Source organism: Gemmatimonadaceae bacterium, from assembly GCA_016720905.1.
GTDB lineage: Bacteria > Gemmatimonadota > Gemmatimonadetes > Gemmatimonadales > Gemmatimonadaceae > Gemmatimonas.
In genome coordinates this window covers 1-57671 of record JADKJT010000017.1, presented here as the reverse complement: position 1 = coordinate 57671, position 57671 = coordinate 1, and the positions used below count along the sequence as shown (strand labels likewise).

Here is a 57671-nt window from a genome sequence, read left to right as displayed (position 1 = left end):
ATGCCAACCCCTCACGGGTCACCAACTCATCGATCAGCACGCGCTTGTAGATCAGCGTCACCGGGCGTCCGCCAACGCGTAACGTACCGCCGGAGTACTCGGCGTCGCGCGGATCGCCGATGAAGGCCTCGATGCCCAGGGCGGCAAACTCCCGCTCGAACAGCACGAACTCGCTGCGTGTCGGCACATCCGCCCAATCGAGGATCACCACCGTCGGACGCTCCCGCACACCCCGAAAGGCGTGGTACGCGTCCAGCAGGGCGTGAATCACCGATGGCGCCGCCGGAATGGGCAGCACCGCGTGACTGCGCGAGAACTCGTGCATCACCGGCATGGCCATCATCACCCGCGACAACGCGTCGTTGTACGCGGCCCCGGCCGGCGTCTCGGCGTTGAACTCGGTGAACTTGAGACCGTCGTCACCCGCGGCAAAGAACGCATCCAGACGCGACGTCGGGCTGGCCACGGCGAAACCCGGATCGGCGTGAATCAACTGCTCTTCCCACGCGGTCAACCCGAACTGCGCGCGCAGCGTCGGTTGCTCCATGGCGGCGCGGCGCACCGCCTCAAACGCCGAGCCGACCAGGGCGCACGCCTGCGCAATGTGCCGGTATTCGCCGACACTGAGCAGGCGCGGCCGCAGCACGCCGCACAACGGACGATCACCAAAGAACAGCCCTTCACTGCGCAGCAGACGGTCGAGGAGTTCCGCCGAGGCCACCGCCGTGTCGCCCTGTGTCAGGACGTCGTGATAGCGCGCAATTGCACTCGCAAGCATGCCGGCCGCTCCGTTAGCGGGACGACGGCAATGACTCACCGATTGGCGCGCCCGGCGCCACCGCGGGTCTCGGCGCCGTGGCCAGTTTGATCGCCAGGTCGGCCATGTGCTCCACCACCCACTCGAAGTAGCTGGGCGTCAACGAGTAGATGTCCATGTCCGGCGCCGGATTCATGAAGTCGATGGCATAGGGAATGCCATCACGCACCGCGAACTCGACCGTGTTCATGTCATAGCCCAACGCCTTGCACAACGTGAGCGAGTCGGCCACACAGCGATCTTCGATGTCCTTCGGCAAGTAGCCAGGATCGGGAATGTATTTGCGCTCACGGGGATCGTAGGGCATCGGCAGCACGTGTTCGCGGCCCAACGCCATGCAACGCACATAGTAGTCCCACTTCACAAACTCCTGCACCACCATGGTCAGCAGGCCGCTGGTGTTGTAGTGATGGAGCAACTCCTCCATGGAGTGGCAGACGTACACATCCCGCCAGCCACCGCCGTGGGCGTCCTTCAACACGCAGGGGAAGCCGATGTGCTCAGCCACCCCGCGCCAATCCAGCGGGTAGGCGAGGTTCCGCAACGACTCCGAGTGCGAGATCCCCGGGATGTAATCCTTGTTGGGCAGGAGCATCGTCTTTGGATGCGCCACGCCGTTCTGCAGGGCCACCGTGGCGTCGAAGAACTTGTCGTCGGCCGACCACATGAACGGATTGTTGACCACCGTCACGCCCATTCGCGTCGCATGCTTGAGGTAGGCGCGATAGAAGCCGACCTCGTGCGAGATGCGATCAATGATCAGCGTGTACGGGACCGGCTGCCCCATCCGCGTCGCATCCAGCTTGATGTAGTCGGCCGGCACGCCAGACTGCCGCTTGGCGACCGCTTCGAGAAATGCGGGGGGAAATGACCACTCCCGCCCAACAAGCAATCCGATCCGTGGTTCGACGGTCACGATGAGAACTCTCCAAAGGGTGCGAAAGGTTTAGCGCAGAATGGTCGATTGTCGGTCGAGTCGCCATAGGGGGCGCGCGGGTTTTCCGCGCCTCAGCCTTCCCGGGAACTTCCGCCGCGCATCACGCCTTGGGCAGCGCCACGCGTACATCCGAGTAGTGTTTGCAATCCAGAAAATACAATAAATGTGACAATCGCGAATGTGGACAAGTTTGTCTCAACGCTGCCAAAACGGACCGCTTACCTAACCCCACTTATCCACATCACGGCAATCCTCAGCTTCAACCAGATTCTGATGTTACCTACTTTCCCACATGACTTCCAACACGTATCAACAATCATGTCAACAACTTAGGCGTTCGTGCTGTATTGCGTGAGCGAGTCGTTCGTCATAACATCCTCGCCCGCCGACAAATCAAACCGGCGCATCGTCACGTTTCGAATTCTGACCTGGAATCGACCATGCACGTAGTCGCCTGCGCCGCACCAATCGGTACGCTAGAGCCAGCGCCCATCACATCGCTGCCGCTGGCATCGATTTTGGGGAATACTGTGCTTTCGGCCTTCTGGGGTGGCGACGATGCCTACTATGTTCGCGCCGGCGACGAGTACGGTACGGAAGCGAATGCGCCACAGTGGTACCGAATCGACGGTGGCGACGTGGCTGTGGAAAGCCCGTTGGCCGAGCGGGTGGCTCTGGGCAAGCTCATGGCGACCATCACCCCGATCGGGGGTGGCCGAGTGGCCTTTCCGGTTGGAAGCAGCGGACGACGCGTCTACCGCGTTTGGCGCACCGGCGCGGCCGCCGACGGTGGAAAGACTAGAATCCTGGAAGTTCGAGCTGCGCGGTCACGCCGCCGGCCAGCGTAACGCCGGCCGCCTGTAACCACGCCAGGAGGAGATCCTGCCCGTGATCGCCGGCAAGGGCGGAGCGCGCCGCGCTCAGATGCAGCTTGAACTCTGCGGAGACGTCGGGCAGCGTCCGTCGAAGGACCGCGACCGTCAGCAGCTCGGTCGCGTCCGCGAGATGACGGATCGCGAACTCCGTCATTCGGGCACGAAGTGCGGTGGCGTTGAGCACTTGAGACTCGCCCGGCACTTCATGGTCGGCGCGACGCTCTCGGAAGGCCGCCAGTCTGCTGCGCGTGGCCGACACTACGGGCAACTCGTCACCGACGTGCTCGGGGAGAACGGCGACGGGCGCTCCCAGAAGCCCCAGCCAGGCAATCCACAGCGTGCCCCGCGCGTAGGGTTCCCAAGGTTCCTGCTCAAGTCCCAGCGACACGCGTCGCACGGTGTCGGCGACACCTCGACGCACCTCCCACCACTTCACGTAGCTTTCGGTCTGGTGGGAAACGAGCGCCAAGGCACCCAGACGAAGGGCCCACTTCACCGTGGACTCTCCGTCATCAGTGGGGGCGCGCAAGGCGGCGCTGCATCGGAAGGCACGGGCGGCACCAAGTGCCAAAACCGCCTGAGCCAGATCGCGCGATGCATTGGCGACCGGTTGCAGTGCCGCTTCAAGCTGGCTCAGGGCGGCCAGTTCGTAGGCCGTGCCAAGGAGAGCGAGTCCGTCCGCAATGGGCTCGCCAAGTCCGTCGCCGGAGACCAGCGAGGCCGCCTCGGCTCGTTCGAGCAACAAGGCGCGTCGTTCCGCGGGAACAGCAGCGACCGCCCAATGCTCGTCGAGCGTGGTTCTGGCCAGAGTCGCCAGTTCACGCGCCGCGAGATCACGCTCCGCTGCCGGGCTGAGCACCTGCATGCCGCCGCCTCCGAGGGAGGGGTGGATCTGTATCCCAACTGCTTCGACAGCCACCGGACGTGGTGGCTTGCCGACCTCAACCGTAGAGGGCTCCGACGACCGCTGTTGCGGCGACGCCAACCCCTCTCCCGGTACTGTCCAGACCGCTCGCGGTACCGACCGCGCAACCTGTAGCGCAACCAAAGCTACCGCATACGGTTATCGCCGCATTGACGGCGCTGTACAACCACTGTCGCATTTATGTAACAGACCGCCTTCTGTCAAGGTCTGCCGAACGATTTTCCGGAGAAGTACCTGTGGGATTTGAATCATCACGCGCCGCCCGTCGGCGTCTCGCGGCCATCGCCGCGACCAATCAGCGGGTCCAGGAAGCGTTGTCGCCGTCGGCGTTCCCCGGGTTCTTCGATACCGAGGCGTACGCCAGCAGCGACCACGATGCGATGTCGACCTTGCACCGCGCCGAAAACGAACTGCACGATCAGTTGGACGTCCTCGCCCACGATATCGTGGCCACCCCTGGTGCCGGAGGCGCGTTGCTGGTCGCCTATGCCGCCCAGGCGCGTGCGTTGACCATGGTGGTTGAAGCCGCGCGACGTGGAGGCGGTGCGCCGCTTCCAGCGGCCGTCATCCATGCGGCAGAGGCTGCTCTCACGACGCCGAGCGCGTTTGCCGGTATCCCCTTGCGTTGAGCATCAAGGGGTCAGCGCGAGGGGCCAGCGCGCCGAAGGCGTCTGGACCATGTTTCATGCATGGAATACTCATTGATTGTTCGCGCGCCGACGCTCCGTGCGTCGGTGCCCCGTGCGTCGGTGCGGTCGCTGTGGCCGCTGCTGTGCCTGCTGGTGCCGCGGGTCGCGGCCACGCAAATCCCGCAGGACGCGCGACACTGGTTTGAGGAAGGCAAGCGTACCGGCCTGATCGGACACGCCGACTCGTCGTTGTTGTACTTCACGCGCGCGTGGACCGACGCGAAAAGCAGCGGCGCCGAGGCGATGACTGTTGCCGCTGCGCGGGGGCGAGCCGATGTGTGGTTGGTGCTCCGCGGCTGCGCGGACAGCGCCGTGCGTATCTTGCGCGACGCGCAGGCATCAGCACCGCCCGGCGATCGTTCAGCCGCCGAAGCGCTGGTACGGCTGCTGGCGTCCCGTGGCGACGTGCCAGCGGCGCGCGCGGCGCTGGTGGCGGCGTATGCAGATGTGGGCGGCGTGGGCCGCACGATCACCCGCGAGAGCATCGCCTACCTGCGGGGACGCGCTGTGGTGGAGCGGGCCGGCGGACAGGAGTCCGCCGCGCTGTCCACCTACAACGAAGCGCTCATCATTGCGACCAGGCTGCACGAAGGCGATGCCAACGATACGACCGACATCCACGCATCCGGTGAGGTGACATCCGAAAACGCCTGGGTGCTCTTCGATCTCGCGCAGCTGCGCGCGCATGCCAAGAGCCCATCTATCGCGTCGGCGCGCGAGTCGGCACGCGTGATGGGACTCCTCCTGGCGGCATGGGACGTGGTGGACGATCCCGGAGCAACCCCCTTCCCGACTGTCCGCCTTGGAGACCGGCTGGTCCTGCGCGCCGAACAGTGTCGACGCGCAGGCACCTCGTGTCCGGTGCCCAAGCCCCCGAAAGGCTGTTGAACTACGACCGCAATACGCTCACGGTCCCCTGATGGTCGGCTTGGTCTCCGCCGGCGCATCTTCAAGCGTCTTCAGGACATCTCGCCACGAGAACTTGGTACCGGTTCCGAGCACCCAGTAGTTCATCCACGCCATCTCGGCTTCGCTCTTCACCAGTCGATTGCGCGCATCGGGAATGCCGTGCGACGCGCCCGGATACATGAACAGCTCCGTGGGCACCCCGAGTCGCTTGAGCGCCATGTGCAGCTCCACACTCTGGGGACTCGGCACGCGCGGGTCGCCCTCCACCACATGAATCATGGTGGGCGTCTTCGCATTCTTGATGTACTTGATGGGTGACTGCTTCCAGTACGCGTCGAAGTCGTCATAGGGTAGCTTGTTGCCCAGATAGTACTGGCGATTGCGTTGCACGTCGGACTGCGCATACATGGAAATCCAGTTCGATGTACCAGCGCCCGACGAGATGCCCTTGAAGCGGTTGGTGTGCGTGAGAATCCAGTTGGACCAGTGGCCACCCGCGCTCCACCCCAGCACACCCATCTTCGTGGAGTCCACCATCCCTTGCGCGATGAGGGCATCGACACCCGTCATGATGTCGTCATAGCCGGGCGGGAAGTAGTTCCCCACAATGCCGTTCTTGTGCGCTTCGCCGTAGTTGGTCGAGCCGCGATAGTTGGGCTGCAGGATCACCCACCCCTGCCCCGCGTACGTCTGCGCGCCATAACCCCCGTTGAAGCTGAGCAGATCTGCCCCGGCCGGCCCGCCGTGAATCGCCACCAGCAGCGGGTACTTCCTGCCCGGCACGTACCCCACCGGCTTGACCAGCACACCGCCCACCATCTTGCCGTCCTTCGACTTCCAGGTGACTTCACTCTCTTCACCCAGGGCCACTTGCTCGCGAATCCACGGATTGGGATCGGTGAGTGCGACCCACTTCGCCCGCGAGGTGATATCGTCGAGCGTGTTCACCGTGAACATCGTCGGTGGCGTGGCGGGATCGGAGTAGTTCACCATCAGGCGGCGCGTGTCTTCATCCTCACTGACCGACAGCGAGGCCTTCACATCCGTGAGTTGACGCACCTTCCCACTGGCCACGTCCAGCGCGAACAGCTGGTTGGTGGCGCGCCATCCTTCGTTGAAATAGATCGTCTTTGCATCGCGCGACCACCATCCGACGCTGACGTCGCCATCGAGATCACCCAGCTTGCGCCACGCCGCGCCCTTGTCGGCCACCCCGCGCCAGTAGACGCGCGCATTCTTCATGTTGTACGCCGTCATGTCGTCCGACGCCGAGAAGGCCATCGACTTCGAGTCGGGCGAGAAGGACAAGGCGCTTTCGCCGGTCTCGGCGTTGTTCGTCAGTCGCTCGACGGTGTTGGTCTGCGTGTCCAGCAGGTACAGATCGCCATAGATGCCCTGCTCGGTGATGTTGCGCTTGTAGCGGTTGTTGGCCACCCCGGTGAAGCCCACATAGCGCGAGTCCGGCGACACGGTGAATCCCGTCACGGCATATGTTGTGTCGCGCGTCAGACGCGTAGCGGGTCGCGCCGCACCGCCGCTGAGATCAACCGCCCACAGTGACGACACCGGCGCTTCGGCGTTGCGCACGTTCACGGTGAACTTCTTCTCCACGCGCGTCTTCTCGTCCTTGTCCACCGTGTCGGCGGTGGTGAAGTACACACGCTTCGCATCGGGCGCAAAGCGCCACGGCCCCACGCCCGTGGGATGTTTGGTCAGCTGGGTTGGCTTGAGCGAGTCCACCGGCGTTCCGGCCGCGATCTCCGCAATGGCGATGGCGTAGAGTTGCTCCTCGTCAGCCTTGCCCGTGCGGTACACCAGCCACTTCCCGTCCGCACCCACGGCAAAGGTGGACACACCGTCCTTGGCGTCCGTGATGCGGCGCGCTTCACCGCCATCCGGGCGCATCACGAACAGCTGTTGTTGCGCCGCCTGGGCTGCCGGCGCTTCACGATTGGAGGCGAATACAAACGCCTGACCGTTGGGCAACCAGCGCGGGCTGGCTTCATTTTTGTCACGCGTATAGGTGAGCTGGCGTGTGCTGGGCAATCCCCGTTCCGCCGAGACGAGATACACGTCGGATTGCGTGCGCGCGTCTTTCCAGTCGGGCGTGGTGACGGTATACAGGACCCACTTCCCGTCAGGCGACACGGCGGGAGCACCGGCGGCGCGCATGCGTTGCTGATCCATCCATGACATGGGGCGTTTGGTGGCCGCCGACTGGGCGCTCGCGATCACCAGGGGGAGTGCCAGCAACCAGCAGGCGAACGTGCCAACTTTGCGGACGAGAACCACGAACCACCTCGTGAAGAAGGTTCTGCAGCTGATGACCCTGCGACTGGACTGGCAAAAGCTACCGCACCGCGCGGCCCTTGATGAGTGACTGCGGCCCCGGCCGACGCGTCTGGTCACCACCGACTTGACCGCCCGTCAACCGGGCCACAATTTGAATCCGAATACGTATTCGGATACCCTCTCCCGGACAGGATGCACAAATCCCGGCTCCTCACGCCCACCCCGCCGCAGCAGGCCCGCAGCCGCGAAACGCAGGAGGCCCTACTGGCCGCCGCCGAACACGTGTTCGCCGAGGTGGGCATTGCGCAGGCGACCGTCTCGGAGATTTGTGAGCGCGCGGGTGTGGCCGTGGGAACGTTCTATGGGCGCTTTCCTGACAAGGACGCCCTGCTGCTGTTCTGGTACGAGCGGTTCTTCAAGCGCGGTCGCGTCACCTTTGATCGCGCGTTCTCCGACGCCATGTGGGACGGGCGACCCGCCGCCGAAGTCATTCGGGGGTGGGTGCAGTCGCGGGTGCTGCACTATCGCAAGAATCGCAAGCTGCTGAAAGCGTTGTTGTTGTATGTGCGGGGTCGTCCCGCGCCGGAGTTCAAACCGTACGCCGCGCAACTGCAATTGCCGGCGTTGCAGCGACTCAGTGCCCTGCTCGAAGCGCGTCGCGCGGAGTGGCGCCACGCCGATCCGTTGCATGCCATTCCCATGGCGGTCGTCATGATGGAATCGACGGTACAGTCGGTGATCCTGTTCAACGATCACCGTGGCGACGAGCCACAGGTCACCGACGATGAACTGGTGGATCACCTCACCGGTGCCATGCGCGCCTACCTGCAGGTGGCCTGACCGTGCGACGGCGCCGCCTTGGAATTCGCGTGGCACTGTCGCTGGGTACCGCGATCGCATTGGTGACCGGTCCGGTTGCCGTCGCGGCCCAATCCGTTGGCGAAACGGCCATCCGCAGCATCCACGCCCGGTGGCACGGCAAGACCTACAAAACGCTGACCTTCGTTCAGGAAACGCAATTCGGCGATGGCCGAAAGGAAATCTGGTACGAGTCGCTCAAGGCGCCCGGTCTGCTGCGCATTGACATCGCGCCGGGCGACGCCAACGCCCGGTTGATGCTGGTGCGACGTGACTCGATGTATCAGGGCCGCGCAGGCCGCAACGTGGTGGGTCGACCGTTCGTGCACCCGCTGATGGTGCTGTTCACCGACATTGCCGAAAACGATCCGGCCACGACCATCGCCAAAGTCGTCGGATTGGGCATCGATCTCTCCCGGTCGCGCACCGATTCGTACATGGGGAGGCCGGTCACGGTCATCGGTGCTGGCGTTGGCGACTCGATATCGTCGCAGTTCTGGATTGAGAACGACCGGCAGCTCGTGGTGCGACTCATCGAGAAGGAAGCGCGTCCGGGTGCGGGAATCGCCGACACACGCGTGGCGCAGTACGCGCGCGCGGGACAGGGGTGGGTGGAGTCCGAGATCGTGTTCTATCAGGGCGGCCGGATGGCCCAGCGAGAGCTCTACTCGGAGATCAAGACCGACGTGCCGTTGGACGACACGATATTCCAACCGCTGCTGGCCAACGTGCCCGCCTGGATCGCGGCACGCAAGAAATAGTGGCGCCTCGTTCGCTGGCTCAGCGACTGGTGCTGGCGCTTGCGTGGTTCAGCGCCTCCACGGCTGGCGCGCAGGCGCGCGTGGTGCGCCTTCCCTCCAGGGTGCTGGGCGAAACGCGCGTGGTGCACATCAGCGTGCCGCCCAACTATCGATTGGCCCGGCAACGGTATCCCGTGGTGGTGTTGCTGGATGGACAGGCGCGGCCGTTTTTCGATCTGGCCGTGGCCGCGGTTGGCTACGATCTGGTTGGTGATGCGCGCGACTTTGCCATGCCACCGCAGATTGTGGTGGGGATTGAGCAGGGCGACCGGAGTGTTGACCTCTCGCGCAATGATGTGGCGTTCCTGCGCTTTCTCACCGACGAATTGCTGCCCTATGTCGATCGGGAGTATCGCACGGTGCCCTATCGCACGTTGATCGGGCACTCGCTGGGAGGGCGGTTTGCGTTGTTGGCACTGTGTCGGGCTCCGCAGCAGTTCTCGTCGACCATTGCAATCAGCCCGTCAGTATCTGATTCGGTTGCCCAAGCGGTGACGTCGTGTTTGCGCCAGCAGGCGGAGCAGGTACCGACACGCGTGCGACAGTTGGTATTGTCCGCCGGCAGTCTCGAGTCGCGCAGCCTGGCCGGCGTCGTTCGCCTGGAAGGATTTGTGCGCGATTCCCTCGACTCGCGCTGGCGCGTCACGCGGGTGAACGGTGACGGGCTTGGCCACACCGAGACGCCCTTCGTCACGATCCCGGCGGGACTGCGATTCGTGTTTGCGACCGCGATGTGGGAGCTCGGTCGCACGGCGGCCGACAGCCTGATCGGGCACCGTGGCGATCCGCGGAACGTGCTGGACCAGGCGCTTGCCGTGGTCAGCGCACGCGTCGGATTTGGCGTTGCACCGTCGTCCAAGTGGATGGCTGAGGTGGTGCGCGGATATTTGGCGCGCGGTGCGCTTGACTCGGCGGTGGTGGCCGGGCAACGCATGACCGCCGCGTACCCCGAAGAGCTGCTGGGTTACGCGCTGCTGGCCGATGGATTGCTGGCGCGTCGCGACAATGGCGCGGCCCGGCGCGCGCTCACTGACGCATTGTCCATGCTGGACAAACTGGAATGGTTTGACGAAACGCAGCGGGAGCGGCAACGGGTGCATTTCCGCCAAGCGCTGGCGGGGATCGTGCCGTAGGCACGGGAGGCAAGACGATTGATGCTGATGCCTTCATCCACGGCACGCGTGTCGCGGCCACCTAGCCGCTTGGCTGGACTTCGACGTACCGCGCTGATGAGCCTGGCGAGCATTGGTGGCCTGGCCTTCGCGGCTTCGTGCGCCGACGCACAGGATGCGCCGCGCCTGTTTCGCGTTGACGGCATCGCCTATGACAGCCTGGCCAGAGTGCCCTTGCGCCAGGCCTTTGTCTCCATCGTGGCGATCGGCAGAACCGCCACTACTGATGACAAGGGGCGCTTTCGCATGGACAGTGTTCCGGAAGGTCCGCAGCTGTTCACCATGCAACACGCGGCGTTTGACAGCCTCGGGCTGTCGGGGATGTCCTCGCGCGTGTTGGTGCAGCGCGGCATGCCGCGTGTGGTGCTCGCGGTGCCGTCGTTCGGAACGCTGTGGCGCGCCGCGTGCGGCGAGATCCCTGCGCCGCGGGACAGTGCGTTGATGTACGGCACGGTGCGCGATCTTGGCACACAACGCGAAATCGCAGGTGCGACGGTAGACGCGTCGTGGGTGGATCTCGTCGGCGGCGGGAATTCCCTGGCCAGCATTGGTCAGCGACGATGGCACCGCCTCGCGAACACCGATGAACGCGGCGAGTATGCCTTGTGCGGTGTACCGGCGAATACCGCCTTGACGCTGCAGGCCCATCGCGATTCGGCGCCGGTGACGTCAATCGAATTGACACCCATCGCGTCGCGGGTACGTCGGCTCGACCTGCTGGTGGCAACACGCACCGGCGTTGGCTTTGCTCGGTCAGCTGATTCGGTGCCGGGACGCGCGACCGGTTCCCGGCCGCCAACAGACAGCGAGTTGGACCAGTCCACCGGTACCGTGAGCGGCATTGTCACCAACGCGGCAGGGCTGCCGCTGTCGAATGCGGCGGTGGCCATCGACACGATGCCGGAAGTCCGTACAGGTGAGAACGGTCGGTTTTTGGTGAGACACGTACCGCCCGGCACTCGCCAGGCCGCTGTGGTGGTGATCGGGATGCAGCCGTACGTGGTGACGTTTGACGTGCGCGTGGGCGACACGGCGCAGTTGGTGGTGCCGATGACCAGTGTGCAGACACTGTCAGCCGTGAAGGTGAAGGCCAATACCATAGTGGGTATGCGCGAGCGCACCATCGAGGACCATAAGCGGCTTGGGCTTGGCACCATCCGTGATTCCACCGAGGTTGGGAAGTACGCGACCATGTACACCGCCCTCACCACGATCCCGTTCCTCGACGTTCGTGGTACTCCTGGGCGGTTTGCCTTGTCGGCGGGGCGTGTCTGCCCCTCGTTCCGGCTCGTGCTTGATGGTCACCCGGCGCTGCTCGATCAACTCCCGTTGATCGATAACCGGGAGGTCGCGGTGGTCGAAGTCTATCGTCGACTGTATCCCTCCGATCTGGTCATTCCAGCCAAGTGCACCATAGTCGTCTGGACCAAGGCGGCGCTCGGAAAATGAAACGCATCCACCGGCCGAATGTGCGGCGCGTGCTGACTGCGCTGTGGGCGCTCGTCAGTGCCGCGACGGCGGCGGCATCGTACGCGTCGGCGCAATCGACCGCACGTCTCGCTCGAGTGGAAGGCATGGCCTACGACAGTCTGGCCAAACGACCGCTGCGCGATGCGTTCATCTCCGTTGTTGGAACCAGTCGAAGCACCACCAGCGATGAGAAGGGACGATTTCGGCTCGATAGCGTGCCCGAGGGCCAACAGCAGTTCACCATGCAGCATGCCGCGTTTGACAGTCTCGGCCTTTCCGGCGTGTCGGCACGCGTGATGGTGCAGCCGAAGACACCGAAGGTTGTTCTCGCCGTGCCGTCGTTCGAAACGCTGTGGCGCGCGGCGTGCGGTGAGGTGCCCGCCCCCCGTGACAGCGCCCTGGTGTACGGCACGGTGCGCGACGCGGTTGGCGGGCTTGCGCAGGCGGGTGCCCTGGTTGACGTGTCGTGGATTGATCTGGTGGGCGGCGGCAGTTCGCTGGCCAGCATCGGGCAGCGGCGCTGGCGTCGGCAATCCATCACTGATGCCCGCGGAGAATTTGCGTTGTGCGGCGTACCTGCCGGCACGCCGCTCACGTTGCGCGCAGCGCTGGATTCGGCGGATACGCTTTCGGTAAGCGCGCTTGAGCTGGAGGCCACCACCGTGCGGGTTCGGAGACGTGACGTGCTCGTCTCGCGAGTAGTGGCGGCTCCCGCCGTCACGGGGTCTGGTGTTGCGCGCGACAGTATGCCCGTCGCGCCAACAGCCGCGACGCCAACCGGCGTGGTGATCGGCCTGGTGACCAATGCGGCCGGTGCGCCCATCGCCAACGCCGCCATCGCCGTGGAAACCATGGCTGAGGTCCGCAGCGGCGAGGACGGCCGTTTCATGGTGCGCGATGTCCCTGCGGGTTCAAGACAGGTGACCGTCGTGTCCATTGGCCTGCAGCCGTACACCAGCTTCATCAACCTGATGGCCGGCGACACCGTGCGGTTGACAGTTCCCATGAGCACGGCGCAGACCCTCGAAGCGGTCACGGTGAGGGCAACCGTGATGTCGGTGCGAATCCGTGACTTCGAGGAGCGGCGGCGCACCGGATCGGGAGTGGTTCGCGATTCAACCGACATCAAGCGATATCCGGATCTCTCCTCGGTGTTGCGCACGGTGCCCAATGTTGCCATCCGGGGGCGCGGACTGAAGAACCTGGTCTTTGGCATCGGTACACCGCGGCAGTGCGCGGCCATCCGCGATCAGGTGGACTTTCGGATTGACGGCCATCCGACAACCGTTGAAGCGGTCGAGACGCTCGATCCGCTCAGCGTGGCGGCCGTGGAGGTGTACAGTCGCGCGACCAAGCTACCTGGGACCTTGATGACGAAGCTGCAGTACCAATGCGCGGTGTGGGTGTGGACCAAGTTGGGGCTGGGTCGCTAACGACTCAACTCCGCACGCTGGGGGCCGATACTATCACTCCATGCGTACCCTCTTCATTGTCGTGTCAGCCGCCCTGGTGCTTGCCGTGGCGGGAATCTCGTTCGCGTGGCCGCCGATATTGTGGACCTACGTCGTGGTCCTGCCGCTGGTCGCGCGCGGGGTGGCCGACATGGTGCAAACCAAGCAGGCCATCAAGCGCAACTTCCCGCTCATCGGGCATGCGCGATACTTGCTGGAGATGATCCGTCCCGAAGTGAACCAGTATTTCATCGAGTCGAACAGCGACGGCAAGCCGTTCAGTCGCAACGATCGCTCGGTGATCTATCAACGGGCAAAGGGAGAACTCGATACCCTGCCCTTCGGGACGCAGAAGGACGTGTATGCCACGGGCTACGAATGGATCAACCACTCGCTGGCCCCCGTGCATCCCGATCCCACGCATGCGCGCGTTACCGTAGGTGGCCCGGACTGCCTGCAGCCGTACTCGGCGTCGATTTTCAACGTGTCGAGCATGAGCTATGGATCGCTCAGCAAGAACGCCATTCTGGCCCTCAACACGGGCGCCAGGCTTGGCAACTTTGCGCACAACACGGGTGAGGGTGGCCTGAGCCCGTATCACATGGAACCGGGCGGCGATCTCTTCTGGCAGATTGGCACCGGGTACTTCAGCTGTCGCGACAAGCAGGGTCGATTCAATGAGACCGAGTTCGCCAACAAGGCGGTGCTGCCCAATGTGAAGATGGTGGAGATCAAGCTGTCGCAAGGCGCCAAGCCGGGACACGGGGGCATCCTGCCGGCGGCCAAGTTGACGCCGGAGATTGTCGAGATTCGCGGTGTCGTGCCCGGTGAGGATGTCATCTCGCCTCCCGCCCACACGGCATTCTCCACGCCGACCGAGCTGTTGCTGTTCATCAAGCGCCTGCGTGATGCGTCGGGTGGCAAGCCTATTGGATTCAAGTTGTGCGTGGGCAAGCGACATGAATTTCTGGGCATTGTGAAGGCGATGCTGGACACCGGGATCACGCCGGACTTCATCACGGTGGATGGTGGTGAGGGCGGCACCGGCGCGGCCCCGTTGGAATTCTCCGACTCGGTGGGGACGCCGCTCAATGAAGGCCTGTCATTCGTGCACAATGCGCTGGTGGGCGTCAACCTGCGCGACCGCATTCGCGTGATTGCCTCGGGCAAGGTGAACACCGGATTTGCACTGGCCACCAAAGTGGCGCTAGGCGCCGACATGTGTAATGCCGCTCGGGCCATGCTGTTTGCCATTGGGTGCATTCAGGCGCTGCGCTGCAACAGCAATCACTGCCCTACGGGCGTGGCCACGCAAAACCCCGAACTGGTGGCGGGGCTGCATGTGGGCGACAAGTCACAGCGCGTGGCCCGCTATCATCGTGAGACCGTGAAGAGCTTCTTCGAGGTGCTGGGCGCCACCGGGCTGCAGCAGCCCCAGGAACTCAAGCCGTGGTTCATCATGAAGCGGGTGAGCGCCATGGAAATCCGCAGCTATGCGGACATCTATCCGCACCTGGAGCCGGGTCAGCTGTTGACCAGTCCGGCCACGACGGGGATGTCGCGGGCGTGGGAGCATGCGAACGCGATGCACTTCTAGGACTGTGTATTCAAGGCGACTTGACTGAAGGCTGAGTGTGAGCGGTGAGGGGCCGGAGGGGTGAGCAAGGGAAGCGTTGAGGGCGTGACGGGTGAGCCGGCGAGGGGAGAACTCCGTCCTGCCCTCACCGGCTCGCCCCTCTGACGCTCGACGCTTCGGTTGCTCGCCCCTCCGGACTCTCAACGCTCCACCCTCTCCCGGCAGCGGCCGGTCGCGACGCATCGGAGCCGAACCATCGGATTGTCGCGATGGATTCCCGCGACACCACACTCGCTTTCCGGTGGTACCTTCTTCAGTTCGGAGTCAGTTCAGGTTCGCGCCTGTTCACCTCGGCGCGTTCTCCCAATCGAGGAAGTGTTTCATGAAGCGCGCATTCGTCATCGGTAGCAGGCCGCTCGTTGTTCCGGTGTGTCTCCTTGCCGCTCTGGCCGCTCCCGCGGCCGCCCAGCCGTCCGCATCGACTGTCGATCCGCGACTCTACGCGGGCCTCACCTGGCGCAACCTTGGCCCCTTCCGCGCCGGACGAGTGGGCGCGGTGTCTGGGGCGATTGGCCAGCCTGGTGTGTTCTACGCTGGCTACCCGGGCGGCGGGCTGTGGAAGACCACCAGTGCCGGTCAGACCTGGTTCCCAGTGTTCGACGCGATCAAGACCGTGTCGTCGGTAGGCGCCGTGGAGGTCGCTCCATCAGACCCCAATGTGGTGTACGTGGGCACGGGCGACATGATCACCGGTGGCACGCTGGATCAGGGCAACGGGGTGTACAAGTCCACGGATGCCGGTGCCACCTGGACCTCGCTCGGACTCGAAGGCACCCGACATATCCAGACGATTTCCGTGGATCCGAGATCGCCCGATGTTTTGCTGGTAGGCGCGCTGGGCGACCATGTGAATCACAGCGACATGCGCGGCGTGTATCGCAGCACCGATGGCGGGCGAACGTGGGCCAAGACCTTGTTCATCGACAACGAAACGGGCGTCACCAAAGTGTCGCGCGCCTACGACACGCCGGACGTGGTGTTTGCCACGTCCACGCGCCACTACGCGCCGCCGGGCTATGCGGTGGGATCGTATCGCTCGTGGCAGTTCAGTGTGGCCGCGCGTCCGCTGCCCGATACCGGGCGCACCAGTGCATCACTGTACAAGTCGCTGGACGGGGGCGTCACATGGAAGGAGATCGTTGGCGGCGGCCTGCCACGGCATGACGGTCGGATGTCGGTGGCCATCGCCATGGGCACCAACGCGCAGCGCGTGTACCTCATCACCAACAGCGCGCTGTATCGTTCGGACAACGGTGGCACCACCTGGCAGCGCATGGCCGCCGATGACGACCGCATTCACAATGGACAGGGTGGCTACAGCTGCGGCGTGTATGTCGACCCGAAGAATCCGGATCTGGTGTACACCATCAACACCGCCGCATACAAGTCCACGGATGGTGGCAAGACATTCACCGGCATGAAGGGGGCCCCAGGCGGCGACGATCCGCAGCAGATGTGGATTGATCCCACGAACGGCCAGCGCATCTTCATGGGGCTTGACCAAGGCGCGACGGTGTCACTGGACGGCGGCGCGACGTGGAGTTCCTGGTATAACCAGTCCACCGAACAGCTCTACCATCTGTCGGCCGACAACTCGTTCCCGTACTGGGTGTACGCCACGCAACAGGACGCCGGCGCCATTCGCACGCGCATCCGGGGCAACTACGGCGCCGTCACCATGTTTGATTGGAACTCAGTCAACGGCTGGGAATGGGGCACCATCGTCGCCGATCCGCTCAATCCACAGAATGTGTTTGCCAGTGGCAACGGTCTGGTGCGCATGAGCTATCCCAGTGAACAGCGCATCAATGTGAGTCCGGCCATCGACCCGGCCGCCAAGGCACGCACCACCTCATCGCAGCCGCTGGTGTGGGCGCCGTGGAATTCACGTCAGTTGCTGGTGGGACTCAACTTTGTGGCGAGTACGGTGGACGGCGGTGCGCACTGGACGCGTATCAGCCCCGAGTTGGCCATCCCGGCCGGCATGGATTCGGCCACTGCGGCGAACACGCTGGGCGGACGCGGCGCGATTGAATCGCTGGCCGCGTCGCCGGCGGCGCCCGGCGTGATCTGGGCGGGCACCAACAACGGGCTCATTCACGTGACCCGCAATGGTGGCGCCACATGGACCGATGTGAGCATTCCCAACATCCCGAGTCCACGCCGCGCCATGATCTCGGCGATCGATGCGTCGCCCCATGCCGCAGGCACGGCCTATGTCGCAGTGGAGTACCTGCGGATCGGCGAGCACACGCCGTACTTCTTCCGCACGCGCGACTTCGGCAAGACGTGGACGAAGATTGTCACCGGCCTCCCCGCGGATGAGCCCAGTGGCAGCTTTGCCCGGGTGATACGCGCCGATCCCAAGAAGGCCGGACTGTTGTTTGCCGGGACCGAAAGCAGTGTCTATGTGTCGTTCAATGATGGCGACCTATGGCAGTCGCTGGCGATGAATCTGCCCAATAGCCCCGCGCGCGACCTGCTGATCAAGGGGAATGACCTGCTGGTGGCCACGCATGGTCGCGGACTGTGGGTAATTGACGACATCTCGATGCTGCGTCAGGTCAACTCAACCATCGCGGCCAAGCCCGCGCACCTCTTCGCGCCTGGGCTCACCACGCGAGTGCGCCGCAACGTGAACGACGATACGCCGTTGCCGCCGGAAATCCCGCACGCGGTGAATCCGCTGGATGGTGTAATCATCGACTATTGGCTGGGCGCGTCGCCGTCGGGTACGATTGCGGTTGATATCCTGAACGCGAGTGGGGCCGTCGTGCGACATCTCACGAGTGTGTTGTCGGCGCCGGTACCGGAAGCCGCCAGGCCTCCGCATCCGAACTTCTGGGTGGCGCCGCCTACCGCTTTGCCAACAAGTGTCGGCATGCACCGCGTGAACTGGGATTTGCGATACGATGCGCCGCCCGCGTTCTCGCACAGCTTTGAAATCAACGCTACTCCGGGATTGACGCCCGCCACACCGGAAGGCGCACTGGCGCCGCCTGGGGTGTACACGGTGCGGCTGACGATCGGTGGCACGCCCATGTCGCAGACCGTGACAGTGCGCAACGACCCGCGTTCCACCGCGACGCCAGCGGCGCTGGCGGCGCAGCATGACCTGATGATGCAGATCACGGCCGGGATGCGCGCCGCCTGGGACGCACAACAACAAGTGACCGCGTTGCGTACGGCGCTGTCGCAAACCTCCGGTGCGAATACCGAAGTGACTGCGGCTATTGCCACACTTCGTGCCGCATTGGATGCGGCAGTGGGCAGCGAAACGGCACGCGTGACGTTCCGTAGTCTGAATGGCGCGTTGGCCAGCCAGTTGACCGCTCAGGACAATGCGGACTTTGCGCCGACTCCTTCCATGCGCGCCGCATTTACGGCGACCTGCCGCGATCTTGCCACCGCCCACACGTCGTGGCAGCGCCTGGTGCAGCGTGACGTACCGGTGGCCAACGCCATTCTATCGCGTCATCAGATTGCGCCGTTGACGCTGCCGCGCGCGGAGGTTCCGCCACGGTGCTGAATCGTGGGCATTTCGTCGGCTGGGCACGCTGGCTCGTAGTCGCCGCGGGACTAATCGCGGGAAACCGTGCCGATGCGCAGAGCGCAGCGGCGCAGAGCGCAGCGGCGAACCTGCTGCCACGTCCGCTGCGTGCGGAGCTGATGTCAGGGTCACCATTCGTGTTGCCCGACACGGTGCGGATTGTGATCCCGTCGGGTACCGGTGCGATGCGCGAAGTCGCCGAACTGCTGGCCACCGAGCTTTCTCGTAAGACCGGTCTGACGACGCGTGTCGTGCGTGAAGGCACTGGACGTCTCGACGGCATTCATCTCGATACCCTGCTCGCATCCGCCAACGCCGAGGCGTACGAGTTGGAGGCGGGCGCACAGTCCGTGTTCATTCGCGGCGCTTCCGCGGCCGGAGCACGATGGGGTGCGCAAACTCTCCTGCAACTCCTTGAACCATCGGTCGGCCGAGGCGCGACCTCATGGTCGATCGCCGCCGTGCGCATCAGCGATGCTCCGCGATTCGGCTGGCGTGGATCGATGGTGGATGTGGGGCGTCATTTTCTGCCGGTACGCGACATCGAACGGCACATCGACCTGCTGTCGCGCTACAAGATGAACACGCTCCACTGGCACCTTACCGACGATCAGGGTTGGCGCATCGAGATCAAGCGCTATCCGCGCCTCACCAGTGTGGGCGCCTGGCGGCGAGAAGCCGATGGTTCTCGCTACGGCGGCTTCTACACCCAAGCGCAGGTTCGCTCGCTGGTGGAGTACGCGCGCCATCGCGGCGTCACTATCGTTCCGGAAATCGAGATGCCGGGGCATTCCTCGGCGGCGCTGGCGGCCTATCCACAACTTGGCTGCACTGACGCCCGCATCGAAGTACCCACCACGTGGGGTGTCTTCGCCGACGTGTACTGCGCGGGCAAGGAAGAGACCTTCACGTTCCTGTTTGGCGTCCTCGATGAAGTGATGGATCTCTTCCCGTCACCGGTAATTCATCTGGGCGGCGACGAGGTCCCCAAGGATCGTTGGAAAGCCTGCGCGGTCTGTCAAGCCGTGATGACGCGTGAGCGTCTGGCCAACGAGGAAGAGCTGCAGAGCTGGTTCATGCGTCGCGTGGCCGCGCATGTCGCGCAGCGCGGCCGCACGGTGATGGGCTGGGATGAAGTGCTGGACGGACCGTACGTACCGGGCGGGATGGTGCAGTCGTGGCGGGATTCCTTGTACACACGCAAGGCCGTGGAGCGCGGATTCGACGTGGTGGCTTCACCCAGCGACTTCACGTATCTCAATCGCTCGGCGGCTGAGCTGACGGTGGCGGGCGTGTACGGATTCGACCCCATGCCCCATGCGCTGGGCAAGGAGCAGGCAGCACGTGTGCGCGGCGGAGAGGTGCCGTTGTGGAGCGAGCACATTGTGTCGGGTGCCAATCTCGAACTGATGGCGTTGCCGCGATTGCTGGCGTTCGCCGAGGTGCTGTGGAGTGGCCCGTCGCGCGATGTGGGCAACCTGCAACGGCGACTGGAGGTGTCGCATGTACCGGCGCTTCGTTCCGCCGGCTATGCGGTGGGTCCTGCCGACCAGTCGATCGCATCGGTGGCGGTACGGTACGACTCGATCGCGCGCCGCCCGATGCTGTCAGTCCGGTCGCTTGCCGATGGCATTGTCATGCGTGGTACAACCGACGGGAGTCGGCCAACGTCCGCATCACGACGCTATGTGGATGGAGCGACGTTGGCCGCGGCAAGAACTGTGCGCTTGCAGGCGTTCTGGGGCGCGCGTCCGGTGCTGGAAGAGCGACGCGTGACGATGGTGCGGCACAATGGCATCGGCGCGCGAGTGCGTACGACGCCCGCCGTTGATGCGCGCTATCCCGGCACCGGGCCCTGGAGTCTCGCCGACGGGTTGCTGGGCAGTACCGAGCATGGTGACGGGCTGTGGCAGGGGTGGTGGGTACCCGATGTGGACGTCACCCTTGAACTGGCCGTGCCCACGGATGTCGCGCGCTTACAGGTGGATTTCCTGCAGAATGTGCGGTCGTGGATTGTGCTGCCGGCTACGGTGGCGTTTTCGTTTTCGCTTGACGGTGTGGAATGGTCGGCGCCGTTGATCGCCCGGCATGACGTGCCGGTCAGTCGCGAAGGCGCCGTTCGTCAGCCGTTTGCTGTGGCGGTGCCATCCGGACGGCGCGTGCGATTTATTCGCGTTCAGGCGCGGTCTGCTGGACCATTGCCGGCCGGCCATCCTGGTGCGGGGCAGCCGGCGTGGTTGTTTGCTGATGAGGTATTGGTGACGGCGAGGAGACCTCAGAGCGTACGGCAACGCGGCAACGATTGAACCGCGAAGTACGCGAAGTACGCGAAGTGTCTTGGCGCGCACCTTGGCGAACTTGGCGTACTTCGCGGTTCAATGTTCTTGCGGCATCACAATCAGCCCGGCGGCAGTTTCCGATAGCGTGCCGTCAGCTCGTCCTCACGCGACAAACCCGTCTGCAGTACCCCGCGGATGTACACGTGCGTGGCGCGCGTGGTGAATTCGAATGGATCGCCATCCCATACCACGATGTTGGCTTCGCGGCCCACCGCCAGTGCGCCCACTCGGTCGGCCACGCCCAGCGCCTCGGCGGGCGCCGCGGTGATGGCGCGCAGTGCATCATCCCACGACATGCCGTACGCCACAGCATTCCCGGCTTCCTGACGCACGTTGCGCACGTTGAACGACAGGGGGTCGCCCGGACCGTTGCCAATCAGCGTGACGGCCACACCGGCGGCACGCAGCAGCGAAGCGTTTTCCTGTCGTTGTCCCAACGCGTCAAACGTTTCCGGGATGTTATTCAGTGCCCCCACCATCACCGGCACCTTTGCCGTCGCAAGCTCGCCCGCCACCATCCAGGCTTCCGCGCCGCCAACGATCACCAATCGCAGAGCAAACTCCTTGGCAATGCCCACTGCCGCACGAATGTCGCTGGCGCGCTCGGCGACCACGAACAACGGCATGGTACCGCGAGCGACTGGCAACAACGCTTCGAGTTGGGACGACTTTGCGGCGAAGGCCCGCGTGCGGTTACCTTCGTACTCGGCTTTCCGCAGCGCGTACTGCTTCACGTCAACCAGAAGTTCTCGCAGCCGGCCGAACATCGCCGCGCGCGCGCCCGCGTTGGCCGCGCCAGCATCGAAATTGAGCAGCATGCCCACGCCGCGCTTGACGACCATCTGACTGACTGTGTTGCCCGTCAGGTCCATGACCGCGCCGCGACCTGACACCCAATTGCCGCTGGGCCAGACGCCCACTGTTGTTATGCCGTCCGATGTGGATGGCCGGAACATCGTCGACGCCGGGTTCACCCCGTCAGCCGCTTCAAAGGAGGCGCTGATGCCGTCGGTGACCTGGGCTTGCGTGTCGTTGTATCCGCCGGAGAACTGCGGCCCTCCCGACTCACTGAGGCCAAGGGTGGTGAACGCATTGACCAGACCTGGCGTGACCCACTTGCCCGTGGCATCCACGCGCGTCGCGCCCGTTGGGACCGCAAGATTGGCGCCGACCGCGACAATCTTGCCATCACGCACAATGACAGTGCCGTTGTCGATTCTTGGACCAACGGCGGGATACACGGTGCCGCCCGTGATCGCGATCGTTTGCGCGGACAGCGTCGTCGCAGAGGCGCAGGCGAGACTTACACACGCGATGCGCGCGGATTGCATGAAGGTGGTGCGCATCACTTGTTCCTCCCGTCGTTCCGGGGTACGAAGCCAAGTTCGAAGTCCGTGCGCCATTGCTGTGCGGGATCGGCCCGGTCGAAACGCGACGCTCCGTCAATCCACACCCGATCGGCGCGCGCGTAGACGCTGAGCGGATTGCGGTTCCACAGCACCAGGTCGGCGTTCTTGCCGACTTCCAACGTTCCGATGCGATCGTCCAGGCCAAGCGCCCACGCGGGATTGGCCGTGATCCATCTCACGGCATCTTCCTCACTGACCGTGACGCCCGCCGCGCGACCGGCCGCCATGGCCTTGGCGGCTTCCTGATTGAGTCGCTGCGAGCCGCTGGCATCGTCGGAATGCACGATGGCACGCGCGCCCGCCGCATTCACCAACGCGAGGTTGGCGCGTACGCCGTCCAGCGCTTCCATCTTGAAGCCGCCCCAGTCGCTCCAGAGCGACCCCGAGATGCCCTCACGGGCCAGCACGTCGGCAATCTTGTACGCCTCAACACCATGGTGGAACGAGCGAATGCTGTAGCCGAACTCCTTGGCAATGTCGATCATCTGCATCATCTCGTCGGCTTGATAGCAGTGATTGTGCACAAGAATATTGCCACGCAGCACTTCGGCCAGCGTTTCATTCGCCAGGTCACGCGCCGGTGCCTCGCCTTCGCGCTTCAACAGCCACGCATCCCACTTGCGCCGATACTGATCGGCGGCAATCCAGGCGGCGCGGTAGCCGGCCACGTTGCCCATGCGGGTGGCCGGTCCGCGTTGCGCATACACGCGCTTGGGGTTTTCTCCGCAGGCCATCTTGAGTCCGTATTTGGCACCGGGGAACTTCATGCCCTGGGCCGAACGCGACGGCACCACTTTCAACACCACCGACCGACCGCCGAACAGGTTGGCTGAACCCGGCAGCACCTGCAGCGTAGTGACGCCGCCGGCCAGATCACGCGGGAACTGCGGATCCTGCGGCCACACGCTGTGTTCGGCCCACACCTGCGCCGTATTCGGACTGGTGCCCTCGTTGCCATCCTGATGCGCCGCGGTACCCGGTGCCGGATAGACGCCGAGATGCGAATGCGTGTCGATGAGCCCCGGCGTGACATAGCGGCCGTTGCCGTCAATCACTTCGGCGTTTGGCGGCGTGGTGACTGTGGCACCGACGGCGATGATCTTCCCGTCCTGCACGGCGATTGCGCCACCGCGAATCAGCGGGCCCGCACCGGTGAAGATGTTGACGTTGCGAATCACCAGCGGGCGCGCGGTTGGGCGCACGTAGGTGCTGGGAAACGGATCGGCGTTGGGGAGGGAGAGCGCGCCGGCCGAGTAGGCCGGCTGGGGCGCGGCGGCGGTGGCGGCCGCTGGTTTTGGCGCCGCAGGCGGCGTTTGCGCGTTCGCGAGTGGCGCGAACAGTGCGAGCACCACACCGACGCGCCAGGGCAAGGAGTGCTGCATGTACGGGCCTCAGGTGAAGGAAACAGGTGGCGCGAGCGAACTTAGCGTCGAGTTGGTGCCGTGGCGAGCCGTGCTTGCCGCACCCGCTGTGCGGTTTCTCTCGCAGCGAAAACCCCGCCACGACAAACCCTGATCGAAAGCACAGGGCAGAATGCGCGCGCTCGGTCTCTCCCCGAACATTCCGGTGAACCACTCCCGGACGGTCGCGACCCGGTGGTCGGTGATCGACCAGTCGTCCGTATTGATGGTCGATGACTCACGCGCTGTGCAGACCTAAATCTCCGAGCTCCATGGCAGCTGGCGTCCCTGTAAGCGCCCCGCCGCGAGGGGGTGAGCGCGCGGAAGGTGGTGGGAAGGGTTTGCAAAAATGTCGAGGTGGAGGTCCAGTCTTCGATTCAGAACTACTATCAATCTTCGCATGCGACTTGGCGCCAATCGTAGCTTATGAAGGGCGCACGCTCACAGAATCCTCCTTGGCAACATCGTGTAGGCACCGGTGACTCCGGAGCCTGAGGCCGTGAGGATGATCTGGTATCGCCGAACCGCTGCAGAGTTGTTGTTCACAGTCAGCGCACCGAACCCGGCTTCGTAGGCAACAAAGGCTCCAGACTCCATGTACGCGGCGAAGTACCCGAACCCGTTGTTGCTGAACGACTCTGTCACCTCAAACCGCACAATCGCCCCAGCGGGGATGTCGATTAGGTAGCGATCATAGAAGTACGTGCCGCCTCCCTGAGATCCGAAGAACGGATTGCCGCCGATCATAAAGGTTGGAGCGTTTTGTAGTAAGCATGGACTCGCAGAGAGTGTAGCAGCCGTCATAATGTCGACGGTCATGAACACGGTCACCCCGCAGGACGCCGGGCGCCCCGTCCCCGTCGCGGTGAACAGTGACGCAGGCCCCGCAAGCGAGCCGACGTTTGCGGTCATGGCGTTTCCGCTTGTGGTCGTCCCAAGTATCCATGTCCCGACGCGCGCTACACCCACATCATCTGTGAACTGATTCGCTCCAGTGAGCGAACCTCCACCTCCCGTGACCGCGAAGGTGACGAGTCGGTCCGTCACGAAGTTGGCGTCGAGATCTGTTACTCGAACGGACGGTGCAACCGGCACCGCCGTGCCAATCGTCGCGGTTTGACTGTTCCCCGCGACGACAGTGATAGACGTAGGCAAGCCCGCTGTGAGTGTGACATTCGCACTGGCACCCGACAGCCCGGTGGCCGTGAAGGTCATCGTCTTGTCGCCCACCCTCCCACCCCACGGCAAGAGTCGCAAACTGCGCGATCCCTGCGGCGTCCGTGAAAACAGTTGTTGTTCCCGACAGTGTTGCGAGCGTGATTGAGGCTGTCATGGGGTACTCCAGACTGTGGCACTTGCAAACCGGTTCTGCTTGTGAGTTGAACTCGCGGTTGAATCGCCAGCGTCTGTCGAGAAGGTGAGTCGCCCGACGGCGCGGTTGCGACGACCAGGCGCGTTGCCACGGGCCGCACGACGAGTGGGACAGTGCCACTGCGACCTTCGCATTGCGCCGTGATCGTAGTCGTGCCGGCCGTCACGCCAATGATCTCGCCGCTCGCGGGGTGCACGGATGCAACTGTGGGATCACTGCTGGTAAAGGTTACCGTTCGACCCGACAGGACATTCCCTCCCGCGTCGCGTGCGATCGCTGATGCGAGGGTGCTAAGGCCTTCATCAAGCGGATTGGTTCCGACAACCACCGCGACCGTCGCCACAGGTACGGGGGACACCGTGAGCGTGGCCAACCCCACCCGCCCTTCGCTGCTCGCCGAGATGTTGGCAACCCCTGGTCCAACAGCGTTGATGACACCTGTTACGATGTTCACAGTGGCTACCGCGGTGTTCGCCGAACTCCACGCAAATACTCGTCCGGATCGGGTGCTTCCTCCCGCATCGCGAGCGACGGCCGTTGCGTTTGTGGTTGTTCCCACCGTGATGGACGGAGAGGCGAACGAAACCGCGATAGTTGCGATCGGCGCAGGCGTGACGGCGACGCCAACCGACGCGCTCAGCTCTCTAACAGACGCAGTAATCACGGCCGTCCCGACACTCAATCCCGTGACGACTCCGCCAGCGCTCACAGAAGCCACGGTCGCTGGCAATGCAGACCACGCCACCACGCCCGTGGCAATCGATGCACCATTCTGATCGCGTCCATAAGCCGTCGCTGTCGATGACGTACCCACGGGTATTGAGTTCGATTGTAGATCAATTGTGAGCACAGAAAGTACAGGGCTCGGCGTTGTGCTATCGCCGTTCCCTCCTCCGCAGGCACAAAAGGCTAGCAGACTCAACAGTGTTGCAAATCTCATTCTCGCCCCTGCCGTACTAAGACGCAGCATGGAATTAGGGATGACGTGATTCGATCAAGCTCTTTCCCCGGAGCAGCTGACGCATTTCACCGCAATTCGACCGTGGGGCATGAGGCCTTGATTGGGATGGCTATCTTGTCGCTCCTCGGGGAAGTTCGTTAGGGGCACCCCCCTGCCTCGTAGGTTCTTCACTGATTTTCAATGCGGAGACCCGCAGACCGAGTTTCACATTACAGAAATCGCCGTTCGTCGCCCTTATTTAACCAGATTCCGACCAAATCCGGCCGATTTCGCTTCCAATTGGCGCCGATTCGACTTTGCGCTTGCCGGTGCGCGCGCCATGGTGCGATGGACATCGACGTACCAGAAGGCGTTGACGAGACAACCATCGACGAGATCGCGGAACTCACGGATCTCACGTTCGAGGGATTCTGAAGCGCGGCGGCCTTGGGCGGCGCCTCACTCGTGATGATCGCGACGCCACAGGGACACAAGCAGGTGCAAACGCCCGAACGGTCTGGGCGCCATTCGCTCGACGCGCGCCGATGCCCTGCGAATTGGATTTGGAGCCAAGCCGCCCGGTGCCGGAGTTCGCCAACGGCACCGCACCGCATCCCCAGCACCGTCGGCGCCGCGCACGGCATCCGTCATCGTGGCAACGCGCTCGCAGCCGCCTGCAGAACGCGTCGGTTCCTGCCATGTTATGGCGGTTCGCACAATCGTGACTTCCCTCAGCGTTGGCAGGGTGAAATGAGAATTCCCGACGAGTGGAAGCCATGGCTCATCGTCGTCTGCGTCATCGGCATGGCACTCTATTTTTCTGCCTGGGTGATCGGCCGAGTGGTGGCCTACTTCGGTGGTGGCAGCGATGAGTCTGCAGAGACCAAGACGGTGCTGGGTGGCGTCATCATCGCGTGTCTCGTCCTGATTCTCGGCGCCCTCTTCGCACTCGTCCGCTTCGTGCACTGGGCCTGGACCTTCTGAGGGCGCGAACGTATGTGGCCCCTCTCGAACGAGAAGGAATTCTTTGACCACTGCGAAGCGCGGTGGAAGGTGCACGAAGCGCGGCTCATCCAGAGCGTAAGGCCGTTGGGGGTTGTCCCCGAGAGCCTCCGAGGGATGGAGGGAACGGGATCCTGCGTGTTACTCTGGCATCGCGGACGCCGCTATCTGGTGACTGCGGATCACGCCGTGGCAAGTCACACTGATCGTTTTGTGCACATCGGCACGGACACAAAGTGGCAGGAGATTCGTTCACCATGGATCAGTCTCGTCGGGGCCGACTCCAACTTGCGCCCGGACGCCTTCGATTTGGCATTCACGGAAATCGACGCTGAGACGGCCGAAACACTCGACAACTGCACGTTTCTGGATGCCACTGCGACCAGTGTTGGCGGATCATTCCTCCGGACGAACGGACGAGGAATGCCGGTGGTCACCGTCGGGTATCCGCTCAATGGAACGAACTACGTCGCGTCCGAGCGTCGAACGCACCCAGAAAAGGTGCCGTTTACCGGCCTGTCCAGCGCGGACGACGCGTATGCCCGTGCCAAGGTCGATCCGCGCACGCATTTGGTGGTCGACTTCCCTCACGACGATGTGTGGATCGGCGACGGAGTGAAGACGCCGCGCAGTCTCAATGGTGTGAGTGGCGGCGGCATGTTCTCACTCCCCGGAATCGTCGACATCGGCAACGTGGCGCCGCCTCGACTGGTGGCGATATTCATTGAGCACAGTAAGTCACTGCGGACGGTCGTTGGCGTGCGAACCGACCTGCTGTTCAACGCGATTGACAGGTCGCGCGCCGATGGCCCCGATCGATCCAGAAGGTGACCGCCGTTTGCGTCCGACGGGTTCCAAGTCCGGTGCACCGCGACGCCAACTTTGCCTTCGTGGCATGCTTACTTGTCAATGTTTTAGCTAAGTAGCAGGGGGGGGGCTCGAACCCCCGACCTCACGATTATGAGTCGTGCGCTCTGACCAGCTGAGCTACCCTGCCCCACACGGTGCCCACCGGCGGGCACCGACGCAAACGGCCGGCCCTGGTAGGACCGGCCGTTGCGATTACTCCTTCAGACTTCACTATGGCGGGGGCGGGATTTGAACCCGCGACCTTCGGGTTATGAGCCCGACGAGCTACCAGGCTGCTCCACCCCGCGTCAGTCTGCGGAACCTAGTGGGGCGAGCCGATAGGTCAACCCCTCAGGGCGGTCGTTTCCCCGAAGAATCAGCCGCCAAAGCCGCCGAATCGCCGGTTGGCTTGGTTCCGTTTCCCACCCAGTACAGCAGCTCCTTCCCGCCCTTCACCATCCCGTACTTCTCGCGCGCCAATCGTTCCAGCTTGGCGTCGTCGGTCCGGAAGGCCTTGAGCTCCCGCTGCAGCGAATCCACGTCCAGTCTGAGCTGCGCGACCTCGGCGTCCAGCGCCGCACGGCGCCCCCGCTGTTGCCACAGGTCGAGCGTCCCGTATTCACCGCCTCCCAGCGTGAACCACACCGCCGCGACAATACCGGCGCCCCAGGCGAGGCGACGAACGAGAAGGGGGCGGGGTTTGGAAGCCATGAGAGGGGGAAGGAAGTAGAACCAAGTACCTAATACCTAGAACCAAGTACCTGGTACCTAGTACCAGGTACTGAGTACTAGGTACTGAGTTCTGAGTTACAACCCAAACAGCGCGCCGCCGGGATACTCGGAGTAGTCCTCGAGCTGCTCCTCGATGCGCAACAGCTGGTTGTACTTGGCCACCCGATCGCTGCGCGACGGTGCACCGGTCTTGATTTGTCCGGCCTGCGTGGCCACGGCCAAGTCGGCAATGAACGTGTCTTCCGTTTCACCCGAACGATGCGAGATGATGGAGTTGTAACCGGCGGCCTTGGCCAGCTCCATCGCTTCCAGCGTTTCGGTGAGTGTCCCGATCTGGTTCACCTTGATGAGAATGGCATTGGCAATCTGGTTCTCGATGCCCTTGGCGAGGATTTCGCTGTTGGTGCAGAACAGATCGTCACCCACCAACTGACACCGGTCACCGATGCGCTCCGTGAGCTGCTTCCAGCCATCCCAATCGTTCTCGGCCATGCCGTCTTCGATGGACACGATGGGATACTCGGTCAGCCACCCTTCGTAGAGATCGACCATCGCTTTCGGACTGCGCGCGGCACCGCCACTCTTGTGAAAGCGATACTCGCCGTTGCGGTACAGCTCACTGGCGGCCACATCCAACGCCAACGCGATGTCGGTGCCGGGGCGGAAGCCGGCCGACTCGATGGCTTCGATGATGATCTTGAGCGCATCTTCGTCGCTGGCCAGATTGGGCGCGAATCCGCCTTCGTCGCCCACACCGGTGCTGAGCTTGCGCGCCACCAGCACCTTCTTGAGCGCGTGAAATACTTCCGATCCCATGCGCAGCGCGTCGGCGAATGAATCGGCGCCCACGGGCACAATCATGAACTCCTGGAAGTCGACGGTGTTGGTGGCGTGCGCGCCGCCATTCAGGATGTTCATCATGGGCACGGGCATGGTGCGCGCCATCGGTCCGCCGAGATAGCGATAGAGTGGCAGGCCGACTTCCATCGCGCCGGCGCGGGCTACGGCCATGGACACGCCGAGTATCGCATTGGCGCCAAGACGCCCCTTGTTCTCGGTGCCGTCCAGATCGATCATGGCCCGATCGATGGCGATCTGATCGGTCGCATCCATCCCCTCAAGGGCCTCGGCAATTTCCCCGTTCACGTTGTTCACGGCACCCAGCACACCCTTGCCACCGTAGCGCGTGGCGTCACCATCACGCAGCTCGACGGCTTCGCGCTCGCCCGTGCTGGCGCCACTGGGCACCGCCGCGCGTCCCGCGCTGCCGGTTTCGAGAATCACGTCCACTTCGACAGTGGGATTGCCGCGGGAGTCGAGAATTTCGCGCGCCGAAACGGAAACGATAGTGGACATGAGCGAGGTCGTGGCAAAGAGGAGTGTAGGACGATGAAGAACGACGGAACTACGTGGTCAGCTCGGGCGTCGGGATAACCGCACGGGCGGTCAGGCGGGATTCCAGCGCCGGCTCCACACCGTAGACAGTACGCAGCACGTCCGCCATACGAAAGCGAACCTTTTCGGCGAGCGCCTGCCGGTCGTCGTAGGTGAGACCTTCCGTGGGAATCGGATCGAGCAGATGCACATGCACGACACCAGGCGACGCGCGATATTCGCCGCGTGGATTGACCGCGATGGTGCCGTGAATGACCACCGGAACAACGGGCACGCCGGCACCGATGGCGAGGACAAACGGTCCCTTCTTGAACGGGCGCAAGGCGTAACGTTCGCCGCGCGTGCCTTCGGGATATACCAGCACGGACTGTCCGGCGCGGATTTTCGACGCGGCGTCTTCGTAGGCCGTGAAGGCGGCCTTGAGATTCTCGCGATCGATGTATATCACACCGGCCGCGCGCGCCGCGGCGCCGAACAGTGGCACGGATTCCAGTTCACGTTTGGCCACGAACCCGTACGGCGGCAGCGCGTCGAGCGTGACGGGAATGTCGAACCAGCTGATGTGATTGGCCACGAACACGTGCGGCGCACCAACCGGCAGATCATCGCCACCGTGGCGCACGACCTTCACCCCGGCGGCACGGAGCAGCCAGCGACCCCATTGGATCTGGGCGCGTTCGTACACGCTGCCAGGCCCACGGGCCAGGCCTACCAACTGCGCCAGCAGCACAAGGCTGCCGAACACAAGGGTGCCGACGAACAGAACGAGGGTGGTATACGCGGTGCGAAGCATTACCGCGAAAAGTGATCGTGACCGGAGTCGAATTCAACGCGTGGATCGGTATTGGGCCTCGAATCCGTGACGCCGTCGCTGATTTCGACAGCCACGGACCCGCCCGCCTCCGTCGACGTCACTGCGCCAATGACCGTGAGGGGGACCGAGAAGCGGCCCGGCCACTCGGCCAGCAGCCGTTTGGCCGCTTCCGGCGGCAGCGCCGCCAACAGCTCGTATTCTTCACCGCTTGAGAGTGCGGCCGACGGGTCGATTCCCTCGCCCGTCGGGACCTGTGATGCATCGATTCGCACTCGGACGCCACTGGCCGCGGCGAGGTGCCGAGCGTCGGCCACCAGTCCATCCGAAATGTCCAGCATGGCATGCGCGCCGGCCGCCGCCAGTGCGGCTCCCTCGGCCAGTCGCGGCGCTGGGGCCACGAAGCGCGACCGCGCCCACGGCGACGGCGTCTGGCCGGCATACAGCGCGCGCGTGGCGTTGCCGGGCCCGCCCAATACGCCGGTGACCACCATCACGTCACCCGGCTTGGCGCCATGACGCGACACGACGCGTGTGGCGGAGCCGATCGCCGTCGTGGTGATGGCAAACACATCGCCGCGACTGAGGTTGCCGCCGACAATACGCGCTCCACTGGCGCGTACCACCTGCGCGATGCCGTCGGCGACATCACCCAACAGCGGACGCCACGCCTCGGGCACAATGAGCGCCACGAGAATGGCGTCGACGCGCGCCCCCATGGCGGCAATATCACTGATCGCCGCAGCCGTCGCGCGCACGCCCACGTCAAACGGCGTGATCCACTCACGACGGAAGTGCGCGCCTTCCACGCACGCATCGGTGCTCACCACACGCAGTGCATCACCGCGCACGGGCAGCACGGCTGCGTCGTCGCCGATATCCACCGCGAGATCGCCCCACCGGTCCATGAGCATGCGAATGGTGTCGAACTCGTGTCCGGGACCCATGGCCTGATGGGCGCGATGCACTGTCATATCGCGCGCGGTCACGGCAATCCGCCGTCGCTGCTGCGGCGCAATCGCACCAACCCATCGGGCGTGGCAATCCACAACCAATCGTGACTCATCGCGATGTCGAGCGCTGGTCCGGGCACGTCGTTGGGCACGCGCAGCACGCGCACCCCGCCCGTGCGCTGCAACACCACCACCCCGTCGGTGCCGGCCATCACGATGGTGCGATCGTCCATCGCCAGTCGGGTCACCTGCCCCACCTGCGCCACGTCCAGCGCCAGCACGCGCGCGGGCTCGACGCCACCCTTGGGTGCCAGACGCAACACCGCATCGTCGGTGGCCGCCAACAACACGGAATCACTCCACGCGAGGGCAAGAATGCGGCGACGCAACGCCGGATCGGCACCCAGCGGTCGCGACAACGTGCCGGATGGTGGCAAGGCCACGAGCCCGGCGGCCGTGCCAATCCACAGCGTGTCGCCGATGTTCACCAGGGCGTACACCGGCGTGTTCTCCAGCAGGCGCGTGCCGATGCCGCGTGTGCGCGGACTCCGCATATCGCTGGTATCGCTGACGAACGCCAGTCCGCGTGCGGTCCCCACCCACGCGCCATCGCTGCGGGCCGACACGGCAAACACGCGATCATCCGGCAGTCCGTCCAACGACGTCCACACTTGCATCGCTTCCGCACCATCGATTCGTGCGCGGACAAGGCCACGGTCGGTGCCAATCCACGCCCGCTGCGCGCGCACCGACATCGCGGTAGCGCGCATGCCGATCATCGGCACCGCGATGGTGCCGTCAATCCAGCGCCATCGTTGCAGGTCATTGCTGGCAAAGGTGAGCCCGCTGCGGACAACCGAGGTACCCAACCTGGCCGCCCAGACGCCGTCTGCTGCGAGCGCCAGCGCGCCGATACCGCTTTCCAACAGTCCAAAGCGCACGGGCGTGGCCTGTTGCAACGTCGCGTCAACCCGATACAGTCCGTCGCCGTTGGTGCCGAGCCACACGTCGTTGGGTTGGTCGGCGGACATGGTGCCGCTGGTCACCGGGTAGGTTCGCAGCGGCCGGTCGCTGGTCTGACTGCGAAACAGCAACGGTGATGCGCTGCGCAGTCCCGGATACAGGGTATAGACATCGCTGAGCGTGCGCGGCGCAGCGCGCTGGTTAACCTCCGGCGGGCCAGCCACCGGCGTTGCAAGGCCGATGCGCGAGACGCGCGTCCACTGGCCGCCCGCGCGCACGAAGACGTCGCCGTTGATGCCGCGATCAAACAGGAGGTAGTCCGGCACGCCGGTGATCATGGTCCGCTGCAACTGTTCGCTTTGCGGTCGATACATCAGCACCGCGCCGGGCACGCCAAGCCACACCGCGTCTTCCACCGGATCGCCGGCCATGAAGGTGATCAGCGCTTCGATGAGTCCCGTTTCGCGTGACACGGGCGGCAGCCAGGTGTTGAACAGTCGATCGTATACGCCGATCCCGCTGGCCGTCGCGGTGAACACATAGCGGCGCGACACGCCCACTGCTCGCACGTCGGCATAGCTGCCAATGAGCCGGCGTTCATCGCGACGTCCAAAGGTGTCGCTCCCGCTCGCGCTGCCACCGGTGCCCACAGACGCGCACGACGTGCTGAGCAGGCTCGACGTCGCGCCGACCACCAGCAGGATGACACCACGAAACAGATGATGGACAGCCACTCGGTTACTCAGGCGCGGGAAGCTCAGCCAGCACTCCTGGAGGAAAGGTGGCCGGATGTGAGATCTCGCGCCACGCAGCAGGCAGCTCCCGCAGCACATCGTCCAATGTGCACCCCCGTATCCCGCGCTGGCCCGTCCGTTCTGCGGCCCACGCATGTGCCGTGGCACCGAGCAGTGCCGCGCTCGCCGTGCCAGCGCCCTGCGCCAGCAGCGTGCCGATGATACCGGTGAGCACATCGCCACTGCCACCGGTGGCCAGCACGGCCGATCCGCGTGGCATGACGACTATCGGCGCGCCGTCCGGCGTCGCAATGAGGGTGGGGGTTCCCTTGAGCAGCACCGTTGCGCCCGACCGCACCGCGAAGTCCCGCACGTCTTCGGCGCGCTGCTCCCAATCATCCGCCACCGGCTTGCCCAGCAATCTGGCGAACTCGCCGGGGTGCGGCGTGCACACCACGTCGCGCGTGTCGCCGCACCAGTGCCTCAGTCGCTGTGCCGCGTCTTCATCGCCATCGCCCGCGACCAGTGTCAGGGCGTCCGCATCGAGTACGACGGGTGCGCCGGGATGCCGATGGAGCGCCTCACGCATGACGGACCGTGACGTGTCGGTCCGACCAAGGCCCGGACCGATGGCCAGTGCGTCGCCCCACGGCCCGGGTGACGTCGTCGAATCACCCCATGCGTTCGCGATCGCCTGGGGAACGCCTTGCTGCAACGCGGGCACGCCGGGCGCTTCCACCCAGGCCCGCGCGAGACCAATGCCCGAGGCCAGTGCGGCGCGAGTGGCCAGCACGATAGCGCCCGCCATACCAACGCTCCCGCCAATCAGCGCGAGATGGCCTCGCGTGCGCTTGTGCGCATCCCAGGCAATGGTCGGGAGTGTGTCGGCCAACGACGACGCGCTGGCGAGGCACCACGCCGAGTCGTCCAGCGCGACCTGCGCGCCCAGCCCGATATCCAGCAGCACGACGCGACCCGCGTGCGCGCGCGAGCGAAGCAGGCCGCGCTTGACGGTGCCATACGTCACCGTGATCTGTGCCGCGACCGACCCGCGCGCGCACTCGCCGGTCGTGGCGTCCATCCCCGATGGCACATCCAGCGCCACCACCATCGCGCCTCGCGCATGACATTCGGCCAGCGCCTCCGCCACCGTTGCGATGACGTCGCGCAGTGCGCCGCGATGCCCCGTGCCCAGCAAACCGTCAACCGCGACCTGTTCGTTCCGGCCGGTGCGATGCTCGGCCCGCTGTGTGCCAAGCGCGCGCGCCGCGATGTCGGCCGCACGACGGGCATCGTCAGTGCGCGGCGGTGCCGCGACCACCAGGCGCACGGGCACACCGGCCCGCGTCAGCTGCGCCGCGACGATGTAGGCATCACCACCATTGTTGCCGGGACCGGCAAACACCACGACGCCATCCGCCAGACGATCGGCGAAGTCACGCAGGATGACCGCCGCCGACTGCGTGCCGGCCTGCAGCATGAGCGTGAACGCGGGGACTCCCGCGGCGATGGCCGCGCGGTCGCGCGCGGCGGCCTGCTGCGCCGTGGTGACGCGCAGCGGATGCCCGCGATCAGACGTGCGCGGTACTCCAGGGATATTCACGCTCGAACGCATCGGCGAAATCGAACACGCCGTAGAAATCGTCGCGCGAATCCTGAGGCTGACTGACCAGCAGCCCGGTATCGACCAGCGTGAACACGATGTCGCCGATATCGCTGGTACTGCACACGCCCCAGTGCTCGAGCACGATTCGCGCGGTGACGCCAAAGCGTTGCAGCGCCAGCTCGCGACAGGCATGGGCGAGCTCCGGGCCGGTGATATGCCGCCGCTCCGTCAGTTCCGCCTGACAGTGTTCCAGCGCTGCCAGCAGGAACAGATAGGCGCGCTCGTCAAAACGGCTGCTCGCGCAGACGAATCTGATCCATGATGCCATCTCGGAACGCCAGCTCAGCCACTACGTCGATCCTCGATACCCGGAATTGGAATACGATGCATCACCCAAGGACGCGCGATCGTTCGCGTCTGCAACGCCCTCGGAAGATTAAATGATGCAGGCGCCGGCGGCCCGACACAATAGCCCGCGTTGACGATCAGACTGCCCGATACAGCGGATACTCGTCGGCCAGCGCCTTGACATCGGCCTTGGCCGCCGTCGGCACCGCAGTGTCATCCGGTGCCGACAGCACGCGATCGATGAGGATCGCGATACGTTCCATCGCTTCCGCACCCATGCCGCGTGTCGTGACCGCGGGTGTGCCGATACGAATGCCGCTGGTCACAAACGGTGATTGCGTCTCCTTCGGCACCGTATTCTTGTTCACGGTGATACCGGCGAGATCCAACAGCTTCTCCGCCACCTTGCCCGTCAGTCCCTTGTTGCGCAAATCCACGAGCATCAAGTGATTGTCCGTGCCACCGGACACAATGTGATACCCGCGTGTCGTCAGCGCCGCCGACAACGTCCGCGCGTTGTCCACCACCTGTCGGCAGTACACGGAAAACGACGGTTGCAGCGCCTCATGAAACGCGACCGCCTTGGCCGCGATGACATGTTCGAGCGGCCCGCCCTGCATGCCGGGGAACGTGGCCTTGTCGACCGCCTTGGCGTGCTCGGCCTTGCACAGGATGATGCCGCCACGCGGCCCCCGCAGCGTCTTGTGCGTGGTGCTGGTCACGACATCGGCATAGGGCACGGGCGACGGATACACGCCGGTGGCGGCCAGCCCCGCGAAATGCGCCATATCCACCATGAAGAGCGCGCCGACTTCCTTCGCCACATCGGCAAACGCCTGCCAATCGATGGTGCGTGAATACGCGCTATATCCGGCGATGATCATCTTCGGCCGGTGGGTGCGCGCGGCGGCACGCATGGCATCGTAGTCGATGATGCCGTCGTCGGTGACACCGTACGACACTGCTTTGTACAGCAGTCCGGAGAAGTTCACCGGCGATCCGTGCGTCAAATGCCCGCCCTGCGACAGGCCCATGCCCAGGAACGTGTCCCCGGGTTTGAGAAACGCCAGAAACACGGCAGCGTTGGCCGACGCCCCGCTGTGCGCCTGCACGTTGGCATGCTCCGCGCCAAAGAGCTGCTTGACGCGATCGATGGCCAACTGCTCGACCTTGTCGACCACCTCGCAGCCGCCATAGTAGCGCTTGCCGGGCAGTCCTTCGGCGTACTTGTTGGTGAGTGGCGAGCCCATCGCCTCCATGACGGCCGGCGACACGAAATTTTCGCTGGCGATGAGTTCAATGCCGTCACTCTGACGCTGGATCTCTTCTTCGATGAGGTGCGCAACGACCGGGTCGGCCGCCGCGAGCGCCTCGCCCGGCGGCAGGCGATCCCAGTGATGCCACGCGGCACTGGCCCCTGCGGAGAACGTGGCGTTCGCGGTCATGCGTCGTGCTCCATCATTTCGGGGTCTCGTTCGATTTTGTCGACGCGCGTGCCGTGCCGACCGCCTTCAAACGCGGTGGACAGCCAGGTGCGAAGAATGGCGATGGCATCTTCGTCGGAAACGAATCGTGCGGGCAGCACCAGCACGTTGGCGTCGTTGTGCTTGCGCGCCAGCGAGGCGATTTCCGGAGTCCACGCCACGGCGGCGCGCACCCCGGGATACCGATTGGCCACATACGACATGCCAAGCCCCGTCCCGCACAGCAGTACGCCGCGCGAGACTTCACCCGACGACACTTCCTCGGCCAGCGGATGCGCGTAGTCCGGGTAGTCCGTACTGGCGGTGCTGTGCGTTCCGATGTCCTGGACGTCGAAACCCATTTCCGCCAGCGTGACACGCAGGCGCTCCTTGAGTTCGAATCCCGCATGATCGGACGCAATGGGAATGCGCTCCCCGGGACGTGCGACTTCCACCATGATCACCCCTCGCGGTTGGGATACTGCGGCCACGTCCTGATCATACCGCGCACCGCGTGGATGCGCTGCTCGGCGACGCGGTCCGCCGCCTTGTACGTTGGAATGCCCGTGTCCTTGGCCAGTCGGAAGACGCTGAGCACGGTGGTATAGATCTCGTCCGCCTTGCGCAGTGAGCGTTCACGGCTCCAGCCGGTCAGTTCGCTGTACACGTTGATGACCCCGCCGGCATTGGCCACATAATCGGGCGCATAGAGAATGCCGCGCGCCTGCAACGCGTCTCCGTGACGGTCTTCCAGCAGTTGATTGTTCGCGGCACCGGCGACGATCTCGACCTTGAGTTGCGGAATCGTGTCGTCGTTGAGAATGCCGCCCAGCGCGCAGGGCGTGAAGATATCCGCCGAAACGCTGTAGATGTCCTTCAAGGGCACCACCGTGGCCCCGGTCGACTCGACGACGCGTTGAATGCGACCGGCATCAATGTCGGTGACGATGAGTTTCGCGCCGGCCGTGTGCAGTTCGTTGGCGAGGTGATGGCCGACATGTCCCAGCCCCTGAATGGCCACCGTGCGCCCCTCCAGCGAATCGCCGCCCCAGCGCTCGAACGCCGACGCCTGAATGGCGCGGAACACGCCGTGCGCCGTCACCGACGAGGGATCGCCAGACTTGGAGCCAATGCCCGTGACGAACTTGGTCTCCATGTGCACGAAGTCCATGTCCTCGACATGCGTGCCGACATCCTCCGCCGTGACGTACCGCCCGCCCAGCGAATCGACAAAGCGCCCGTGGGCCCGGAAAATCATCTCGCGATTGGTGGTGGTGTTGTCGCCGATGATCACGGACTTGCCGCCGCCCAGATTCAGGCCGGCCACCGCGTTCTTGTAGGTCATGCCACGCGAGAGGCGCAGCGCATCGATGGCCGCGTCCTCGTCGGTCGCGTAGTTCCAGAATCGGCATCCGCCCAACGCGGGACCCAACGTGGTGTCGTGAATCGCGATGATGCCGCGATAACCCGACGCCTTGTCGTGGCAGAAGACCACCTGCTCGTGACCCATCTCGGCGATCGTATCAAAGTAGCGCATGGAGTCGTGGCTCAGTCTGAGAGAGATCCGTCGGCGGCCGCCGCAGCGGCCAACGATTCCCGCGAAATCACGATGCGCTGAATCTCCGAGGTGCCCTCGTAGATTTCCGTCACCTTGGCGTCGCGGAAGAAGCGTTCAACGGGATAGTCGGTCACGTAGCCGTAGCCGCCGAAGATCTGGATGGCTTGCGTCGTAACCCACATGGCGGTTTCGGTGGCGAACAACTTCGCCATGGAACTGAAGCGGGTGATGCTCTCACCACGCTCCTTGGCCGCGGCGGCGGCGTGCAACAACGTGCGCGCGGCGGTAATGCGGGTCGCCATATCGGCGATCTTGAACTGAATGGCCTGGAACTCGGCGATCGCCTTGCCGAACTGCTTGCGCTCAGCGGCATACCGGACGCTGGCTTCCAGCGCGGCGCGCGCAATGCCGATGGCTTGCGCCGCGATTCCCAGACGACCGTGATCGAGTGAGCCCAGCGCATAGATGAATCCCTGGCCGGCGACCCCAAGCAGTCGACTGGCCGGTACACGGCACCCGTCGAGATTGATCTGCACGGTGGGCGATGCGCGGAGTCCCATCTTGGACTCCTTCTTGCCCACGTGAAATCCGGGCAGGTCGGGCGTGAGAATGAACGTGGAGATGCCCTTTGCACCGCGGCGCGCCTCGGACGTATCCGTGCGCGCCATGCACAGGATCACGCCCGCTTCGTTGCCGTGCGATACCCACGCCTTGGTACCGGTGAGCACCCACTCGTCCCCGTCACGCACGGCCTGACAACGCAGCGACGCCGCGTCCGATCCGGCCTCCGGTTCGGACAACGCAAACGCGCCCAGCCATTCGCCGCGGGCCATCGGCGGCAGAAACTGCTGCTGCTGCGCCGCGTCGCCGAAGTTGAGGATCATCTGCGTCGGCAGCGAGTTGTGCACGCTCAACAGCACCGCCGCGGACGCATCGGCGACGGCGATTTCCTCGAGAGCCAGCAGGTAACTCTGCGCATCCAGCGCGAGCCCGTCGAAACGCTCCGGTGTGAGCATGCCGAAGAACCCCAGCGCCGCCATTTGCGATACCATGGTGCGATCGAAGCGCTCATCCCGATCCCGCTCACCCGCCAATGGCGCGAGTTCGCGCTGCGCATACGCGCGCGCCAACTGCCGGATTTCCTGCTGCGTGTCGTTGAGCGCGAGAAGGCCCATGATGCGCTCAGTACGCGTAGAAACCGCGGCCGGACTTCTTGCCGTACCAACCGGCCGCCACGTATTTCCGCAACAACGGGCACGGACGGTACTTGGGATCGCCCAGTCCGTCGTGCAGCACATTCAGAATGGCGAGACAGGTGTCGAGCCCGATGAAATCCGCCAACGCCAGCGGACCCATGGGATGATTCATGCCCAGCTTCATCACGGTATCGATTGCTTCAGGCGTGCCAACGCCTTCCATGACACAGTAAATGGCTTCGTTGATCATCGGCATGAGAATCCGGTTGGCCACGAACCCCGGATAGTCATTCACCTCCACCGGCGTCTTGCCGAGTGCCTTGGCCAGCGTCATCACGCGCTGCGTCGTCTCGTCGCTGGTGGCCAGACCGCGAATGACCTCCACCAGTTGCATGACCGGCACCGGATTCATGAAGTGCATGCCAATCACGAGTTCCGGGCGCTTGGTGTGTCCGGCAATTTCGGTGATGGCAATCGAGCTGGTATTGGTGGCAAGAATGGCCCCCGCCGGCGCCAGTCGGTCGAGGTCTTCGAAGATGCGGAACTTGAGATCGGCACGTTCGGTGGCGGCTTCGATGACGAGGTCGGCCGTGGACACGTCGTCCATCGCCGTCGAGGTGAGAATGCGTGCCAGGGCCGCACTGGCCGCCTCAGCGCTGACCGCGCCTTTCTTCACCTGTCGATCGAGGTTCTTGGCAATCGTGTCCTTGCCGCGCGACAGGGCGTCCGCGCTGACATCGATCATGGTGACGGCGTAACCGTTGGCCGCCACCACATGGGCAATCCCGTTTCCCATCTGTCCGGCACCGACCACTGCCACCGCTTTCACCGTCTCGCTCATCACACGCTGCTCCTCGTTCGGAAAAGTCTCAGTCCCGCGGGTTGCATGGAGAGTAGCAGGGCGCCGCTCATGACGAGCAATGCGGCCCCGCCGCCTTCCGGTCCCCATTCGCCTCCCGTCCACCAGGTCGCGCCGCGCACGACCGTGCGATATCCAGGCATCTCAAAGGACATACCACTTACCGGCACGTGCAATACCGCCGCCATCACCCAATTCCAGGCGAAATGCGCCAGCCACGCGGCGCCCAGACTCCCGGTACGCTCACGCACGGCGCCAAGACAGAAACCGGCCAGGGTCACTACAGCTGTCGACCACAGGCCGGCGCCTGGATTGAGCACATGAACCGCTCCAAACGCGACCGCGGTCGCCCAGCGGGCAAGGGCGACGCCACCCGCATCTTCTGCCACCGACCACAAATAGCCGCGAAACACCAGTTCTTCCCACAGCGCCGCCGGCGCCAGCACCATCGCGACGCGCAGCGCACTGGGCGCCCACGTATTCGATTCGGTGCCGACGGCGCCCAGGCTATCAGACACTGCCTGGATGTGCGCGCTACCGGTGGCCCACAGCGCCACCACGGTGAACGTGATCGCGGCCGCCCCCAGCAGCAGTCCGAACAACAAGACGCGCGGACGCCAGGTGCCCTCTCCAAGCGCCGCGGCCCGCCACGGCACCTCGTCGATCACGCGGAGGGCAAGCACGAGGGCGGCAACGACGCTGGTGAGCGTGATCCACGGATAGGCCGCCACCGGCTCACCGACGGCGCGCGACATCACGCCGAACAGCGGCGCAAGGATCGATTCCGTTACCGGCTGAAAGACCAGTAAGGCCAACCCGAACGCCGTCAGTCGCCAGATGGCCCGCAATCGTCCCGGTTGCGCATACAGCCACCGTGGCCCGTCGGCAGGGGCGCGCCATTTGTCGGGCTCGATCGCGAACGGACGGACTGGTCGCGGCACGGTCACCGGGCTCGCTGTCAGTGTCAGGTCGGCGTCAGCCGACGCGTTCCACATACAGCGCCACTGCGTCGCCACCGCCCAGGCAGAGCGTCACCAGTCCGGTGCGCAGGTGGCGATCGGCCAAGGCATGTAGCAGGGTGACCAACACGCGCGTGCCGCTGGCGCCGATGGGATGGCCCAGCGCAATGGCGCCGCCGTGCACGTTGACGCGGTCGGCGTCCCATCCCAGACCCGCGCCATCGGCCAACGCCTGCGACGCGAACGCCTCATTCGCCTCGATCAGATCGAAGTCGTTGATGGACGTGCCGGTTTTGTGCATCAGGTTTTTCACGGCCGTGATGGGCGCGAAGAACAGATCACGCGGATCGCCGGCACCGGTGGCGTACCCGGTGATGCGGGCGAGAATCGTCAGCCCGTGTTGACGCGCATACCCCTCGGACGTGACCACTACCGCCGCCGCACCGTCGTTGAGCGTTGAAGCGTTGCCCGCCGTGACACTGAGCGTGCTGCTGTCCACACCCGCCGCGGGAAACGCCGGGCGCAACTTGGCCAGCGACTCTTCGGTGGTATCGGCGCGCGGGCCTTCATCGGTGCTGATGACCGTCGGGCCCTTGCGACCAGCGATTTCCACCGGCACGATCTCGGCCGTGAATTTCCCCGCCTGCTGTGCAGCGACCGCCTTGCGATGCGAGGCCGCCGAGAACGCATCCTGCTGCTCGCGCGTGATGCCGGCCTTAGTGGCCGTGTAGCCGGCGTGTACGCCCATATGGACGTCGCACGTGCCGCACCACAGCCCGTCCTTGATCATGCCGTCCACCATGGTCTGATCGCCGATCTTCACCCCGCCGCGCATGCCATACACGTAGTGAGGCGCGTTGGACATCGATTCCTGGCCGCCGGCGATGATGACCTGCGCATCGCCCGCCTTGATGGCCTGCGCCGCCAGCATGACGGCCTTGAGGCCAGATCCGCACACCTTATTGATGGTCACCGCCGATACCGAGGACGGGATCCCCGCCTTCAGCATGGCCTGGCGCCCCGGTGCCTGCCCTGTCCCGCCCTGCAGCACATGGCCCATGATGACTTCCTGGACCTGGTCGGCAGCCACGCCGCTGCGTTGCAGAGCGGCACGAATCGCAATGGCGCCAAGCTCAGGCGCCGAAAGAGGGCTCAAGCCCCCGAGATACCGCCCGATCGGGGTGCGGGCCGCACCGACGATGACAGGCTGGCGGGAAAGTTCGGTCATGGTGCTGGATTGGGGCGCATACAGGCGCCGGTTCACTCGGGCGGAGGCTCGGGCGGTTCCCCGGGGGGAATACGGGAAAATAATCGATTGCGGGATTGGCGGGGGCGGTCCTCCCTCAGCCCTGATCCTCGCCCGTTCCGCCCGACATCCATGCCTGCTTGTCGCTCAACGCCAATAGCGGCGCGCTCAATAGCGCCCCCTCGAACATGAACGGCACTATCCCAAACGTCCGCTGCGACACCAGCAGCGCGACCGCACCGATCATGGACCCGACGCACAGGCAATACACGCACACGCGCCCTTTCGAGATGGGGGCCGAACGCACGCGCCACACCAGCACGCACACGAATCCGAAGGCGATGATGCCCTTGACGACGGCCACCGCGCGGTAAATGGCCGCGAGGCTCGGATCGGCGGCAAGGACCGGATCGGTCATCAGACGTCGTAGCCAACCACGAGGTTCATGCCCGCGAGCTTCGCCCGTTCGACCGCCGTGGCGGACGCGGCGAGCAGTCCCTCCACCGTGGTGATTTCATCGAGCACTTCGGCTACACCGACCGAGAGCGTGCACCGCAATCCCTTCAGCTCACCGGGAAAGACATTGCGTTGCATGCGCTCGCGAATGCGTTCCGCCAACACCAGTCCGCCCGACAATTCGGTGCTGGGCAGCAGCACGGCAAACTCCTCACCGCCCACGCGTCCGAGTACATCGGTGGTGCGCGACTCCTGTCGACAGATATTGGCGATGGAGCGCAGCCACTCGCTGGCGAACTCCTCGCCATGCGAATCGACGATGTCGCGAAAATTGTCCGGCGCGACCAGGAGCAACGACAGGGGCTGGCCGTAGCGCCGTGCCCGCGCCACCTCCGACGATGCCACATCGAAGAACGCGCGACGCGTGGAGGCACCGGTCAGGTAGTCCGTGTTGCTGGTCGCATCATCGCGCACGGCCTCCTCGAACTTGCGGCGCTCGGACAGGTCGCGGGTGACGACCGTAAACCCCACCGCTTCGCCATCGGCCCCCCGCAGCGCCGTCACGATGGTGGTGGCCCAGAACGACGAGCCATCAGAGCGCAGTCGATAGCCCTCTTCCTCCGACCAGCCGTTTCGCGCCGCCAGTGACAGCGCCTCCTGCACATGCGCATCGCCTCCGGCGTCTCCCGCCAGCAGCATCGCCGCCGATCGTCCCACCATATCGGCCGCCGACCATTGATGCACCCGTTCGGCCGCCGCACTCCACGATGCGACGATGCCCTCGCCGGTGATCGTATAGATCGCGTAGTCGCGAACCGACCCTTCAACCGCCTGCAGTCGCTGCTCAAGCTGCGCGACCAGACCGCGGGCGTGCGCGAGGCCGCTGGCATCGGTCGCCACCGCCACGATGCGGGTTGGCGAGACTTTGACCAGCGACAACTGGACACCACGGCCGACACCCGGAGCGATCAGCTCGATCGACTCCACAATCACCCCGCGCGGCGCCGCATATCCGCGCACCCGCGCCGCAAGGTCGGGTGCGACGGATCCCAGCGCCGAGAACAGGTCGTCGAGCGTGCCGTCGCGGGTGAACGGCGTCAACAGGTTGCGGGCCGCAAGATTGGCGACTTCCACCTTCCCTTCTTCATCGACCTCGACCAGTCCGACGGGCGACAACACGAACAGGTCCAGCAGGGCTTCCGGGGTCACGACGCCGCCTCCGTTTCCGTCGACGCGGTGGCGGATGGCGGCGCCGGAACCAGCGCGCGCGTCCGGATCTCCTCGGTCAGACGTGCCACGAAGGCGTCGAACGCGAGGATATCCTGCTTCTTGCCCGCTCCGCGCGTGCGGAGCGCGACCGTATTCTCGTCGGCTTCGCGTCGACCAATGACGCACATGTACGGGACTTTCTGCATTTCGCCTTCGCGAATGCGGTAGTTGAGCGTCTCGTTGCGCGCATCCAGTGTGGCCCGTACCCCCAGCGCCTTGAGTTGCGCCACAAGCGCTTCCGCGTGCGCGTTGAAATCGATGGCAATAGGGATCACCCGCACCTGTTCCGGCGCCAGCCATACCGGGAACGCGCCCGCGAAGTGTTCGATGAGAATGGCAATGAATCGCTCGAACGATCCGGAGACCGCGCGATGAATGACCACCGGACGATGCGCCGTGTTGTCTTCGCCCGTGTACGACAGGTCGAATCGCTCCGGCGCGTTGTAGTCCAGCTGAATGGTGCCCAGTTGCCAGGCGCGACCGATGCTGTCCGTGACGTCGAAGTCGATCTTGGGACCGTAGAACGCGCCGTCGCCCTCTTTCATTTCGTATTCACGCCCGGTCGACTCGAGCGCGGCGCGCAGCGCGGCCTCGGCCCGGTCCCACAGGTCATCACTGCCAATGCGTTGCTCGGGACGTGTGGCGAACTTGAGCCTGGCCGTGAGCCCGAACGTCTCGTAGTAGCCAAGAATGAAGTCCATCAGGAACTGCACCTCGTCCGCAATCTGATCCTCGCGCAGATAGACGTGACAATCGTCCTGCGCAAACTGCCGAACCCGCGTGAGCCCCGACAGGGCGCCGGACAGTTCGTTCCGGTGCAGCACGTCGAACGTGACGTACCGCATGGGCAGTTCACGATAGGAATGCTTGTGGGAGGCAAAGTACAGATGATGCGATTGGCAGTTCATGGGCTTGAGCGACATGTCATGCTCACCCGATTCGCTGTCCAGCACGAGGAACATGTTCTCGCGATACTTGCCCCAATGCCCCGATTGCTCCCAGAGGGCCTTGTTGTACAACAACGGCGTCTTGATTTCCTTGAACGCCTCCTGCTGACGCTCGCGCACGAACGCCTCCAGCGTGTTGTACAGCATCGTGCCCTTGGGTGTCCAGAACACCGCACCGGGCGCCACCGGGAACAGTTGGAACAGGTCGAGCGCGCGACCCAGCACGCGATGATCGCGCTTCTTCGCCTCCTCGATCTGGTGCAGGTGCGCGTCCAGCTCGTCCTTCTTGAAGAAGGCCGTGGCGTAGATGCGCTGCAGCATCTGCCGCTTCACGTCACCGCGCCAATAGGCGCCGGCAATGGTGAGGAGCTTGAAGTGCTTCAGGTACGACGTGTCGGCGACGTGGGGCCCCCGGCACAGATCGACGAACGGACCGTCGGTGTAGGTGGAGATCACTTCATCGGAGCCCTCGAAATCATCAAGGCGCTCGAGTTTCAGCGGATCGTCCACGAAGCGCTGTCGCGCGAGGGCCAGCGTCACTTCCTCGCGCACGAAGGGGAGCTTCTCGCTTACCACCTTCTTCATCTCGGCTTCGAACGCCGTGAGATCCTCGGGGGTGAACGGCTTGTCGACCTCGAAATCGTAGTAGAAGCCGTCGTCGATGGCCGGGCCGAATCCGATTTTGGCATCCGGCCGCAGACGACGCACTGCGGTCGCCAGAATGTGCGCGCCCGAATGACGCAGCACCGCCAGCGCGCGCGGGTCCTTTTCGGTGATGACGACAAAGGCCCCCGACGTCCGCAGCGGCGTCATGAGATCCTGCACCTCGCCGTTCACCGCCACCGCGATGGACGCCTGCAGCAGCCGGGCACCAATGGTTGCCACGACATCCCGCCCCAAGGTTCCCGCCGGGACCTCGCGGGTGGAACCATCGGGCAGCGTCAGGACAATCATCTGGTCGGCAGGCGAGGCGGCAAGCGGAGCGTCGATCATGTGTTGCGATTTCCAGAGTGGGCAGGTGCACGCGCGTAACGGGAGAAGTTATCGTTGTATGTAGTGAGGCGCCACCAGCTGACCCCTGTTCCACCGGAGGGAAGTGCATGTCCAGACTACGTTTCCGCCCTCGCAGACAGCAGCGCAGTCGTATGCTCCTGCTCGTTGCACTCGGCGCCGTCACCGGGCTGGCTCTGGGGGTTGTCCTGGCCGAACGAAGTGGTGGGCTGGATGGCCTGACATCTCGTGTTCGCGGCGCCCGGAAACGGAGACAGCCCGATGAGCAGGACGAGTCGGGAGCGGCCGACACGCCACCGGACGCATCGGAGATGTTGGCTGATGACGACGAGGGTGGGGACACTGACGGGGCCTATCTCCCGGAAGAGTACGACAGCGCGTGGTCACATCCGGACGAAGCCGAGTTGGAGGCGCGCGTTTTGGAGGTGTTCCGGAACGATCCGACGCTGCGCGGCCGGGCGATCGATATCGGGGCGATCGGCGATGGCACCATTGAGCTCACCGGCTGGGTGCACAGTGAAAGGGAGTTGGCGCATGCGCTGACGCTGGCGCGGGGGGTGCCGGATGTGCAGGACGTGATGGACAGCCTCACGGTCCGGGATACTGACCGTTCGCGCGCTGGTCAGTCTGCGACGGATCGCTAGCTTCCCCGGATGACTTTGCCCGACCTGAATCCGCTGCCCCCGCAGTACGACGCTGCGACAACTGAAGCCGAGTGGTATCCGCGCTGGACCGAACATGGCGTCTTTGTCGCCGATGCGGCGCGGGCCACCACGCGTGAGCCCTATGTGATTGTGATGCCGCCGCCCAATGTGACGGCGGTGCTGCACGTGGGTCACGGTCTCAACAACACCGTGCAGGACGTGCTGATCCGCTGGCGACGCATGGCCGGCGACGAGGCGCTGTGGCTGCCGGGTACGGATCACGCCGGCATCGCCACGCAGAACGTCGTTGAAAAGCAGTTGGCGGCGGAAGGCCAGACGCGATTCGATGTCGGGCGGTCGGCCTTTGTATCGCGCGTGGCGGAATTCGTCGAACAAACGGGCGGCGAAATCCTCACGCAGTTGAAGGCCATCGGATCGAGTGCCGACTGGTCGCGCACGGCCTACACGTTCTCGCCCGAGCTTTCGGTGGCGGTGCGCGAGGCGTTTGTCCGCCTGCACGAGGACGGCCTGGTGTACAAGGGCCACCGGGTCATCCATTGGTGCCCGCGTTGTGGCACCTCGCTGTCCGATGAGGAGGCGGAGTTCACGGACACGGCGGGCAAGCTGTATCACCTGCGCTACGTGCTGGCGGACGATCCTTCACACAGCGTGATCGTAGCAACCACGCGACCGGAGACGATGTTGGGCGACGTCGCCGTGGCGGTGCACCCGGACGACGAGCGCTATCTCGCGTTTGTGGGTCGGGACGTGGTGCTGCCGCTCAACGGTGTGCGCATACCGGTGGTGGCCGACACTTACACCGATCCCGCGTTCGGCTCGGGGGCGGTGAAGATCACGCCCGCCCACGACCCCAACGATTTCGAAGTCGGCAAGCGGCATGCGCTCGCCATGCCGGTGATCATCGATGCGGCAGGCGTGGTGCGCGAAGTCGAATCGGCTGCCGGTCGCGTGCCGTCCGCGTTGGCGGGTCTCGATCGATTCGAGGCACGCACGAAGATTGTCGCGATGCTGGAGGCAGCGGGCGCGTTGGTGAAGGTCGAACCGCATCAGCACAGTGTTCGGCACTGCTATCGCTGCGACACGGTGGTGGAGCCGCGTCTGTCGGACCAGTGGTTTGTGCGGATGCAGCCGCTGGCGGAAAAGGCGCTCGGCGTGCTGCGCAGTGGCGAACTGCGCATTCTGCCCGACCGCTGGGAAGCGGTGTACGTGAACTGGCTGGAAGGGATTCGCGACTGGAACATCTCGCGCCAGATCTGGTGGGGCCATCGCGTCCCCGTCTGGTACTGCGACGCCTGTGATCAGGCGCCGATTGTTTCCCGTCACGATGTCTCGAACTGCCCCACGTGCGGCGGCACGGTGCGTCAGGATGAAGATGTGCTCGACACATGGTTCTCGTCGTGGCTGTGGCCCATCTCGACGCTTGGCTGGCCCAACGCGGACAGCGCGGACCTCAAGGCGTTCTATCCCGGCGACGTACTCGTCACCGCACCGGAGATCCTGTTCTTCTGGGTCTCGCGCATGGTGATGTCGGGCTGCTGGTTCATGGGCCAGTCGCCGTTTCACACGGTGTACCTGCACGGAACGGTGCGCGACATGGTTCATCGCAAGATGTCCAAGTCACTGGGCAACGGCATCGATCCGCTGGACGTGGTGCGCCTTTATGGAGCCGACGCGTTGCGCTGGACGATGGTTGCCGGGTTGGGTCTTGGTGTCGATGTCATGCTCGACCCCAACGACCTGGACAAGTCGTTCGCGCCTGGCCGCAACTTCTGCACCAAGCTCTGGAACATCGGTCGGTTCCTGCTGTCGCGCGTGGGCACCGAGCCGGTGCAATCGCTGGCGGCGCTGGCCGACGGATCACTGACGGCCGCCGACGCGTGGATTCTCGAGCGTCTCGACACCGCCATCGACGAGTGCAACGCCGCGCTGGGACCAGCACGTCCCGCCAACGGCTTGACATGGACTGACGCCGAGCGTGGTCGTGGACTGCGACTGTCGGAGTATGCCGAAGCGGCGCGGCGGTTCGTCTGGAACGAGTTGGCAGACTGGTATCTGGAGTCCATCAAGCCACGACTGTTCGCCGAGGGTGGTGCCGATCGCGAAGTCGCGCGCGCCGTGCTCGCGCACGCGTTCGATGGTGCGTTGCGACTGTTGCAGCCGATGATCCCGTTCATCACCGAAGCACTCTGGCAACATCTTCCGCAAACGCCGGATGGGGAGTTCCTGGCGCAGGCCGCCTGGCCAACGGCGCGCGTGGCCGGTGCGGTATCCGACCGCGAGCGCGCACTCGTGGCGCTGTTCGAGTCGGCGCGTGAGGCCGTGCAAGGCATTCGGCAGGTGCGTGCCGAATACAACGTCACACCGGGCGCGATGATCACCGCGATCGTCAATCCCACCAGCGAATCGGTTGACGTGGTGGCTACGCAAGCCGCCGTGATTGGATCGTTCACGCGGGCCGCCATCACGGTGAGCGGGGACACACCGCGCGAGGCGGCCGCCAGCATTGTCGGTCAGCGGGTCACAATCCACGTGCCGCTGGCCGGCATGATCGATCTGGAGAAGGAACGGCTGCGGCTGTCGGCGGAAATTGCGCAGTTGCAACAGGCGCTCGATGCCCTGCTGGGTCGCTTGTCCAACGAAAAGTTCATGGCCAAGGCGCCACCGGCCATTGTGGACGCCGAGCGCGCCAAGGCCGCCGACTGGCAGGCTCGGCTCGCGCTGTTGCGCCGCAAGCTCGACCAATTGGACGCATGACCCCGACGCACGGGCGACTGCTGCGCATACTGAGTGTTGTGGTCGCCGCGTGTACGGCCGGCATGGCCGCCGCCTGCGCCAACGCCGGTCAGCCGCCTGGTGGCCCGCCTGACGTGACGGCACCGGTCATTCTCGGCATTGCACCCAAGACCATGACGGTGGGTGCCAAGCTCAAGGATCTGGAAATCCGATTCAACGAAGTCATCAGCGAAACCCCCAAGAACGCGACGTCGCTGGACGGCCTGGTGTTCATCAGTCCGCGCGTCAAGGATGCCAGTGTGGATTGGCACCGTGACCGCTTGACCGTGCATCCGAAAGGCGGGTGGAAACCCAACACGGTGTATTCGGTACAGATCAGTTCGGGCATTTCCGACCTGCGCAACAACAGTATCGACACGGCCTTCACCGTGGTCTTCAGCACGGGCGGGCCCATACCGGCCACGAATATCACCGGTCTGGCCTTTGATTGGGTGGCGGGCCGCGGCGCCAACAAGGCGCTGATCGAGGCCATCGCGCCCGACAGCACCACCTATCAGGTGCTCTCGGATTCACTGGGCCGGTTCGACCTGAAGCATGTGCCGGCCGGGTTCTACGCCGTGCGGGCCGTGGTGGACCGCAACAACAATCGACTGCTCGATCCCACCGAAGCGTTTGACACGGTCCGCGTGACGCTTACGCAGCGGGTTGACGTGGAACTGTACGCATTCCCGCACGATACCGTGGGCCTGCGCATTGCCGATATCGTGGTCACACCGCAAGACAGCCTGCGCGTCATCAAGGTGTCGTTTGACAAGCCGATGTCGCCGGACCAACAACTGACGCGACCGCAGTTCATTCTCAAGCGCGCGGACTCCACCGCGATTGGCGTGGCCCTGGTGCAAACCACGGCGGAGCGCGCGGCGTTTGATTCGGTGATGCGCAAGCGGGCGGCAGACTCCATTGCCGCCAAGACGCCGCAGGACACGACGGCGGCGGGCCGCGCACGCGCTGACACGCTGGCCCGGCAACGCCGGGCCGACAGCGTCGCGGCCCTCGATCGCGCGGCACGCGAGGCGCGACGACAGGTGGCGCTGCGCGGTGGACGGCCGCTCCCGCCCCGTGACACCACGCCGCCGCCAAAGATGAAGCGGGCAGCCGTGTCTGCTGAGTTGTACCTGACGTTGGAGGAGGCGCTCAAGCCGGGCACGGCCTACCGGTTGCAGGTCAACAGTGTGCGCAGTCTCTCCGGCACCGTGAAGTCACCGGCGCGGGGATTTGTCACCGCGAAAGAAGTGAAGAAGGACAGCAGTGACGCACCGACGCGCAAACCACCCGATTGATCACGTGGCACGCCCGGCGCTCTTTCTCGATCGCGATGGTACGCTCATCGCCGACGCGCATTACCCGTCCGAACCGGAGCAGGTGGTACTGCTGCCGGGCGCGGCGTTGGCCGTGCGACGCGCGAATGTCGCGCGCATTCCCGTGGTGGTGGTGACGAATCAGTCGGGAATTGGACGTGGGCACATCACCGAGGCACAGTACGCCTCGGTGCGCGCACGGTTGGACGCGCTGCTCGCGGCCGAGGACGCACAGATCGACGCCAGTTATCATTGCCCGCATTGGCCGGAGCGTGATGGCCCGTGCGAGTGCCGCAAGCCGGGAATCGGCATGCATCGCGACGCGGCCGCGGCCCTGGGACTGTCGTTGCCCGCGTCAGTCTACGTGGGCGATCGGTGGCGCGATGTGCAACCAGCCGTCACCACCGGTGGGCTGGGCATTCTCGTTCCTGGGGTGGAAACACCCATGGAGGATCTCCTGCGCGCACGCGAGAATGCCCGACCTGGGGTGCAGGTGGCCGACGACATTGGCGATGCGATGTCGAAAGCGATAGCCTGGATCGCGCGAGGGCGCGCATGACGACCTCGTCATCAGCGTCCGCGCGCGCGCGCATCGGGGTGCTGGCGTCGGGCAGCGGGAGCAACCTGCAAGCACTCATCGACTACTTCGCCGGACCGGGGTCCGACGCGGGCACCATCGTCTGGGTGGGCTCGAATCGTGCGGATGCCGGCGCATTGGCGCGCGCTGCTGCCGCCGGCATTCCACATGGCGTGATTGCCAATCCCGATGATGCGGAGTCGCAGTTGGCGCAGTTCCGCGCCGCCGACGTGGACCTGCTGGTATTGGCCGGCTATCTCAAGCTAGTCCCTCCGGGTGTCGTGGCGGCCTATCATGGGCGCCTGCTCAACATCCATCCGTCGCTCTTGCCGGCGTTTGGCGGTGCCGGGATGCACGGCATGCGGGTTCACGAGGCCGTACTGGCGCATGGCGTCAAGGTGTCCGGCGCCACCGTGCATTTCGTCGACAACGAATTCGATCGCGGGGCCATCGCCGCGCAGTGGCCGGTGCGTGTGCACGTCAATGACACACCGGCAACGCTGGCCGCGCGAGTGCTGCGCGCCGAGCACAAACTGCTGCCGCGAACGGTGGCAGCCGTGGCGCGAGGGGTTATCCGATTGGGGAGAGAGGGAGGGACATAGTACATAGTACCTAGTACCTGGTACCTGGTACCTAGTACTTGGTACTTGGTACTAGGTACTTGGTACTTGGTACTTCGTACATAGCCTATCACTTCCAACTCAGTTTCATATGCCTCGCGCGCTTCTTTCCGTTTCCGACAAGTCCGGCCTTGTGCCGTTTGCCACGCAGCTGGTGCAACACGGGTACGAGCTCGTGTCTACCGGCGGCACGGCGCGTGTCCTCCGCGAGAGCGGCCTCACAGTCCTTGACGTCAGCGACATCACGGGATTTCCGGAAATGCTCGACGGTCGGGTGAAGACGCTGCACCCGGCGGTGCATGGCGGCCTGCTGGCGCGTCGCGATCTGCCGGCGCACATGTCCGCCATCGCCGACCACCATATCGGCACGATCGATCTCGTCGTGGTCAACCTGTATCCGTTCCGCGAGACAGCGGCGAAGGCGGGTGTGCATCCCGACGACGTGATCGAGAATATCGATATCGGTGGACCCTCCATGCTGCGCTCGGCCGCCAAGAACTTCTATGCGGTCTGGGTGCTGGTCGACCCCGCCGACTACGCGCGGGTCCTTGCCGTAATCGCCACTGGCGCGGACGACCCGGCGTTGCGTCAGCTGTTGGCCGAAAAGGTGTACGCGCACACCAGCAGCTACGACGCGGCGATCGCGCAGTGGTTTGCGGCGCAGCGCGGGGAGCCGTTCCCCGACCACTACCCGCTCTCGTTTCAGAAGCAGCAGGCGTTGCGGTACGGCGAGAACCCGCAACAACGCGCCGCGTTTTATGTGGAGCGCCCGGGCGCGGGACTGGGTGCCCTGAGACAATTGGGCGGCAAGGAACTGTCGTTCAACAATCTGCTCGACCTGGAAGGAGCGATGCTGGCGATCGAACCGTTCGGGGAGCAGCCGGCGTGCGCCATTATCAAGCACACGACCCCGTGCGGACTGGCCACCGGCACCGATGCGCTGGACGCGTACAAGAAGGCGCTCGCCTGCGACCCCGTCTCGGCGTTCGGCTCGGTGATTGCCTTCAGTGTGCCGGTTGACGTCGCCGCGGCCGACGCGATCTCGAGTCTCTTCGTGGAGTGCATTGTGGCGCCGTCATTCGCCGACGAGGCCGTAGAGATTCTCGTGCGCAAGAAGAATCTGCGCGTCCTGGCCGGTCGCGCCCTGTGGCCAGCCGGCGGGATGGACTACAAGCGTGTGCGCGGCGGACTGCTGGTGCAGGACCGCGCGCCCGTGCCCGAAGTGCCGGCGCTCTGGAATGCCGTGACCAAGCGTCAACCTACGCGCGAGGAGCAGCGCGACTTGTCATTCGCCTGGCGTGCAGTGGCGAGCGTCAAGTCCAACGCCATCGTGCTGGTGCGCGATGGGGCGACGATTGGCATTGGGGCCGGACAGATGTCCCGCGTCGATGCGTCGTTTCTCGCCGTGCACAAAGCCACGTCGCTGGGACATGCCACGGCGGGTGCCTCGCTGGGGTCGGACGCTTTCTTTCCGTTCCGTGACGGCGTCGATCACGCCGCAGCCGCTGGCGTCACCGCCATCGTTCAGCCGGGCGGGTCGGTGCGCGACGCCGACGTGATCGCGGCAGCCGACGAACACAATATCGCGATGATCTTCACCGGGGCGAGGCTGTTCCGACACTAGACGGCGCTGGCCGCTCCGGCCGAGCTCAGGTTAAGTTCTTCAGGTTGTCCGTCCCGCCTTCTTCATTCTTGAAACCATGACCATCGCTACCGCCGCTGCGGCTGCGCCTCCGCGGACGCCTTCCCGCGTGGCCACCGGCACCGCTGAACTGGATTATCGGCCGTCCTACCTCGCCGCGGCCATTGCCGGGCTGGTGGTGTTCGTGCTGTACATCCTGACCCTCGCGCCCACGACGTCCATGTGGGACACCAGCGAGTACATCGCGGCGGCGTTCGTGCTGGGGATCCCGCATCCGCCTGGCAACCCGTTCTTCGTGCTCATTGGCCGCGTGTTCGCGATCCTGCCCATCGCACCGTCGGTGGCCATGCGCATCAACGTGCTGGCGGCGGTCTCAAGCGCGGTGTCGGCAGGGTTCTGGTTTCTGGTGACCGAACGGGTGCTGGTGGGCTGGTTGCCGCGGCGCTGGCAGCGCGTGGTGGGCGGATCGCTGGCCGTGCTCATTGGCGCCACCTCGTTCACGGTGTGGAACCAGTCGGTGGTGAATGAGAAGGTGTACACCGTGTCGCTGCTTGGGCTGGCCGTCATCTGCTGGTTGACGGTGCGCTGGTGCGACGACCCGGAAGACAGAATTGGCGATCGGCTGCTGGTGTTGATTGCCTACGTGCTTGGCCTGGGTTACGCCAATCACATGGCCGGTATGCTGGCGGCGCCCGCGGTCGGCCTGGCGGTCATCATTCGTCGTCCGGCGTTCCTGCTGCGCTGGAAGCTGCTGGTGGCCTGCGGCGCCGCGCTGGTGTTCGGCATGACGCCGTTTGCCACGCAACCCATTCGTGCGGCGCACTTCCCCGCCATCAACGAAGGCGAACCAACGGGGTGCGTCACCAAGCTCGAGTTCAAGTGCACGTTCTCGAAGCTCACGTACGATCGTTTCATGTACAATTTCAATCGCGGCCAGTACGGCAAGCCGGAACTGGGGGAGCGGCAGGCGCCGTTCACGGCGCAGATCGGCATGTACTGGCTGTACTACAAGTGGCAGTTCCTGCGCGATGCGTACGGTCAGCGCCCGGGACTGCAGAACGGACTGGCGGTGTTCTTTCTCATCTTGAGCGGCATCGGCGGGTGGATGCACTTCAAGAAGGACCGACGAAGCTTTTTCGTTCTTCGGGCCGCTGGTGTTCACCATGACACTGGCGCTCATCTTCTACCTGAACTTCAAGTACGGTCATTCCCAGGCGCCGGACCTCGGCGATTCCGTCGATCGCGAAGTGCGTGACCGTGACTATTTCTATCTCTGGAGCTTCTCGGCGCTGAGTGTGTGGGCCGCGTTGGGTCTCGTGTACGTGTGGGAAACCGCCGCCAGCATCTTCGGCTCCGATGAAGTGCGCCTGGGGCGCGACAACGTCCTTGAACCGCGGCCGCGCAGTTTTGCCATGGCGTCGCCATTGCTGGCCATCGCGCTGGTGCCGCTGTTCGGCAACTGGCAGCAGGCGTCGCGCGCCAATCAGACCGACACCACGGACTTTGCGCGCGATCTGCTGAACAGCGTCGAACCCTATGGCATTTTGGTGACGGTCGGAGACAACGACACCTTTCCCCTGTGGTATGCACAGGAAGTGGAAGGAATCCGGAAGGACGTCATCGTGGCCAACACGTCGTTGCTGAATACCGACTGGTATCGCCGCCAGCTGATTCGGCGACCGGTGTACGAGTACGACGAGGCGAACGGGACCGGCCATTTACAAGTCAGGCCAATGGACCAAGCCGTCTGGCTCGCCCATCAAGATGACGTTTGACGAAGCGGACGGCATGCCGCTGGCCATTCAGACGCCGGCCAATTCGGCGTTCCAGGCCAACGGCATCGTGGCCACCCCGCGCCTGCCGCAATTGATGGCGGCCGACCAGCTGGTGTACTTCATGATTCGCGACGCGTTTCCCGGTCGCTCGATGTATTTCAGCCGCACCGCCGGCGGCTATCCGTACGAGCTGGGACTCGAGCGCTATGTCATCACGCAGGGGATGGCGAAAAAGCTGCTCGATCACGTCGCCGTGCCGGGCAAGGACACCGTCATGGTGCAGGGCGAAGGCCTGGTGGACATCAATCGGTCGAAGGCCCTGTGGAACGAAGTCTTCACCGCCACCAAGTCACTCACCGCGCGCGACGGCTGGGTGGACGATGCGTCCGTGGGTATTCCCGATCTCTACGTGATCAGCGGGGTCACGCTGGCGGAAGCGCTGGCCAGCGCAGGTCGGATGACCGAGTCGGACTCCATCTTCCAGCAAGCGCGCGGGATCGCGAAAGCGATGCGACGCGAGTCGGTGTTCGGGTTTGACCGGCAACAGCCGCCGATCAACCCGGGCGGTGACACCGCCGCCAAGCAGTTGCTGGCGCCACCCACTGCACCGCCGGCCGTCAAGAAGTAGGTCTGTCAACGAGCTCTTACCACAGAGAGCACGCACACCGTCGCTATCGCGACTCGGCCACGATCGTCTCCAGCGCTTCCCACCGTTCCAGCAACGCGGCGAGTTCCTGATCGACGGTGGTGAGCCGGGTGTGCGCGGCCAACGCCGCCACACCATCACGCAGCACAGCCGGCTCGGCCAGCGACGACAGGATCGCGTCGCGTTCTCGTTCCTTGCTGTCGATGCGATCGGGGAGCGCCTTGAGCTCCGTCGATTCGGCGAAGGTCAGTCGTCGCTTCTTGGCGGCGGCCGGTGACGGTGCCGGTGCCGGCTGTGGACTGGCGGGCTGGGCTGCGGCACAGCCTGGAGCGGCGACGGTCGCTGCCGCACCCAGTCGGTGTAACCGCCCGCATACTCCCCGACCCGGCCATTGCCCTCGAACACCAGCGTGCTGGTCACCACCTGATCGAGAAACACGCGGTCGTGACTGACGATCAAAGGTGCCCGAGTACTCCAGCAACCGATCGGCCAGCAGTTCGAGCGTATCGATGTCGAGATCGTTGGTGGGTTCATCCAGCACCAACAGATTGAACGAACGGGTGAAGAGCCGGGCCAACAGCAGACGATTGCGCTCGCCGCCGGAAAGCGCACGCACCGGTGTACGTGCGCGATCAGGAGGAAAGAGAAAGTCCTGCAGGTACCCGTTGACGTGGCGCGTGGAACCGCCCACGGTGACCTCCTGCGCTCCGTCAGCCACACTGTCGAACACGCTCATGTCCGGGTCAAGCTGTTCGCGCAATTGATCGAAGTAGGCGATTTCCAGGTTGGTCCCCAGACGCAACGACCCCGAATCCGGCACCAGCGTGCCCAGCAGCAATTGCAACAGCGTCGTCTTGCCCGAACCATTGGGGCCGATGATGCCCACGCGATCGCCGCGCATGATGGTGACGTCGGCGTCGCGCACGATCATGCGCTGGCCGCGCGCGAAGCACACGCCGCGTGCCTCCACCACCAGGCGCCCTGAACGCTCCGCGTCCTGTTGCGGCATGCGCACGGCGCCCACACGCTCCCGACGCGCCGCGCGCTCTACTCGCAGTGCTTCGAGTCCGCGCACACGACCCTCGTTGCGCGTGCGCCGCGCCTGAATGCCGGTGCGTATCCAGACCTCTTCCCGCGCCAATTTCTTGTCGAACTCGGCATTCTCGTTGGCTTCAACCTCAAGCGCGGCCTCCTTGCGCTCGAGATACGTGTCGTAGTCCGTACCCCAGTCCACCAGCTTGCCGCGATCCAGTTCGACGATGCGCGTGGCCACGCTGCGCAGGAACGCCCGGTCATGCGTGACAAACACCAGCGAAGTGCCGCGCCCAATCAGAAACCGCTCCATCCACTCAACCGCGTCGATGTCCAGGTGATTGGTGGGTTCGTCCAACAGCAGGACATCGGGCTGACGGACCAGTGCGCGCGCCAGCAACGTCTGTCGCTTGCGCCCTCCGGAC

46 protein-coding genes, 2 tRNA genes and 1 pseudogene (1 of these 49 running past the window's edge) are annotated in these 57671 nt (G+C 64.6%); 22 read left to right on the top strand and 27 right to left on the bottom strand.

Annotated elements, in window-relative coordinates; genetic code table 11:
- The 3 genes from IPP90_14180 to IPP90_14170 all read right to left on the bottom strand — a co-directional run.
- On the bottom strand, positions 1-778 hold the 5' portion of the coding sequence (locus tag IPP90_14180; GenBank protein MBL0171841.1) for a circularly permuted type 2 ATP-grasp protein. It extends 575 nt beyond the left edge of the window; only the first 778 of its 1353 coding nucleotides appear in the window; the start codon lies at positions 776-778; its stop codon lies off the left edge, out of view.
- A 13-nt stretch (positions 779-791) separates the two neighbouring features.
- Entirely contained in the window at positions 792-1733 is a 942-nt protein-coding gene (locus IPP90_14175; GenBank protein ID MBL0171840.1) for a hypothetical protein, read from the bottom strand.
- A gap of 819 nt (positions 1734-2552) precedes the next feature.
- Positions 2553-3494: a hypothetical protein gene (locus tag IPP90_14170; protein MBL0171839.1), complete on the bottom strand. Its 942-nt coding sequence runs from the start codon at positions 3492-3494 to the stop codon at positions 2553-2555.
- Positions 3495-3790: 296 nt separating this feature from the next.
- Between IPP90_14170 and IPP90_14165 the strand changes: the two genes are divergently transcribed.
- The gene (locus tag IPP90_14165) at positions 3791-4183 is read left to right on the top strand and encodes a hypothetical protein (GenBank protein ID MBL0171838.1); all 393 of its coding nucleotides are present in this window, start codon (positions 3791-3793) and stop codon (positions 4181-4183) included.
- Positions 4184-4243: 60 nt separating this feature from the next.
- Complete coding sequence (locus tag IPP90_14160) at positions 4244-5131, top strand: hypothetical protein (GenBank protein ID MBL0171837.1); 888 nt, start codon at positions 4244-4246, stop codon at positions 5129-5131.
- Between the two features lie 18 nt (positions 5132-5149).
- Here the strand turns inward: IPP90_14160 and IPP90_14155 are convergent, their stop codons facing one another.
- A complete protein-coding gene (locus tag IPP90_14155; GenBank protein MBL0171836.1) occupies positions 5150-7444 on the bottom strand; it encodes a S9 family peptidase in 2295 nt (764 codons plus the stop codon).
- A gap of 192 nt (positions 7445-7636) precedes the next feature.
- Between IPP90_14155 and IPP90_14150 the strand changes: the two genes are divergently transcribed.
- The 8 genes from IPP90_14150 (at position 7637) to IPP90_14115 (ending at position 20687) form a co-directional block, all read left to right on the top strand.
- Positions 7637-8284: a TetR/AcrR family transcriptional regulator gene (locus tag IPP90_14150; protein ID MBL0171835.1), complete on the top strand. Its 648-nt coding sequence runs from the start codon at positions 7637-7639 to the stop codon at positions 8282-8284.
- A 2-nt stretch (positions 8285-8286) separates the two neighbouring features.
- Positions 8287-9063 (top strand): hypothetical protein, encoded by a 777-nt coding sequence (locus tag IPP90_14145; protein ID MBL0171834.1) that lies wholly within the window; start codon positions 8287-8289, stop codon positions 9061-9063.
- Positions 9063-10235: an alpha/beta hydrolase gene (locus IPP90_14140; protein MBL0171833.1), complete on the top strand. Its 1173-nt coding sequence runs from the start codon at positions 9063-9065 to the stop codon at positions 10233-10235. Before IPP90_14145 ends, IPP90_14140 begins: the two co-directional genes overlap by 1 nt.
- Positions 10236-10331: 96 nt before the next feature.
- A complete protein-coding gene (locus IPP90_14135; protein ID MBL0171832.1) occupies positions 10332-11723 on the top strand; it encodes a carboxypeptidase regulatory-like domain-containing protein in 1392 nt (463 codons plus the stop codon).
- Positions 11720-13177, top strand: coding sequence for a carboxypeptidase regulatory-like domain-containing protein (locus tag IPP90_14130; protein ID MBL0171831.1), 1458 nt, complete (start codon positions 11720-11722; stop codon positions 13175-13177). The genes IPP90_14135 and IPP90_14130 overlap by 4 nt, the downstream gene beginning before the upstream one ends.
- A gap of 40 nt (positions 13178-13217) precedes the next feature.
- A complete protein-coding gene (locus tag IPP90_14125) occupies positions 13218-14792 on the top strand; it encodes an FMN-binding glutamate synthase family protein (GenBank protein ID MBL0171830.1) in 1575 nt (524 codons plus the stop codon).
- 361 nt (positions 14793-15153) lie between these two features.
- Complete coding sequence (locus IPP90_14120) at positions 15154-18360, top strand: hypothetical protein (protein MBL0171829.1); 3207 nt, start codon at positions 15154-15156, stop codon at positions 18358-18360.
- Positions 18354-20687 (top strand): beta-N-acetylhexosaminidase, encoded by a 2334-nt coding sequence (locus IPP90_14115; GenBank protein ID MBL0171828.1) that lies wholly within the window; start codon positions 18354-18356, stop codon positions 20685-20687. Before IPP90_14120 ends, IPP90_14115 begins: the two co-directional genes overlap by 7 nt.
- A 92-nt stretch (positions 20688-20779) precedes the next feature.
- On the opposite strand, the gene IPP90_14110 is transcribed toward IPP90_14115, so the two are convergent.
- From IPP90_14110 to IPP90_14100, 3 genes are all read right to left on the bottom strand, one after another.
- Positions 20780-22066, bottom strand: a complete 1287-nt coding sequence (locus IPP90_14110) for an amidohydrolase family protein (protein ID MBL0171827.1) — start codon at positions 22064-22066, stop codon at positions 20780-20782.
- Positions 22066-23511 carry an amidohydrolase gene (locus IPP90_14105; GenBank protein ID MBL0171826.1) on the bottom strand — a complete coding sequence of 482 codons (1446 nt, stop codon included), beginning with the start codon at positions 23509-23511 and terminating at the stop codon, positions 22066-22068. Before IPP90_14105 ends, IPP90_14110 begins: the two co-directional genes overlap by 1 nt.
- Positions 23512-23970: 459 nt before the next feature.
- Positions 23971-24744 carry a hypothetical protein gene (locus tag IPP90_14100; GenBank protein MBL0171825.1) on the bottom strand — a complete coding sequence of 258 codons (774 nt, stop codon included), beginning with the start codon at positions 24742-24744 and terminating at the stop codon, positions 23971-23973.
- Between the two features lie 588 nt (positions 24745-25332).
- Between IPP90_14100 and IPP90_14095 the strand changes: the two genes are divergently transcribed.
- From IPP90_14095 to IPP90_14085, 3 genes are all read left to right on the top strand, one after another.
- Positions 25333-25677, top strand: coding sequence for a hypothetical protein (locus tag IPP90_14095; protein ID MBL0171824.1), 345 nt, complete (start codon positions 25333-25335; stop codon positions 25675-25677).
- 914 nt (positions 25678-26591) lie between these two features.
- Positions 26592-26825, top strand: a complete 234-nt coding sequence (locus IPP90_14090) for a hypothetical protein (GenBank protein ID MBL0171823.1) — start codon at positions 26592-26594, stop codon at positions 26823-26825.
- A 207-nt stretch (positions 26826-27032) separates the two neighbouring features.
- Positions 27033-27674 carry a hypothetical protein gene (locus IPP90_14085; GenBank protein MBL0171822.1) on the top strand — a complete coding sequence of 214 codons (642 nt, stop codon included), beginning with the start codon at positions 27033-27035 and terminating at the stop codon, positions 27672-27674.
- 92 nt (positions 27675-27766) lie between these two features.
- Here IPP90_14085 and IPP90_14080 read toward each other — a convergent pair.
- The 19 genes from IPP90_14080 to thrS form a co-directional block, all read right to left on the bottom strand.
- A tRNA-Met gene (locus tag IPP90_14080) sits at positions 27767-27840 on the bottom strand.
- An 86-nt stretch (positions 27841-27926) separates the two neighbouring features.
- A tRNA-Met gene (locus IPP90_14075) sits at positions 27927-28000 on the bottom strand.
- 43 nt (positions 28001-28043) lie between these two features.
- Positions 28044-28403 (bottom strand): septum formation initiator family protein, encoded by a 360-nt coding sequence (locus IPP90_14070; GenBank protein MBL0171821.1) that lies wholly within the window; start codon positions 28401-28403, stop codon positions 28044-28046.
- Positions 28404-28499: 96 nt separating this feature from the next.
- Positions 28500-29780: a phosphopyruvate hydratase gene (eno, locus tag IPP90_14065; protein ID MBL0171820.1), complete on the bottom strand. Its 1281-nt coding sequence runs from the start codon at positions 29778-29780 to the stop codon at positions 28500-28502.
- Between the two features lie 49 nt (positions 29781-29829).
- On the bottom strand, positions 29830-30612 hold the full coding sequence (locus IPP90_14060; GenBank protein ID MBL0171819.1) for a 1-acyl-sn-glycerol-3-phosphate acyltransferase: 783 nt from the start codon (positions 30610-30612) through the stop codon (positions 29830-29832).
- The gene (gene thiL / locus IPP90_14055) at positions 30612-31604 is read right to left on the bottom strand and encodes a thiamine-phosphate kinase (protein ID MBL0171818.1); all 993 of its coding nucleotides are present in this window, start codon (positions 31602-31604) and stop codon (positions 30612-30614) included. The genes IPP90_14060 and thiL overlap by 1 nt, the downstream gene beginning before the upstream one ends.
- 11 nt (positions 31605-31615) lie before the next feature.
- Positions 31616-33280 carry a hypothetical protein gene (locus IPP90_14050; GenBank protein ID MBL0171817.1) on the bottom strand — a complete coding sequence of 555 codons (1665 nt, stop codon included), beginning with the start codon at positions 33278-33280 and terminating at the stop codon, positions 31616-31618.
- Positions 33281-33284: 4 nt separating this feature from the next.
- Entirely contained in the window at positions 33285-34883 is a 1599-nt protein-coding gene (locus tag IPP90_14045) for an NAD(P)H-hydrate dehydratase (protein MBL0171816.1), read from the bottom strand.
- Positions 34852-35214: a hypothetical protein gene (locus IPP90_14040; GenBank protein ID MBL0171815.1), complete on the bottom strand. Its 363-nt coding sequence runs from the start codon at positions 35212-35214 to the stop codon at positions 34852-34854. The genes IPP90_14045 and IPP90_14040 overlap by 32 nt, the downstream gene beginning before the upstream one ends.
- 157 nt (positions 35215-35371) lie before the next feature.
- Complete coding sequence (locus IPP90_14035; protein ID MBL0171814.1) at positions 35372-36679, bottom strand: serine hydroxymethyltransferase; 1308 nt, start codon at positions 36677-36679, stop codon at positions 35372-35374.
- Positions 36676-37155 carry a ribose 5-phosphate isomerase B gene (rpiB, locus tag IPP90_14030; GenBank protein MBL0171813.1) on the bottom strand — a complete coding sequence of 160 codons (480 nt, stop codon included), beginning with the start codon at positions 37153-37155 and terminating at the stop codon, positions 36676-36678. The genes IPP90_14035 and rpiB overlap by 4 nt, the downstream gene beginning before the upstream one ends.
- A gap of 2 nt (positions 37156-37157) precedes the next feature.
- Complete coding sequence (locus IPP90_14025; protein ID MBL0171812.1) at positions 37158-38234, bottom strand: Glu/Leu/Phe/Val dehydrogenase; 1077 nt, start codon at positions 38232-38234, stop codon at positions 37158-37160.
- Positions 38235-38245: 11 nt separating this feature from the next.
- Positions 38246-39430, bottom strand: a complete 1185-nt coding sequence (locus tag IPP90_14020) for an acyl-CoA dehydrogenase family protein (protein MBL0171811.1) — start codon at positions 39428-39430, stop codon at positions 38246-38248.
- A gap of 7 nt (positions 39431-39437) precedes the next feature.
- Positions 39438-40292, bottom strand: coding sequence for a 3-hydroxybutyryl-CoA dehydrogenase (locus IPP90_14015; GenBank protein MBL0171810.1), 855 nt, complete (start codon positions 40290-40292; stop codon positions 39438-39440).
- Complete coding sequence (locus IPP90_14010; protein MBL0171809.1) at positions 40292-41305, bottom strand: CPBP family intramembrane metalloprotease; 1014 nt, start codon at positions 41303-41305, stop codon at positions 40292-40294. The genes IPP90_14015 and IPP90_14010 overlap by 1 nt, the downstream gene beginning before the upstream one ends.
- Positions 41286-42497: an acetyl-CoA C-acetyltransferase gene (locus IPP90_14005; protein ID MBL0171808.1), complete on the bottom strand. Its 1212-nt coding sequence runs from the start codon at positions 42495-42497 to the stop codon at positions 41286-41288. Before IPP90_14005 ends, IPP90_14010 begins: the two co-directional genes overlap by 20 nt.
- Positions 42498-42612: 115 nt before the next feature.
- Positions 42613-42933: a hypothetical protein gene (locus IPP90_14000; protein ID MBL0171807.1), complete on the bottom strand. Its 321-nt coding sequence runs from the start codon at positions 42931-42933 to the stop codon at positions 42613-42615.
- Positions 42933-44180 (bottom strand): GGDEF domain-containing protein, encoded by a 1248-nt coding sequence (locus tag IPP90_13995; protein MBL0171806.1) that lies wholly within the window; start codon positions 44178-44180, stop codon positions 42933-42935. Before IPP90_13995 ends, IPP90_14000 begins: the two co-directional genes overlap by 1 nt.
- Complete coding sequence (thrS, locus tag IPP90_13990; protein ID MBL0171805.1) at positions 44177-46141, bottom strand: threonine--tRNA ligase; 1965 nt, start codon at positions 46139-46141, stop codon at positions 44177-44179. The genes IPP90_13995 and thrS overlap by 4 nt, the downstream gene beginning before the upstream one ends.
- Positions 46142-46332: 191 nt before the next feature.
- On the opposite strand from thrS, the gene IPP90_13985 reads away from it, so the two are divergent.
- The 9 genes from IPP90_13985 to IPP90_13945 all read left to right on the top strand — a co-directional run bounded on the left by IPP90_13985 (position 46333) and on the right by IPP90_13945 (position 56196).
- Complete coding sequence (locus IPP90_13985; protein MBL0171804.1) at positions 46333-46842, top strand: BON domain-containing protein; 510 nt, start codon at positions 46333-46335, stop codon at positions 46840-46842.
- 9 nt (positions 46843-46851) lie between these two features.
- Positions 46852-49617, top strand: coding sequence for a valine--tRNA ligase (locus IPP90_13980; GenBank protein MBL0171803.1), 2766 nt, complete (start codon positions 46852-46854; stop codon positions 49615-49617).
- Positions 49614-50936, top strand: coding sequence for an Ig-like domain-containing protein (locus tag IPP90_13975; GenBank protein ID MBL0171802.1), 1323 nt, complete (start codon positions 49614-49616; stop codon positions 50934-50936). The genes IPP90_13980 and IPP90_13975 overlap by 4 nt, the downstream gene beginning before the upstream one ends.
- A 4-nt stretch (positions 50937-50940) precedes the next feature.
- The gene (locus IPP90_13970; GenBank protein MBL0171801.1) at positions 50941-51513 is read left to right on the top strand and encodes an HAD family hydrolase; all 573 of its coding nucleotides are present in this window, start codon (positions 50941-50943) and stop codon (positions 51511-51513) included.
- Positions 51510-52133 (top strand): phosphoribosylglycinamide formyltransferase, encoded by a 624-nt coding sequence (locus tag IPP90_13965; protein ID MBL0171800.1) that lies wholly within the window; start codon positions 51510-51512, stop codon positions 52131-52133. The genes IPP90_13970 and IPP90_13965 overlap by 4 nt, the downstream gene beginning before the upstream one ends.
- Before the next feature lie 109 nt (positions 52134-52242).
- Positions 52243-53775 carry a bifunctional phosphoribosylaminoimidazolecarboxamide formyltransferase/IMP cyclohydrolase gene (purH, locus tag IPP90_13960; protein ID MBL0171799.1) on the top strand — a complete coding sequence of 511 codons (1533 nt, stop codon included), beginning with the start codon at positions 52243-52245 and terminating at the stop codon, positions 53773-53775.
- Between the two features lie 76 nt (positions 53776-53851).
- On the top strand, positions 53852-55048 hold the full coding sequence (locus IPP90_13955; protein ID MBL0171798.1) for a DUF2723 domain-containing protein: 1197 nt from the start codon (positions 53852-53854) through the stop codon (positions 55046-55048).
- Positions 54957-55568 (top strand): hypothetical protein, encoded by a 612-nt coding sequence (locus IPP90_13950; GenBank protein MBL0171797.1) that lies wholly within the window; start codon positions 54957-54959, stop codon positions 55566-55568. Before IPP90_13955 ends, IPP90_13950 begins: the two co-directional genes overlap by 92 nt.
- Positions 55558-56196 (top strand): hypothetical protein, encoded by a 639-nt coding sequence (locus tag IPP90_13945; GenBank protein MBL0171796.1) that lies wholly within the window; start codon positions 55558-55560, stop codon positions 56194-56196. Before IPP90_13950 ends, IPP90_13945 begins: the two co-directional genes overlap by 11 nt.
- A gap of 43 nt (positions 56197-56239) precedes the next feature.
- Here IPP90_13945 and IPP90_13940 read toward each other — a convergent pair.
- A pseudogene (locus IPP90_13940) lies at positions 56240-57671 on the bottom strand (ATP-binding cassette domain-containing protein).

Excerpts from the sequence above, each read along its gene's own strand:
- IPP90_14170 (MBL0171839.1), bottom strand. The coding sequence starts at position 3,494 with ATGCAGGTGCTCAGCCCGGCAGCGGAGCGTGATCTCGCGGCGCGTGAA.
- IPP90_14160 (MBL0171837.1), top strand. The coding sequence starts at position 4,244 with ATGGAATACTCATTGATTGTTCGCGCGCCGACGCTCCGTGCGTCGGTG.
- IPP90_14150 (MBL0171835.1), top strand. The coding sequence starts at position 7,637 with ATGCACAAATCCCGGCTCCTCACGCCCACCCCGCCGCAGCAGGCCCGC.
- IPP90_14135 (MBL0171832.1), top strand. The coding sequence starts at position 10,332 with ATGAGCCTGGCGAGCATTGGTGGCCTGGCCTTCGCGGCTTCGTGCGCC.
- IPP90_14130 (MBL0171831.1), top strand. The coding sequence starts at position 11,720 with ATGAAACGCATCCACCGGCCGAATGTGCGGCGCGTGCTGACTGCGCTG.
- IPP90_14125 (MBL0171830.1), top strand. The coding sequence starts at position 13,218 with ATGCGTACCCTCTTCATTGTCGTGTCAGCCGCCCTGGTGCTTGCCGTG.
- IPP90_14120 (MBL0171829.1), top strand. The coding sequence starts at position 15,154 with ATGAAGCGCGCATTCGTCATCGGTAGCAGGCCGCTCGTTGTTCCGGTG.
- IPP90_14110 (MBL0171827.1), bottom strand. The coding sequence starts at position 22,066 with ATGCGCACCACCTTCATGCAATCCGCGCGCATCGCGTGTGTAAGTCTC.
- IPP90_14105 (MBL0171826.1), bottom strand. The coding sequence starts at position 23,511 with ATGCAGCACTCCTTGCCCTGGCGCGTCGGTGTGGTGCTCGCACTGTTC.
- IPP90_14100 (MBL0171825.1), bottom strand. The coding sequence starts at position 24,744 with ATGACCTTCACGGCCACCGGGCTGTCGGGTGCCAGTGCGAATGTCACA.
- IPP90_14095 (MBL0171824.1), top strand. The coding sequence starts at position 25,333 with ATGACACCTGTTACGATGTTCACAGTGGCTACCGCGGTGTTCGCCGAA.
- IPP90_14090 (MBL0171823.1), top strand. The coding sequence starts at position 26,592 with ATGAGAATTCCCGACGAGTGGAAGCCATGGCTCATCGTCGTCTGCGTC.
- IPP90_14070 (MBL0171821.1), bottom strand. The coding sequence starts at position 28,403 with ATGGCTTCCAAACCCCGCCCCCTTCTCGTTCGTCGCCTCGCCTGGGGC.
- eno (MBL0171820.1), bottom strand. The coding sequence starts at position 29,780 with ATGTCCACTATCGTTTCCGTTTCGGCGCGCGAAATTCTCGACTCCCGC.
- IPP90_14060 (MBL0171819.1), bottom strand. The coding sequence starts at position 30,612 with ATGCTTCGCACCGCGTATACCACCCTCGTTCTGTTCGTCGGCACCCTT.
- thiL (MBL0171818.1), bottom strand. The coding sequence starts at position 31,604 with ATGACAGTGCATCGCGCCCATCAGGCCATGGGTCCCGGACACGAGTTC.
- IPP90_14040 (MBL0171815.1), bottom strand. The coding sequence starts at position 35,214 with ATGGCATCATGGATCAGATTCGTCTGCGCGAGCAGCCGTTTTGACGAG.
- IPP90_14035 (MBL0171814.1), bottom strand. The coding sequence starts at position 36,679 with ATGACCGCGAACGCCACGTTCTCCGCAGGGGCCAGTGCCGCGTGGCAT.
- rpiB (MBL0171813.1), bottom strand. The coding sequence starts at position 37,155 with ATGGTGGAAGTCGCACGTCCCGGGGAGCGCATTCCCATTGCGTCCGAT.
- IPP90_14025 (MBL0171812.1), bottom strand. The coding sequence starts at position 38,234 with ATGCGCTACTTTGATACGATCGCCGAGATGGGTCACGAGCAGGTGGTC.
- IPP90_14020 (MBL0171811.1), bottom strand. The coding sequence starts at position 39,430 with ATGGGCCTTCTCGCGCTCAACGACACGCAGCAGGAAATCCGGCAGTTG.
- IPP90_14015 (MBL0171810.1), bottom strand. The coding sequence starts at position 40,292 with ATGAGCGAGACGGTGAAAGCGGTGGCAGTGGTCGGTGCCGGACAGATG.
- IPP90_14010 (MBL0171809.1), bottom strand. The coding sequence starts at position 41,305 with ATGTGGAACGCGTCGGCTGACGCCGACCTGACACTGACAGCGAGCCCG.
- IPP90_14005 (MBL0171808.1), bottom strand. The coding sequence starts at position 42,497 with ATGACCGAACTTTCCCGCCAGCCTGTCATCGTCGGTGCGGCCCGCACC.
- IPP90_14000 (MBL0171807.1), bottom strand. The coding sequence starts at position 42,933 with ATGACCGATCCGGTCCTTGCCGCCGATCCGAGCCTCGCGGCCATTTAC.
- thrS (MBL0171805.1), bottom strand. The coding sequence starts at position 46,141 with ATGATTGTCCTGACGCTGCCCGATGGTTCCACCCGCGAGGTCCCGGCG.
- IPP90_13985 (MBL0171804.1), top strand. The coding sequence starts at position 46,333 with ATGCTCCTGCTCGTTGCACTCGGCGCCGTCACCGGGCTGGCTCTGGGG.
- IPP90_13980 (MBL0171803.1), top strand. The coding sequence starts at position 46,852 with ATGACTTTGCCCGACCTGAATCCGCTGCCCCCGCAGTACGACGCTGCG.
- IPP90_13975 (MBL0171802.1), top strand. The coding sequence starts at position 49,614 with ATGACCCCGACGCACGGGCGACTGCTGCGCATACTGAGTGTTGTGGTC.
- IPP90_13965 (MBL0171800.1), top strand. The coding sequence starts at position 51,510 with ATGACGACCTCGTCATCAGCGTCCGCGCGCGCGCGCATCGGGGTGCTG.
- purH (MBL0171799.1), top strand. The coding sequence starts at position 52,243 with ATGCCTCGCGCGCTTCTTTCCGTTTCCGACAAGTCCGGCCTTGTGCCG.
- IPP90_13955 (MBL0171798.1), top strand. The coding sequence starts at position 53,852 with ATGACCATCGCTACCGCCGCTGCGGCTGCGCCTCCGCGGACGCCTTCC.
- IPP90_13950 (MBL0171797.1), top strand. The coding sequence starts at position 54,957 with ATGACACTGGCGCTCATCTTCTACCTGAACTTCAAGTACGGTCATTCC.
- IPP90_13945 (MBL0171796.1), top strand. The coding sequence starts at position 55,558 with ATGACGTTTGACGAAGCGGACGGCATGCCGCTGGCCATTCAGACGCCG.